The sequence below is a fragment of the Salinicola endophyticus genome (genome assembly GCF_003206575.1).
In the GTDB taxonomy this organism is placed as follows: Bacteria; Pseudomonadota; Gammaproteobacteria; order Pseudomonadales; family Halomonadaceae; genus Salinicola; species Salinicola endophyticus.
This window is the reverse complement of sequence record NZ_PZJO01000007.1, coordinates 1-57038: the sequence shown is the minus strand read 5'-3', so window position 1 is coordinate 57038 and position 57038 is coordinate 1. Positions and strand designations below refer to the sequence as shown.

The window sequence follows — 57038 nt, the reverse complement described above, 5'->3', positions numbered from 1 at the left end:
TCAGTGACCGCTCTCTAGCGCGTCCACCAGCGTATCCACGTTGTGGCGGAACATGCCCAGGTAGGTGCTGCCTTCACCGTCCGGGGTCAGGGCGTCGGCGTAGAGGGTGCCGCCGATGGCGATACCGGTCTCCTGATGCAGCTGCTGCACCAGCGCCGGATTGCTCATGTTCTCCAGGAACAGCGCCTTGGCGTGGTTGTGCTCGATCTGCTGGATCAGTTCGGCCATGTCGCTGGCGCTGGGTTCGGCCAGGGTGTTGAGCCCCACCGGCGCGAGCAGCTTGAGGCCGTAGGCGTGGGCGAAGTAGCCGAAGGCGTCGTGGCTGGTGATGATCAGCCGATCGGCTTCGGGAATCTTGGCCAGACGCTCGCGGGTTTCGGTATCGAGCACCTTCATCTGCTCGATATAGCGTTCGGCGTTACGGCGGTAGTCGTCGGCGTGGCTGGGGTCGACCTTGATCAGACCGTCGCGGATATTGCGCGCGTACTGTTCGCCGTTGCGCAGATCCTGCCAGGCATGGGGGTCGAGATTACCGTGGTGGTGATGTCCGGCTTCGGCGTGATCGTGATCGGTATCGCCATGGTCGTGGTCATGGTCGGCATCGCCATGGTCGTGGTCATGGTCGGCATCGCCGTGGTCATGGTCATGGTCGTGGTCGCCGTGGTCGTGGTCGGCGTCGCCATGGTCGTGGTCGGCGTCGCCATGGTCGTGATCGGCGTCGTGATCCGCGACCTCCTCGTCGTGGTGGCCGTCGAACGCCAGCGGTTGGATGCCGTGGCTCGCCACCACCACATCGCCCTGATAGCCGCTGGCCTCGATCAGGCGGTCGATCCAGCCCTCAAACTGCAGGCCGTTGACCACCACCAGATCGGCCTTGGCCAGCGACTGGGCATCGGAGGGCTTGGGCGAGAAGGCGTGGGCATCGCCGTTGGGGCCGACCAGCGAGGTTACCGCGACATGGTCACCGCCGATGGTCGAGACCATGTCGTCGAGGATGCTGAAGCTGGTGACCACGTCGAGCGGCTCGTCGGCGTGGGCCGGGCCGAGCAGGGCAAGACCCAGGGTGCCGGCGATCAGCCCCTGGCGCAGGGCGGCTGAGAGTGAGAGACGGGACATCGCGACTTCCTCCTTCTTTGTTCTCGTGACGAGTGTGGGTGTGACGAAGCGTGTGACGTGACGACCCCGGGCGCTGATGCCTGCCCGGGCAAGATGGCCAGACGAGATGGCTCAGCCATGCGCATCCGGCGGTAGAATCGGCTGCACCCGGCGGCGCCAGCGCGCGAAGACGCTGTGGTAGCGGCCGAACAGCGCGGAGAGCAGATAGATCGCCCCCGCCAGCAGAATGATGCAGGGTCCGGAGGGCAGGCCGGCGTGATACGACAGCAGCAGCCCGCCGACGCTGGAGAGCATCCCGATCGCGATCGCCAGCCCCATCAGTCCCTCGAGCCGCGTCGACCAGAAGCGCGCCGCGGTGGCCGGCAGCATCATCAGCCCCACCGCCATCAGCGTGCCCAGGGTCTGGAAGCCGGCGGTGAGGTTGAGCACCATCAGCCCCAGGAAGAGCCCGTGCACCGCGCCGCCGCGAATCCCCTGGCCGCGCAGGAACAGCGGGTCGAGACACTCCACTACCAGGATGCGGAAGATCGCCGCGAGCACCACCAGGGTGACGCTGGAGACACCCACGATCAGCCATAGCGCGGTGGTATCGACGGCCAGGATCGAGCCGAACAGCACATGGGTGAGGTCGACGCTTGAGCCGCGCAGCGAGATCAGCATCACCCCGGCGGCCAGCGAGATCAGATAGAAGCTGGCGATCGCCGAATCCTCGCGGTGCCCGGTCAGGCGCGAGACGCTGCCGGCCAGCCCGGCCACCAGCAGCCCGGCGGCCAACCCGCCCAGGCTCATCGCGGGTAGCGAGAAGCCAGCGAGGAGGAAGCCGACCGCCACCCCGGGCAGCACCGCGTGGGCCATGGCGTCACCGACCAGGCTCATGCCACGCAGGGTGAGGAACACGCCCAGCGGCGGGGCCACCAGCGACAGCGCCAGCCCGGCCACCAGGGCACGGCGCATGAAGCCGAAGTCGAGCAGCGGAGAGATCAGCCAGTCGATCATGACGTCGGCCCCTGAGTCGTCGCGGTAGCCGTCATGGGCTGGCCGCTGGGCGCCCAGGTCATGGACTGTGGCGTGTACCAGTGGCCGTGGCCGCGGTCGAGGTGGAGCACCCGGTCGGCCAGTCGGCGTAACTGGTCGTGGTCGTGCAGCACGATGATCACCGACACGCCCTCGGCGGCCATGTCACGCAGCGTCTGGATCAGCAGCTCGACGGTCGCCGCGTCGACGTTGGCGAAGGGCTCGTCGAGCAGCAACAACCGGGCTTCCTGCATCAGCGTGCGGCCGAGCAGGGCGCGCTGGCGCTGGCCGCCGGAGAGCTCGCCCAGCGGGCGGTGCTCCAACGCCTGCAGCCCCAGGCGCTGCATCACCGCCTGGCCGCGGCGATACTCCGCTGGGCCGTAGCGGCGGAAGCTGCCGTGGGTGGGCCAGCAGCCGCTCATCACCAGCTCTTCGACGCTCATGGGGAAGGAGAGGTCCAGGGCCAGCTGCTGTGGCAGCCAGGCACGGCGGGCGTGGGGCACCTGACACAGCACGCGACCGCGCAGCGGCCGCAGCACGCCCATGATGCCCTGTACCAGGGTGCTCTTGCCGGCACCGTTGGGGCCGACCAGGGCGGTGATACTGCCGGCTTCGAATTCGCCGCTGAGATCCTCCAGCACCAGGCGATTGCCCTGGGCCAGCGACAGCGATTCGAGGGTCAGAATGGCGGCCATGCTCAGCCCAGCATCCCGACAGACCAGGCCGCGACCAGCCACAGCAGGGCCAGCGGCAGCAGGGTGAGCAGCATGCGACGCCCGGCGCCAAGCGACATCAGCGAAAAGTGACAGGGCCCATCCGGGCGGTGGCGGTGACGATGCGACATGGAACGACCTCTTGGATAGGTCGTGAAGGTTATAATATAACAAAATTGCTGCCAAGGAGAATCACGGCACAGTGACGACCTTGGCAGGCAGAAAAACGACTCGGCGCCCCCTGGAGGGCGCCGAGTCGTCGATGGTTTGAGCTTGCGAGACGGTATGCGCAGCGATCCGGCGGGTAACGTCGGATCGCTGCTGCGCGCCTCAAACGTCGAAGCGGTCGTGCATCATCACCTTGTGCCACGCCTTGGCGAAGTCCTTGACCAACTTCTCGTGGCCACCCTTCTGGGCGTAGAACTCGGCCAGCTGGCGCAGCTGGGCGTTGGCACCGAAGATCAGATCGCAGCGGGTCGCCTTGAACTTGGTCTCGCCGGAGTGGCGGTCGTCGAGGGTGAACGTCAGCCCTTCGTCATCCACTTTCTTCCACTCGAAGTCGGGTGAAGTCAGGTTGACGAAGAAGTCGTTGGTCAGCACGCCCGGACGGTCGGTGAACACGCCGTGCTCCCGGTAGGCGCCCTTGGCGTTGACGTCGAGCACCCGCAGGCCGCCGACCAGTGCAGTCCACTCCGGCGCGGAGAGACCCAGCAGGGCCGCGCGGTCGAGGAAGATCTGCTCCGGCGAGACGTGGTAGCGGATGTCGTCGCGATGGAAGTTGCGGAAGCCATCGGAGACTGGCTCGAGCCAGCGGAAGGTCTGCTCGTCGGTCTGTTCGGCGGTGGCGTCGTTACGCCCCGGGGTGAACGGCACCTCGAGGGTGACGCCGGCATCCTGGGCCGCTTTCTCCACCGCGGCACAGCCACCGAGCACGATCAGGTCGGCCAGCGAGACCTTCTTGTTGCCGCTCTGGGCGCCGTCGAAGTCACGCTTGATGCCTTCCAGCACGCCGAGCACGTGAGCCAGGTCGTCGGGGTTGTTGACCGGCCAATCCTTCATCGGCGCCAGACGGATACGCGCACCATCGGCGCCGCCGCGCTTGTCGGAGGTGCGGAAGGTGGAGGCGGCGCCCCAGGCGACGGCGGCGAGCTGGGAGACGCTGACGTCGGCACCCAGGATCTTGGCCTTGAGCTCGGCGATATCACGGGCATCGACCAGCTCGAAGTCGACCGCGGGGATCGGGTCCTGCCAGATCAGATCTTCCTGCGGCACTTCCGGGCCGAGATAGCGCGCCTTGGGACCCATGTCGCGGTGGGTCAGCTTGTACCAGGCGCGGGCGAAGGCGTCGGTGAAGTAGTCGAAGTCGTCGAGGAATTTCTCGCAGATCTTGCGATAGGCCGGGTCGACCTTGAGCGCGATGTCGGAGGTCATCATCATCAGCGGATGGTCGACCCCCGGCAGGTGGGCGTCCGGGGTGCGCGGTGCGTCCTTGTCCACCGGGGTCCACTGCAGCGCGCCGGCGGGGCTGCGGGTCTGCTCCCACTCGAACTTGAACAGGTTCTCCAGGTAGCTGTTGTCCCACTGGGTCGGATTCTGGGTCCACGAGCCCTCGATCCCGTTGGTCATGGTGTCTTCGGCGTTACCCTTGCCACGCGGGTTGTGCCAGCCCAGCCCCTGGGACTCCATCGGCGCGCCTTCCGGGGCGAAACCGATCTGGTCCGGCGGGGTCATGCCGTGGGACTTGCCGAAGGCGTGGCCGCCGGCGATCAGCGCCACGGTCTCTTCGTCGTTCATCGCCATCCGACCGAAGGTGATGCGGATATCGGCGGCGGAGTCTTCGGGGATGCCCTTCTTGGCCGAGCCTTCCGGGTCGACGTAGATCAGGTTGGAGTTGGAGGCGGCCAGCGGTGCTTCGAGATCGTAGTCGTCGTCACCCGCTTCGCCGGTCCAGCGCAGGTCGCGGTTGACCATCTGATCCGGGTGGCCTTCGAACGGGCCGCGCGGGGCGTCCTCGATCTTCTTGCCGTACCACGCCTCCGGTCCCCAGTAGGTCAGGGTGTCCGGCTCCCAGGCGTCGATGCGCCCACCGGCAAAGCCGTAGGTGGGGAAGCCCATCACTTCCAGCGAGCAGTTGCCGGTGAGCACGATCAGATCGGCCCAGGAGAGCGCGGCGCCATACTTCTGCTTGATCGGCCACAGCAGCCGCCGCGACTTGTCGATATTGCCGTTGTCCCACCAGCTGTTGATCGGGGCGAAACGCTGCATCGCTTCGCCGGCGCCGCCGCGGCCATCGGCGATACGGTAGGTACCGGCGGAGTGCCACGCCATGCGGATCATCTGCGGGCCGTAGTTGCCGTAGTCCGACGGCCACCAGTCGACCGAGGAGGTGAGCAGCGCCTTGATGTCCTGCTTGACCTCTGCCAGGTCGAGCTCGCTGAAGGCCTTGGCGTAGTCGAAGTCAGGATCTTCGGGATTGGCCAGGGGCGCGTTCTGATGCAGCAGCTCGACCTTGAGGCGATTGGGCCACCACTGATCGGTGGTCGGTTCGGAACCGGCAACGCCGCCCACCGAGTCGCCGGCAAAAGGGCACTTGCCGCCGATCTTGATCTCTTCACTCATGCTGTCCGTCCTTAAACGCTACTGTGTCGACTTCCGATATCTTTCAGGCACCGCGATGACGACGCGGCGAGACGATATCGCAATGCGTCGGAGCGGCACTGCGCCCGGCCGCTCGCGTCTCGGCGTCGTCGCCGAATCTTCAGCATAGGTAAACTTTGGGACCAGCGTGTGACGGTGGCGATAGTTTCTGACTACCAGCTCGTTTGGCTGACACCATGCCGCCGGACAGACGTGATGGGGATGGCTGGCGCCAGGTCTTGGGGCTGACGCCGTGCCCGTCGGCAGCGCGGGCGGCGTTCAGGCTTTCAGCCAGCCGTAGAGCAGGCGGTAGAAGGTCTCTTCGCTGAGGGTGTCGTACTGGGAGAGGTCGCGGCGCTGACCGTACTGCAGATCGGAGAAGCGGTAGGCGCCCTCGGCCTCGATCACCTCCTTGACGTCATCCTCGTCGGTGGAGGCGTAGAGCAGCACGCGGTGGCCGGAGAGATACTGCTCTTCGGGCTTCAGGTGTAGCTTGCACGCCCCCAGAGAGAGGGTCTGCTCACGCAGGGTGAGCCGATAGGTCTCCTCGAAGCGGGTCAGGGTCTGGGTCGTCTCCGTGTAGTGGATCTCGACCTCATCGAGGTCGAGTGACTCGATCCACTGGGCGACACACTGCTGTAGCGCTTCCAGACGCAGGCGCAGATCCTCGAGCGCCTGTTCGAAGTCGAGGCGCCGCTGCTGGCCTTCGGCGACCGCCTGCTGGATTCCGGTTCTCAACTGCTCGATATCGGCCATGGATGAATGTCCGTGAAAGGGGTGATGCCTGGGATCCGCGTAGATAGGGCCCCACGCAAAGAAGCCGCCCGGGTCGGGCGGCTTCTCGGCGGTACCGTGTTCACGCTCGGCGTGACCTTCAGGCGGCGGCGGGCTGGCGGTTGTCCGACGAACGCCGCATTGCCGTCAGCGCGCGCTCCAGATCCAGCGCTTTGCACTTGAAGGCGCTGCAGTTGGCGCAGCAGACGTTGGCGCCTTCTTCTGCCTTGATCGGCAGATGAAACTGTTGATGACCGCAGATGGAGCAGGTGAGATCCAGAGTGACTGTGATCATGTCCTGCCGCTCCCATGTTCGGCGCGTGCCATCTGCAACGACAGCGAGCGTGCCAGGTTGAGGGTATGCAGCAGGTAGTTGGGGGTTGCGATCTCCTGCTGGTGCCCATAGGTATCGATGAAGTCACCGCACTCGATGCAGTTGATCTCATCCCAGGCCTGATGACATTCAGAAGAAGCGGTTTGCGTATTTCCGCAGCGGGTGCATGAAATCCGGTGTTCCATGGTCAGCCCTCCTTGGCGTCGATGTCCGGTCTTCCTGACCGGTAATGAGTGGCGGCAATCCTTGCCGTCGTTCCCGATGTCCCTATCGGGTTGGTCACCTGGGGGTGGCCGATGCGACACATGCAGAATGGCATAGCGTTTCTTTCTGTACAAGAGTTGTACCAGGGTCGAAAGGTCGTAGCACTTATCCCAGGTTAACATTACCCTGACAACCCCTTGAATTGCTTGAACTATTCTTCGGGAACAAATTGAAAGATCAACACTTTCAGTCATTTGCGCTCAGCAATCCGGAGCGGTCAACGGGCCACCCATAAGCTGTACAACAGCTGAGTTTACGCATATATGAAACGCGCTACGGTGCTCCCATGAGGCCACGCTGGCGGGCGCGCCAGGTGGTTGGCGATCGATAGAAGCGGCCACAAAGGCCGGGTTGCGGCTATGCTTGGCGTGTCATTTCCCGGAGCCTGTCGATTCCATGAGTTCTCTGAGCCAGCACAAGGCGTTCATTCTGCTGCTGACGGCGGTCTCCATCGCTTTCGTATGGCTGCTGCTGCCGTTCTATGGTGCGATCCTGTGGGCGGTCATCCTGGCGATCCTGTTCCAGCCGATGCACCGGCGACTGAACACGCGGCTTGGGCAGCGGCCCAACACGGCCGCGTTCCTCAGCGTGCTCGCCTGCGTGTTCATCGTCATCATCCCGATGTCGCTGATCTTCTTCTCGCTGCTGCGCGAGGGGGCGAGTCTCTACCAGCGGCTCGACCAGGGCGATATCGACTTCAACGCCTATGTCGCCCAGTTCCGCGATTCGCTGCCGCCTTCTGTGCAGGGCTGGATGGGGGATGCCGGTATTGGCAGTTTCGCTGATCTGAGCAACCGGCTCGCCTCGGCGCTGGAGCAGGGCAGCCAGCTGATCGCCCAGCACGTGCTGAGCATCGGCCAGAACACCCTGCAGTTTCTGATCAGCGCCGGGATCATGCTCTATCTGCTGTTCTTCCTGTTCCGTGACGGCCGCAAGCTGGGCTATCAGATCCGCACCACGGCGCCGCTGAGCGATGCCTATACTCATCGCCTGATCGACAAGTTCACCGCGGTGGTCCGGGCCACGGTCAAGGGAAATGTGATCATCGCCATGGTGCAGGGCGCGATCGGCGGGGTCGCGTTCTGGCTGCTGGGGATCGAGGCGGCGCTGCTGTGGGGCGTACTGATGGCGTTTCTGTCACTGCTGCCGGCCATCGGCTCGGCGATCATCTGGGTACCGGTGGCGGCCTATCTGCTGCTCAGCGGCGACTACGTCAGGGGCTCGATCCTGGTCTTCGTCGGTGTCGTGGTGATCGGGCTGGTGGATAACCTGCTGCGGCCGCCGCTGGTGGGCAAGGAGACCAAGCTGCCGGACTACGTGGTGCTGATCTCGACCGTGGGCGGGATGACGCTGCTGGGTATCAACGGCTTCGTGCTGGGACCGCTGATCGCGGCGCTGTTCATGGTGTCATGGTCGCTGTTTCGCTCCGAGAAAGAGGACGAAGAGCGGCCGCTCTCCGGTGGCGGTGACATCACGACCGATTCTCAGCATCAACTACCGCACGCCGCGCAGGAAGCGCGACACGAGCACCGGGACGTCTAGCGGGACTGGACCGCTGAACGAACCGGTGACTGCAACGAGGGACGATGCCCGGCCAACCAGGTCGTCGGGCAGGCCAGTGGGGACAAGGATGTCGTTACACCAGGGAAGGCGTCGGGGACTGGTCGGCGGGCTGATGCTGACACTCTCGCTGCTGGCGGGTTGCGCCAACTATGCCGGCATCTCGCCGCAGGCGACGCTGACGCCAATCAGCCGGCTGAGCGCGCAGCAGGTGCTGGGCGAGACCCCGATCTCGCCGGCGGCTTGGCCCGAGCGCGCGTGGTGGCGCGCGCTTGGCGACCCGGAGCTGGACGCGCTGATCGACGAGGCGCTGGCAGATTCGCCGGATATCGGCATGGCGCGGGCGCGACTGCGGGCGGCCAATGCGGCGATTGCCAGCGCCCGGGCCAGTGGCCTGCCGAGCGTGGACGGCTCGGCCCAGATCTCGCGCTCGCGGGTCTCGCAGGTGCAGGACCCGCGCGGGCAGGGCAACTTCTACTCCACCACCCGCGAGCTGATGCTCTCGTTCGACTACGATCTCGATCTATGGGGTGGCAAGCGGGCCGCCTGGCGTGCGGCGCTGGGCGCGGCGCGGGCGCAAGAGATCGAGTTTCATGCGGCGGCGCTGACCCTCTCGGTCAACGTGGTGCGGGCCTATGTCAGCCTGGCCCACGCCTATGAGCTGCGCGATATCGCCAACCGCCAGCTCGACCGCGCCCAGCGGATCGATGCGATCAACCGCGAGCTGCAGCAGGCCGGGCTCGACAACCAGCTGCAGAGCCTGCAGTCCCGGGTCACCGTCGCCAATGCGCGGCAGACGCTGGAAGCCGCCGAACAGTCGATCCGCAGCCAGCGCATCTCGCTGGCCACGCTCTTGGGCAAGGGGCCGGATCGCGGCCAGTCGATCCCACGTCCGAGCGACCTGGCGCCGGCGATCGTCGCGCTGCCGAGTGTCATCCCCGCCGAGCTGATCGGGCACCGTCCCGATGTGATAGCGGCGCGCTGGCGGGTGGAGGCCGCCTCCCAGCGCATCAAGCAGGCCAAGGCGAAGTTCTATCCCAATCTCGATCTGACCGCGATGGCCGGCTTTCAGTCACCGCTAGGGGACTACTTCTTCAGCGAAGCGGCGAAATCGGCCAGCGTGACGCCGGCGATCTCGCTGCCGATCTTCGAAGGCGGGCGGCTGCGCGCCAATCTGGAGAGCAGCGATGCCGACTACGATCTCGCCGTGTCGCGCTATAACGCCACTCTGGTCGAGGCGCTGGGAGAGGTGGTCGACGATATCACCTCCCTCGACTCGGTGGCCCGCCAGCGTCAGCGCCAGCAGCAGGCGGTGACCAGTGCACGCGCTGCCTATTCGCTGGCCGGTGAGCGCTACCGCGCGGGGTTGGCCAACTATCTCGACGTGCTGAGCAGCGAGCAGCAGCTGCTCAGCGCCGAGCAGAGCCTGGCACAGCTCACCACCCAGCGTCTCGATCGCTCGGTGCAGCTGGTTCAGGCGCTGGGCGGTGGGCTGCAGCTGGATGCGGCGGTGCCCCATGCGCCCGGTGGCTTTCCGCAGGCACCGAATCCGGCGACGATGGCCAACGTGCAGCCGTAGATCGCCGGCGTTCGCCCCGCAGCATCACGGACGGTGGATCGATGCCAGCGATATCCGAGGCATCTGCCCCTACCTCAGGTCGGGACAGGCGCTGCGGCTTTCACTGGCGGCGCGGCTGGGCGGACTCTTGAGGCGGGCCAGCATATCGCGCAGCGGAGCCGGGCGGGCGTAGAGATAGCCTTGCAGGTGGTGCACGCCGTGGTCGCGCAGATAGGCGTTCTGGGCGGGGGTCTCGACGCCTTCGGCGATCACCGTCAATGACAGGCGCTGGGCCAGATCGACGATGTTGTCGAACAGGTGCTGCGACAGGACGTCTTCGTCGGCCATGGCGACGTAGCTGCGGTCGACCTTCAGGGAGTCGACCCGGAAGTGGCGCAGATAGTCGAGCCCGACACTGCCGGTGCCGAAATCGTCCAGGGCGATCAGGATGCCCATCTCGCGCAACCGCTCGAACAGCCGGAAGGTGTGCGGCGTGGCTCGGAACGGCTCGCGTTCGGTCAGCTCCAGCACCAGGATGATTCGCCCCGGAGGAAAAGCGGCCAGGAACTCACGGCAGTCGTCGAGCAGCCGCCAGTCGTGGCAGTGGGCGGCGGAGAGATTGAAGCCGATATGGAAGCCGTGAGGCAACTGCTCCAGCCGTGTCGACAGCTCTCGGCGGACCTGCTGCATCAGAGCCTGGGTCAGCGGCACGATGAGGCCGCTGCTCTCCGCCAGGGGAATGAACTGATCCGGCGGGATGACGCCCTCTACGGGGTGGCGCCAGCGTACCAGCACCTCGGCACCGTCCCAGCGGTCGGCGTCGGCATCCACGATCGGCTGGTAGTAGGGCACGAACTCGCCATCGCGCAGGGCGCGCTCCAGCTCTTCCGTAGGAGAGCGGCGCTTGAGCATGAGCCAGAACACCAGCGTGCCGCACAGGATCAAGAGACCCAGAATCGGCAGGAAATAACTTTCCAGCGTGCGATTCAGACTGCCCGGGGCCAGCGTTGCACGCAGCCGGAACGGATAGCGGCTCGAGGCGCGCTCGGAGACGTTATCGCTGGTGATCCACGGGGTGGGAGAGACGCTACCATCGGCATCGAGCTGGTAGTCGCCGATCTGCAGCGACAGCGATAGATCGTTTCCTGTCAGTTGCAGCGCATTGACCACGTACTGGCCATCGATACCGGCCAGCACGCTCCCGCCCGGGGTCGGCAGGCGAAACACGATCAGCGCCCGCTCTGGCGTGACCAGATTGCCGGCCATCAGGCGCAGGCGCCCGGCGCTGTAGTTCTGACTCTGCTCCGGAAACAGCCGCGCACCCTCCAGCGAGGTGCAGTAGACCTGGCCATCGCGGACGAGATTGAGCGAGCGTACGAACGGCGTCGCCATGCTCTGCTGACGCAGCGTGAACACTGCCGACTTGCACGGGGCACCGACCAGGTAGCGCACCTGATGGGTGGCCGTCTCGGCATAGTCGAAGATCGACTCCACCTTGCGCAGGGCGTAGTCGAAACTCTCCTGGGTCTGTCCGACCAGCTCGCGCTCCGCCTGCCACAGCATCAGCGGTACGCCCACCAGCACCGGCGCGAGCGCAGCGAGTAGCGGCAACGTGAACTGCCTTGCCAGCTTGGCAAAGCGGAAACGATAGGGGGTGTGGGACATGACGGCAGGTTGTTGTCATTTCGCCATCAATAGCACGTTGCCCCGCCGAGGGCTAGGCGAGTGAAAATCTACAGCCGGCATCCGCGTTTACGCTTGTCCCCGTGCCTCCGCCTGATTATGATAGGCGCCGCCTGGCCGGTGTAGCTCAGTCGGCAGAGCAACGCATTCGTAATGCGTAGGTCGGTGGTTCGAATCCACTCACCGGCACCAACAAGGCCCGTGAAAACAGGGGCCTAGGCATTGAGAAAAGTCACCTTCGGGTGGCTTTTTTCGTTTGGTGTCAACCCAGTGTCAACGCCTGTACTGGGTTGAGTCTCAATGCGTCGTCGAGGTGGTCCGGGGCGAAATGGGCGTCGCGCTGTCGCGTCGCGCCGAATTTGGCACCACCTTGTGGACTATTTGGCATCTAACGAAGATCTCGGATAGCGCCCGCGTTCTCGTCTTGAGTATTTGCGCTCGAGACTTGCCCAATCTCTCCACCCATGCAACGGAAGTCGTGGTGCGCTTCAAGCAGCCCCCGGGCGCGTTGTTCGATGATGGGGGGAGAAGACGGACATGGAGAAATGGCGCATGATGAACGTCTGATCGGCGACGCCATGGCCGGTGACCGCCAGCTATTCGCCCGTCAGTATGCCGCCGAACTCGCGTGGAAGATCGTCGAGCCGATCCTGGACGATACGTCTGCGCCACCGCAATACAAGCCCGGCACCTGAGGACCTGACGACATGCAGGACCTCGCCCTGTCCGGCGGTTGGCTCGATCCTGCCTGAGGCCGAGGAAACCATGATGAGCAAACGCAATTCCAAGGGCGCGGACCTTGTCGTCCTTGCCATCGATATCGGTGGCAGCCATGTGAAGATCCGCTCCAGCGCCGGCGGCGGGAAAAAGAAGGCCGACAGCGGCAAGTCGATGGGTGGGGGCGATATGGTCGCCGTCGTCAAAGAGATGGCCAAGGGGATGAAATATGATGTGGTCTCCATGGGTTACCCGGGAACGGTTGTCCATGACAAGCCACTTCATGATCCTGCCAATCTCGGCGAAGGATGGGTCGGTTTCGATTACGCATCCGCCTTCGGATGCCCGGTGCAGATCGTCAACGATGCGCTGATGCAGGCCCTCGGCTCCTATCAGGGCGGACGCATGCTGTTTCTCGGTCTCGGCACCGGGCTTGGTGCGGCGATGATCGTCGAGAATGTCGCCCAGCCGATGGAGGTTGCCCACCTGCCCTATCGCAAGGGCAAAAGCTACGAGCACTATGTCGCCGAGGCGTATCGCAAAAAGAAGGGCAACAAGAAATGGCGCAAGCGCGTGTTCGATGTCGTCGAGCGTCTCTCCGCGGCACTGGAGCCCGACTACATCGTCATCGGTGGCGGAAATGTTGAAAAGCTCGACACACTCCCACCGAAATGCCGGCGCGGCGACAACGCACTCGCCTTCGATGGCGGGTTCCGCCTCTGGAAGGATGAAGACCTGATCGTGTGAACTCTGTAGCGCTTGGCGTGATGTCGACGAAGGCTATCGCGCCAAGTGCGACATCACGATCCGTGTGTTGCTGTTGTGCGATCAGCGAAGTCTGAATTCGCATGAATGGATCGTTTGCGCGCCGGCACGCATTCCACGAAAGCCACCGCCTGCCGGCTGGTAAGGGCGGCACTCGCCAAGAGTCTGTCTTCGGGCGACCTCGTTGCAAGATCATGGCGACGGTGGCGCGGATCCTCCATCACTGGCCCCTCGTCTGTCGCAGACACTTGCGAAGTGGCCGCGCCTATGTGCCTTTCATCCACTATCAATTGTCTGATGCCTTGGTGTTTCTAAGCTGCCTGGGCGGCAGCGCACTGCGCGGCCTGCGGTACCGCATCGTCACCCCGGGTTTCTGAGCTGCCTGGGCGGCAGCGCACCTCGCCGCTGCCATAGGCGTCGTCATGCTCGGTTTCTGAGCTGCCTGGGCGGCAGCGCACGACACCGAGGCCGCCTTGCGCCTGTTCCGTCTTTTCTGAGCTGCCTGGGCGGCAGCGCACGTCCAGCGGCATGCCTACTTCCTCGTGACGGTTTTCTGAGCTGCCTGGGCGGCAGCGCACCAGTGCCGTGTCGCGCAGCACCTTCGCCACTTTTTCTGAGCTGCCTGGGCGGCAGCGCACCCGATGGCTAAGTCGAAGCCGCTGCACTGGCATTTCTGAGCTGCCTGGGCGGCAGCGCACCCAGAATGAACTGAACGAGGCGGCCTTCCACGTTTCTGAGCTGCCTGGGCGGCAGCGCACGACTCCCACACCCGGCGCAGTCGCGCGTAGGTTTTCTGAGCTGCCTGGGCGGCAGCGCACGGGCAGCTAGGCCAAAGTTATAGCAGCTTGCTTTTCTGAGCTGCCTGGGCGGCAGCGCACCATGAATAGCTGGCGCTCTGCCTCTCGGCGCCTTTCTGAGCTGCCTGGGCGGCAGCGCACGCTTCGATCTCATCAGCCTGCTCGAGCAGCCATTTCTGAGCTGCCTGGGCGGCAGCGCACGGCTCCGGGCTACCCGGTGGCAACACGCGATTTTTCTGAGCTGCCTGGGCGGCAGCGCACCTGCCACATCGCGAGATGGTTGAGGTCGAATTTTTCTGAGCTGCCTGGGCGGCAGCGCACTTCTACTGGTAGCCTTCACGTCTCCGCATGCGTTTCTGAGCTGCCTGGGCGGCAGCGCACGCCGCGGTCACCACCCTGGCCGTGCTCACCGTTTTCTGAGCTGCCTGGGCGGCAGCGCACGTCTGAGCGAGAAGGTTCTGCTTCTTGCCGTATTTCTGAGCTGCCTGGGCGGCAGCGCACATGCAGGCAGTTTCCGGTCACGACGATGTGGATTTTCTGAGCTGCCTGGGCGGCAGCGCACGGCAGGCCGCTCGCTCTGCCATGTCACCTCCCTTTCTGAGCTGCCTGGGCGGCAGCGCACATGTCGAATGCCTATTACGAAGGCATTGCAGGATTTCTGAGCTGCCTGGGCGGCAGCGCACTCACGGACCTGGAGGGCTTGCCGTTGGCTTACTTTCTGAGCTGCCTGGGCGGCAGCGCACGAGCAACGCATTCACGAAGACGCCTTGAGCGTTTTCTGAGCTGCCTGGGCGGCAGCGCACGCCCGGCCGTTCACTGAGCGGCCCGTCACCGATTTCTGAGCTGCCTGGGCGGCAGCGCACCTCGAGGGCGCCTGGGATGCCTGCTTTGAGCGTTTCTGAGCTGCCTGGGCGGCAGCGCACTTTCGGGGTGCCGGCACCGGTTCCCTTGACCATTTCTGAGCTGCCTGGGCGGCAGCGCACGGCATCCGCGCACGCCAGCAGGACGGCGAGCATTTCTGAGCTGCCTGGGCGGCAGCGCACAGATCGCGCCGTAAACCGTGGCCGGGTCGGTATTTCTGAGCTGCCTGGGCGGCAGCGCACCATCCGCGGCTGGGCAGCGTTCCTGCAGCGTTTTTCTGAGCTGCCTGGGCGGCAGCGCACTCACCAGTCGACTCATCGTCTGGAAAGATCAGTTTCTGAGCTGCCTGGGCGGCAGCGCACTCGGCGGCAGCATCATGCGGCGTCTGCGGCGTTTTCTGAGCTGCCTGGGCGGCAGCGCACCGATTGCGTCATCCGCCCACTCGACAGCTACATTTCTGAGCTGCCTGGGCGGCAGCGCACGTAATGCTCACCCTGCGCGAGCCAGTCGAGTGTTTCTGAGCTGCCTGGGCGGCAGCGCACGTGCTGCTGCAGATGCCGCCGTCCAAGCACGATTTCTGAGCTGCCTGGGCGGCAGCGCACGCCGCCCTGGCTGCCAGGGCGACGCAGAGCGGTTTCTGAGCTGCCTGGGCGGCAGCGCACGGTGCCCTTCACGACGGTGCCGCTCTCGGGGTTTTCTGAGCTGCCTGGGCGGCAGCGCACGTCAATCTGCGCCCGGGAGAGCTGGTGCGGAATTTCTGAGCTGCCTGGGCGGCAGCGCACAATTAGCCTGCGGTCTGGCATCCATACGTTCATTTCTGAGCTGCCTGGGCGGCAGCGCACTGGGTCACCTCGAAGGAAGCCTTCTTCAACTTTTTCTGAGCTGCCTGGGCGGCAGCGCACGTCTCTCTGGGAGATGCGTTCTCGCGCTATCTTTTCTGAGCTGCCTGGGCGGCAGCGCACCGGACGAAGAACTGACCTACTGGGGCGAGTGATTTCTGAGCTGCCTGGGCGGCAGCGCACAATATTTATCCCAGTCGCTTTCATGACAGTCTTTTCTGAGCTGCCTGGGCGGCAGCGCACGCTGGGGTGGCTGCCCTGGCGCGGCATGAGCTTTTCTGAGCTGCCTGGGCGGCAGCGCACTTATAGACACCATAAATTGCAGCGCGCCAGTTTTTCTGAGCTGCCTGGGCGGCAGCGCACGAGCAGAGCAGGCTGCCGGCCAGGCCGATGACTTTCTGAGCTGCCTGGGCGGCAGCGCACGAAACCTGCGGCCAGGACTATCTCCCCTATATTTTCTGAGCTGCCTGGGCGGCAGCGCACGCGGACTTCTACGTAGGTGTCCCTCAATGGGTTTTCTGAGCTGCCTGGGCGGCAGCGCACCATGCCCCAGGCATCGTGGCTCGGCACGCTCTTTTCTGAGCTGCCTGGGCGGCAGCGCACTCCAGCGTGCGCTGCTCACTGGGCAGGTCGCGTTTCTGAGCTGCCTGGGCGGCAGCGCACCTGAGCTTCATGCCTGATCTAAGCGGCCAGATTTTCTGAGCTGCCTGGGCGGCAGCGCACTAGCGCTTTTGCACGCTAATACCCTGATTGTTAAAGAGCAATAGCCATAAAACGCGACGCCTCCCTTTTTGCGGAGGCGTCGCTAACCCCTTGTTTTTCCTGGCGCTATAAAAACGCTCGAGAAAAGGGTCAAAACCAGGGGATGGTTGCCCCCTGGCTCAGGCCATAGTGATTGAAGGAGCCACCGATCGGTGTCGGCTGCGGTTCGCCGTGCTCGACGAACAGGGCAAAGCGTTGCTGACTGGATCGGCTGTTGAGTGAAACGAAGGGCAAGGTGATGCGTGGTTCGCTGCTGCGTGCGAACCTGGCTCGTGCCTCTTCGAGGTCGATAGCGTGACGCCGTGCGTAGCGCTTGACCTGGCTATCATTGCCGGTCTTGAACTGTCGGCGCCGAACCGCGCGATGTAGCGCGTCGTCGGGCACCTGCAAGATTTCGGCGATTTCCACGAGTTCGCGCATGCCGGCGAGCCAGGGTTGCGTCATGAGCTGCGCCAGGCTCTGTTGTTTTCCATGCAGACGTAGCCGATCCCCCGGCGTGCGCGCCTTCACGCCGGTCTTGTGATCCGGGAAACTCACGCCGATGTCGTTCGCGTCCAGGTCGAAAAGCGCGCGATGCAGCCGGCCGTAGAGCGCGCCCATCAACATCGCGGGCGGAAAGTCCGGATCGGGTCGCAGGCGAAGGTCGATGTAGTGGTCCATGGTTCACCCCGCGTCGCCGAAGACACCGCCACGGATCAGGGTCGCCATCACGAAGTGCTGCTGTTCGGTCGCCGGCACCTGGTCCTTGAGCAGCCAGTTGTCGAGCAGGTTGTAGAAGTCCACTTTCTGCTTCGGCTGGCGGTAGGCCGTTCCCTGGGTGGTCACGGAGCCGTAGGGCTCGACGGCGATCGGCCCCAGGTCGCTGCCGTCCTCTGGTGCTGGGTACCAGGTGTCGACGGTACGCAGCGCGTTGCCGATCTTCTGGGAGTGAATGGCAGCGCTCTTGTCATCCCCGATGCTGTAAAGCGTCTTGCTCTTGTCGCCACGGGCGCGGTCGAGGATCAGTTCCTGCGAGGGGAAGACCTCCTGACCGGCGCCGATACGGGCAAAGGCGACTACGTCCAGCAGTAGATATTGCTCGCCGGCAAGAGCACTGGCGATCACTTCTCCCAGCGCTCGGGTCTGTTCGTCGCCAGTGAAATCACGGGTCGAACGGTCGAGAGCATTGTCGAAGGTCCATGCCTGTTCAGTCTCCCCGGCCTTAGTCTGGCGTACCGTCACTTCGAGCGCCTCGGCCTTGAGGCGATTGCGCCACAGGAAGCGGCCGTTGGCGAGGTTGCAGGCGTAGCGATGGGCCAGTTCGCTGAAGCCGTGCTCGCTGACGTAGCCCTCGACCGCCTGCTTCAGCTTGGCTTGATAGTCGGCACTATTGCAGGCTGAGGGGGTGCCTGCGCCGGCCAGCACGCGCAGCGTGAAATGTACCGCCAGGGTATCGGCGTCGTGGGGTAGGGCGGCGACGTCTACGGTCTGCAGGTTGGGATTTTCAATGGCGGCATCGAGCTTGGCCGGGTCCTGATCCTTGGTCTTCAGGCGGTTGGAGATGGTGCCACGCACGGACTTTTCCGTGACCGGGATGCGGGGCCAGGCAGTGAACTGATCGCGCTTATCCCAGTTGCCGGCACTGAACAATGCATCGGAGGGGTCGAGCTTGCGCTCGAAGGCGAGGACAGAAGCGGTTTTCAGAGCGTCGTTCTTGGCCATGATGGGTTCTCCTTGATGATCAGTCTGCGTCGGAATGGGTCAGGCTGTAGTCGTTGGTGAGGCGATAAACACCACGTTCGAGATCGTTGTCGATAAACCACAACAATGCGTCCGGGTTACGTAGGCGGTGCGGGCTGACCCACTCGCCGATCGAATAGAGGCTTTCGACGAATTGGAATGGCACCTGCGAATCACGCGCATTGGCGACCTCGCCGGGATCGAATAGCTCGGAGATAGCGCCATAGCCGACCGGGATGGGTACCAGCCAGCCAGGGTAGGGGCGGCGAATTTCCCACTTCGCTACTTCCTTGGTCTGGCCATCCTTATCTTGATGCGTCTCGATTCGGCACTCGTGGTTGAGCCGGCAGAGATCGAGCCAGGCATCCAGAGCCGTCGCGCTGTCGTCGTCGGCTTCGAGTGTTTTCGTGTGTTCGGCCAGATAGTCATCTCGCAGCACCAACGCAAAGCCAGGCAGCAGACGCCGCTTGAGGCGTCGCCACTGTTTGCTGCGTTCTTCTTCGTTGTCATCGAAGGTGATCAGCTCGGGGCGCCGCCGTTTTGACTCGCTTAGAGGCGGCATGACGCTGCCGCCGGCGATTCGCATGCTCTGCACCTGATCGAACAGTTGGCGGGCAATGGCCCGACGACGCTCGGTATTGCTCAGATCGTCGCCATCGGACTCGATGCCGATCAGCAAGGTCACGTCCAGGTGCGCGCGTCCTTCCTCGACGATGGCCGCCGTGGCGCCGGACTTGTCAACGGGATTGCGCGTGAGGTGAAACGCTCGGGTAAATCCGCCCTCGGTGACCTGCGGCTCGATGTGGTGGCACACCACGCCGACACCATCGAAGACAATCCGGATATCGTCGGGCAGGTTGCGCTCCAGCGCATGGATGGCGCCCATGAAGGCGCTCATGGCGGGGAAGCCCCAGGTCATCGAGCTGGAGATGGCGTTGGCGTTCTGGATGCGAAGTCGGGGCAGAACCAGGAGATGCGAGATGGAATCGATCATGTCAGCTCTCCTGCGTCTTTCTCGTCATCACGCAGTGCATCCTGCAGGTCGTCGAGCTGGCGGCGTAGGCTTTCCATTACGACCTCAACCTGCTTGGCCCAGAAGTCATGTTCCGGATCGCCAAGGCCTGTTGTCACTCGACGATCGATAGCGTGGCGTAGCCATCTGGCAAAACGCAGAGCCACCTCTTCATGCCATTGCGACTGCCGGCGGTTGCTATCGAAATCGACCTCTAGTGCTGCCCGGCCCGGATCCAGCCAGTATTGCTCTGCTAAAACCAGACGGCATTCAGCATCTCTCGACCAGCCTGCCGGTAGGCGATGTAGCTCGAAGGTGAATAGCAATAGTTCGTCGGTTAGCGATGCAACAAGATCTTTATGGTAGTTTCGATCATGTACCGTTTTTCGCGGTCTTTTACCTTCTTTCTGTCGTTTTTCATCCTCCTTGGAGTTTTGTCTCATCCAGCTCACGAGATCATTGACCACCTGCCTCACCGGTGCCCGCCTTCCGAAACGGGGAAAAACCGACTCAGTGCGTAGAGGGGTCGTGACCTCACGTGACTGCCATTGGGGTGGTAACGAGGCGAGCAGATAGTTCTGCCCGCCACGCTCGCTATTGAGCTGAGAGATGTTCTGGGGCTTGGTGCCCCCGAGCTTTTGAACCGAGAGATTCAGATAGTCGGCATAGCCACCCTGAAAAATGGCGTCTTCGCGTCGTGCCTTGCGGCCCGCCTTGGCGTGCTCCCCGAAGCGTGCCTCGCTCAGTCGTGAATGAACCGGATGGATGAGCGCTGTCGCGTAGAGAGGTGCCAACAAGCGGTAGCCAGTGTCACTGGCAGGATCATCACCCACCAGCCAATAGACCTGCTTGCCACGCGCATGGGAGCTCGGCGTGCCTTTTGGTTCTACGATATCTGCGAAGGCACGTACCCAGCTTTCCGCTTCCGCTCGATCTGGACTCAATGCCTCGATCAAAGCCTCATCGCCATCGAGCGCTCGTTCCAGCAGCGAGCGTTCTTCCCATCTCAGCTTGAGGAACTTGTAGACATCCAGAGCGGCTGCGTTACCTACGACATCGCCTTCGAAGTCAGCCGGCAGGCAGTGGCTCCCCACCAGTTCGCGGCGCTTTAGCTGAGCGGGCTCTACATAGAGATTGGTGCCCTTGGCGTCGGGATGAATCGCCTTGAGCGAGTGGGTGACGACCTGAAGCTGACTGACGCGACGCGCGGCGTCGGAAAGCCAGGCCTGCGGATCGAACTGCTGCTGCAGTTTGAGATAAACGGGGTCGTCCGGCGCGAGCTTTTCCGTCTTGGTCTGAAAACGATCAAGAATGAATTGCTCAATCAGCGCGCGAATGGACGTCGGTGATGGAAATTCCGACATGGACTAGTTGCCATTGGTTGGGAGGTTTGTGGGGGCATGGCATAATGAGCCCCGAAGCATTGCTGCCTCGGGGCGTGGTTTGGATAGGCAAAGCCTATTTGAAGGGTATTATCTTGCGGTGGTAGCCAGCCACGTTGCGCATCCTCCTGCTCACACCTACCCAGTGAGCTTGGGTGAGGGCTCTCAACCTCAGCGTTGCTTCCATGTCCACGTGGGCAGGACCAGTGCCCACGTGGACAAATTACTGCTCCACCCTTATAAAATCAACCACTACAGCCTAAAGAATTAGTGGTGCGGAGATGTGTGGATGTAGATGGCTCCGATTATATACAATGCTGCTCCTGCCGCAATGGCAGCTGAGAAAACTACTGCCCAAAGCATCAGTGGCCAGTTTATCTGCCGCAAAGGCAGCCTCAGCCGGCCCTCAGGGCTGGCTGTCTCATTTCCTCCTCACAAACCCTAGCGCCGGATGAAAGTGCCAACCCTGCGGGGCCCGGTCCGGTTTCAGGCGAATGCGGCCGAAACGCATCGCACAGTATTCGAGCGTCATATCCATGGCCTCGGCTTGCTCACTCAAGGCCGCCAGGTAGTCCGGTTCGTTCCAGGGTGATACGCGTGGGTTCTGCAGTGTCTCGTCCGATAGGCGGTTCAGCTCGGACTCGACCGGGGTCCGCTTTATCTCCTTGCCTTCCTGATCCACTCGCCAGAAGCCGTAATCCTCTTCGGTCTCATCCGGTAGCAGCACGAATTCGGCGTCCGGTTCGTTGTCTTCCCGGAAAGGCTGCTGCTGGATCGCCACGGCGCTCAGTGACATCGCCGGCGGCCTGTAGAACAGATAGGCGCCCAGATGGACCGGCTTGCGCCGACGCGTGCGTCGCTGGCCGGGTGATTCGGCGCCCTCCACCATCAGCATCTTGAGACGCGCGTGTTCGAGATCGACCAGCTTGCTGGTGGGCTCGAGGGTCTTGGCGGGCAGCAGACGGGGGCGCGAGTCGATGGCGGCGATCTCCTCGTCGCGCAGTAGCGTGTCTAGCCGGTGCTTGGTCAGCGGCCATATCTGCTCGGTTTCGAAACCTGGCCGGCAGAAAGCCGGATGCCTGCCGGCCAGATGACGAATATTGGTCTCGAACAGGGCGATATTGGGCGTCTCGACCGGCTCGGGCCGGTGGCGTCGCACGCGCCCGGCGAGCTGGATGATCGAGCGCATGGAGGAGGGCTCGACCACGGCCCAGTCGTAATCGTGGTCCCGGCCGACTTCGGTCACTGGTGAGCCCAGCACGATAAACAAGTGATCGTCGGCGTCACCGATGAGTCGCCGGCGAATGTCGGCCAGTTCGAACACTGCAGCCGGGTCGCGGCGGTCCAGCGCCCGGTCGAGCCGGGCTTCCAGGCGTGAGCGCAGCAGCAGCGGAAACTGCGAGTGATAGACGCAGAGATGGATCTGGATGCGTTCGGGCATCTCAGTGCGATAGATGGCCTGCGCCACCGCTACCAGCGGCTCGATATTGGCCATGCGTGCCAGGCCGAAGCTGACGCGCTTGCCGCTGTACGTATCGCACTCATGGTGTCGTTCATGCAGAGCGAGGGCTTCTGCGAGTATGGTCTGCGCCACCGCCTCATGGATGGCATCCGGATGCGTGGACGGCGCCGATATGGGTACGAGCGCGCCGCGTCGCAGTGGGTCGAGCTTAGCGAGCCGGGCAGCGCGCTTGCGGGCGAAAGCGTCATGGGCGCTATCGAAGACGTCTCCATCGGCACAGCTTTGGTGGGTGCAGCCATGCTCGTCGAACCAGGCGCAGATGGGGTTGACCGGCGCATTGGGCATGCCGCGATGTCTCTGGTAGTCGGCGCGCCCTTCCCGGTAAGCGTCGAACAGGCCTCGCACCAGCGCCGGTGGTAGTGTCGCGGAAGAGAGCAACACGCGAGAGCCCAGCAGGCCGGTCCAGTAGACCAGCCGGGTCAGCGCGGGCAGATCATCGATATCGAAGTCGTCCGGCTCGTCGAGCACCAGATCGCCGCTCATCAGCCGCAGCATCGGCGCAATCTGTCCGCCGCCGCGCAGACTCTCGGTAGCCGGCATCAGGTGATCGATCGTACAGACGAGTACCGGGGCCTGAATCAGTGCCCGCGCCTGCGGGTCGACGACAGCCTTGCCCAGTACGCGGTGGGCATTCATATCGCCTTCGAACAGCACGTGCCCCTGATCATCGAGCAGCTCGGCGCGGGACTCAGAGCCACCTGTGCCCTGCTGATGTGCGAACAGCGCGCGGCTGGCGCTGCCGCCCACGCGGATGGCCAGTTCATCGGTGCCGAGCCCGAGCCATTCGCGGTAAGCCTGCCCGGTCTGCAGGGTCAATGTACGCAGGCCGAGCGCGATCGAGAAGCGCGCGCCGCTCTCAGGATCGGCCAGTGCATAGAGAATGCGCCCGTTGGCGATGGTCTTGCCGCAGCCGGTGGAGGCCATGTTGATGCCGAAGAACCCCTGCTTCCGGCTCATGTCGCGCAGGCCAGTGGCAAGGTCGAAGGCTTTGTCCTGCCAGCGGAAGTGGGCGTGGCGGCTGCGTGCCTTGAACCCTTTGTGCCGGGCGATCCGCGGTAGTGCGGTGGCCATATCCGGCAGGGCGTGCACGATCTCACCGGTAGCGCGCGTCACGCCGAGCAGATGCTCGGTCAGCGGCTGGCAGCGTTCACGTTTGCCGTAGCGAAATGTGGTGTTGGCATGGAGTGATTCGTTCCAGGGTCCTTCAAGCCGCCCGATATCGACAAGGCTCGAGTAGTGATGGTCTGCCAGCATCAAGGCGAGCCTGGCCAGGTGCATCACATAGGGCGATGCCAGCGGTGGTGTCTGCCAATGCAGCTCGCCCAGTTGACGTGCCAATCGCTGCGCCCGATCGAGCCAAGGCTTTTCCGTGACCGGCAGGCCTTGGGAGAACTGCCACCACGGCGCCAGTTCGCGGGCATCCGCAGGTTCGACGCGCTCGTTCCAGGCCGCCGAGATATCGCCCGGCAGGAGTGGCAGTGCACTGGCGTTGAGTGTCGACTTGGCACCTGACCATTTCTGAGAGCCATCGTCGTTGTCGGCGGGCAGTGCCGGCAGGCGATGGTGGCTGACGATAAGCCAGCCGATGGCGGCGGCCAATGGCGGTAGGTGGTGAAACGGCCTGTCGCTGTCATCCAGTGTGTCCAGGCCGTCGCGTTTGAGCCTTGCCTGCCAAGCGGCGTGATCGACAGTGCCTGGGGTTTGCAGTCTTGCCAGCCAGCCGGCGTCGTTATCGTCGCCGACGAAGGCCTCGAGCAACCGCAGCGATACCCACTCATGGCGATAACGGTTGCGCCCCTCCAACTTTCCGGAGAGGCGCATCTGGAAGGCGTCGGTGGCCTTGCCCAGGTCGTGGAACAGTGCAGCCATCGAGGCTAGAAGATGTATCTGACGCAGCGAGTGCCAGTCGTTCTCATCCTCGCCCCGCAGCACATTGCGCTTTGTGGTATTGGTCGGCGTGGCGCCGCGATCATTGAATGACGAGGCGTCGCCGACGATCCATAGCAGCTCGCTGTGGTCGTGGCCGCGAATCCAGTGGCAAGCCACGGCGGTATTCTTGCGTGCTGTCTGGCGCAGCAGTTTTCTCAGCGTGTCGAGCCCGGCTTTGGTGATCGCGGTCTGCCAGGTGCGTTCGCCGCGGCGCTCGGCGAACTGGTCGAGAATCCGGCGGGTCTCTTTGAGGGCGTTCTTGCGGCACTGGGAGACGATCAGTACGTTCATCGTCGCGCTTCCCCGTCCAACCGCTCGGCGACGCCTTGTACCACCTCGATCAGTGTATCCAGCGCTTCGACGCGGGTGAGCCGCTCGATGCAGGCTTGGCGGAACGCCTGCTCCTCGTCGCCCCGGCTGGCGGAGATGAACGCCTGGGGCAGGATCACCGCGTCCTTGATCAAATCGGCGATGTCGAACACCAGGCCTCCGCGGCGGGTCTTGCCGTGCAGTACCGCCAGCCCGTGGGGTAGCCCCAGCACCCAGCTAGCGGTCGCGCCTAGCCCATAGGCGAGATAGTTGCCGTGATCGAGAAAGCGGTTGGCGGGGTCGACGCCGCTGCCTCTCTTGGCGCGCACGAACTCGCCGTAGCCGACCGCCTGGGTGGCGAGCCGGAACAGCTGCTTGGTCAGCCGGGCTTCTTCCGTCAGCAGTGCGGTGGTGTCCGCTGCTTGATCGATGGCGCTGCGGCTGCGTTCGAGCAGCCCGCGTAATTCGGCGGCGCTGGGCTTGAAGTCGGTATCGCGCTGAAAACGGGCGTCCAGCCAGTGCCGTTTGACCTGGATCAGGCGCGCGCGCTGAAAACTGCGTGCGGCTTCCAGTCTCAGCGCGTCGTCGAACCAGAAGCGCACCCACTGTTGCAGGTACTCGGTGGGGCGGTACTCGCTCTGCGGGTTGAACCAGGCGACGTCGACATCGACTTCGTTGGCGGAGAACAGCGGTGTACCGCCGCCACCGCAGAAGCCGACCAGAACACCCGCCTTGGCCAGCTCGCGCATCGCCGCCTGAGTGATCGAGGTGCCGGTACCCAGCAGCAGCGAGGTGGTGTTGGCGATGGGGATGTTCCAGTAGGCCGAGCGCTTGCCTTCGTCAGTGACATACTCCACGCGGCCGCCGTTGACCAGTACTCGGCAGTGCTGGAGGTAGTAGAGATTGGCCCGCTTGGAGTGAAGAATGGTCTTCAGGTCACCTGCGGCGATATCTTCCATGGCGATTCGGTCCGGCCTGTTTCGTAACAGATTATCGCCAAAGGTTGACCCAAAGAAACCATTCCAATGTCGCACTCAGGCGGGGCAGGGTTCCTCTATCGTCTGCAGGCGCTCTACCAGTGTTTCTACCTGTATCAGCGCCTCGCGGATGGAGCCTTGCAGGTAGTCGCCGCCCGTCTCCTGATGCTCGATGGCGATCTCGTGGAAGTGTTCGATCCCGATCAGTTCCAGGGCCGTGCGCACGCTGGCTTCCAGATGGTTCATGTGCGCCATCGCGCCGCCGGGGCCCAGCCCGTGGCCGCCGCGGGAGGAGAGGATCACCGCCTGGCGCGGCCGGTCATTGAGCAGCGGGCCTACCGGGTGTTCCAGGTTGCTGGGGTCGAAGTCGATCGTGCGACCCAGGCGTACGATCTGATCGATCCACGCCTTGAACGGTGCCGGGTAGCTGTAGTTGTAGAGCGGTATGCCCAGGATCAGCACATCGGCCCCGATCACTTCGTCCACTAGTCGATCGCTCTCGGCGAGCGCCTGGTGCATCGCCAGCGTACGGCTCTCCAGCGGGGTAAAGGCTGCTGCGATCCAGGCTTCATCGAGATAGCTCGGCGGCTGGGCGCCCAGGTCGCGGCGGGTCACCGTATCTTCAGGCCGGCGGGCCTTCCACTGTTCGACGAAGTGATGTGTCAGGCGGCGGCTCAGGGAGCCATGTTCGTGGGTGCCGGAGCGGCCCGGGCGCGGGCTGGCATCGAGATGGAGCAGGCGGGTCATGGCGTTTCTCCTGAGTCGCTGGGTGGACCAGACGCTTTTGGCTGGCCCAGGTTCGTTTGGCTGGATTAGGCATGAGCCTGCCTCAGCCGTGGTTGGCGTCATGGCTATGGAACATCAGCGCTAACGCAGCGACAAACGACCATTTCTTGCCATAATGGGAAAATAAAATTCATCCATAGGGTCGTGCCATGAGCCCTCGCAAACTGCCCTCGCTTTCCGCGCTGCGCGCTTTCGAGGCGGCGGCGCGCCATCTCAGCGCCAAACGCGCCGCTGCGGAGCTGTCGGTGACGCCCACCGCCATCAGCCACCAGATTCGCCAGTTGGAGGCGCAGCTCGGCATCACGCTATTCCTTCGTCAGCCGCGGCAGCTGCAGCTCACCGTGCAGGGGCGGGAGTTGCTCGCCGCTGCCAGCGAAGCCTTCGATACCCTGGCGGCCACGATCGCCCGTCTACGCCCGGAACCTGAGCTTCTCAGCGTCACGCTCTCGACCATTCCGGCGGTGGCGGCGCGCTGGCTGTTGCCGCGGGTGAGTGAGCTGCGCGAAGCCCATCCGACGCTCAACCTCAATCTGCAGATCTCCCACCATCTGGTGGCGCTGGACGGCATCGCGGCGGATATGGCGATTCGCTACGGCGCCGGGAGCTGGCCGGGGCTAGAGGCGGAGAAGCTGTTCGACAACACTTTCGTCCCCGCCTGCAGCCCGAGTCTGGGGGTGCGCACCCACGCGGATTTGCATCACACCACGCTGATCCACTATGAGCCGCCCAATCACAAGGGCGCACTGCTCAGTTGGGGCGCTTGGCAGGCGCTGGCTCGCGTCCCCGCACTGGAAGTCGGCCAGGGGCTGGTGTTCTCGGATGAAACCCATACCATCGCCGCTGCCCTGGGTGGCCAGGGCATTGCCCTGATGAGTCGCACGCTGATCGCCGATGAGCTGGCCGATGGCCGTCTGGTGATACCGTTCGGCCCCGAGCTGCCGGGAGAGCCGTTCCATCTGGTCTATCCGCCGGCACGACGGGACGAGCCTGCCATTCGCGCTGTACGCGAGTGGGTGATGGGGCTGGCCGAGGGCATGCAGCCGGGGCATGAGGAGGGGGCTTGAGTCGGTGGTGCGCGGTCTCGAGTCAGAGGGGAGTGGTCTTGAGCCAGCAGGAAGCGCCGGGGAGACGCTTCCCAGCAGCGCGGCGGCCCGGAGCCGCCGCGTGTCGTGTCAGTCGTCTTCGTCACGGGGGGATTGGAAGGCGCGCTTGTCGTCGGGCAGGCGCACCATGTCGCCCAGGCTGAGATCGCCGAGGCTGTCGTGGCGCTCGCCGCCGTCACCGATCAGGGCGGCGACCTTGCCGATACTGACGCCATCCTTGTAGGCCTCGACCTGAATGCGTGCGGTGGCACCGTGGTAGCGCGCGGTAAGGATCATCCCGGGCTGCGGCTCGACCCGGTGCTGTTCATCCTTGGCGTAGTGGGCATCGACACTGGCGCCGCCTGGGGCGTCCCACTCGACATGCTTGTGCATGCGTCTCTCCTTGTCGAAGGGGTTCATGTGCTCCTAGCGTAGCGTGCTTTGCCCACCTCTGCCGTGTGCCGACCCCGCCGAAAGACGCACGCCACGAGTGGGGGCAACGCTTGTCTTTTGCCCGCGCCGGCAGCACAGTTAACGAGTCTTTCGTAACCCAACAATGAGTGACAACAACGATGAAAAAGACAGTCATGGCACTGGCGGTCGCGGCGGCCTCGGTGTGCAGCGTCGCGGCGCAGGCGGACGTCAAGGTCGGTTTTCTCGGCGGCTTCACCGGCGGTATCGAGAGTCTGACACCGCCGATCTTCGATGGTGCCAAGCTGGCGGTGGCCGAGGTCAACGAGCAGGGCGGGCTGCTCGACGGCGAGAAGATGGTAATGCCTTCCGGCGATACGACCTGTTCGGATGCCGCTGCGGCGTCCAACGCGGCCGACCGCCTGGTCAACAGCGAGAAGGTGACTGCGATCGTCGGCGCGCTGTGCACCGGGGCGACCATCGCCGCGGCCAACAACGCAGCGATTCCGGGTGGGGTGGTGATGGTCTCTCCGGCCTCCACCGCACCGGCGGTGACCGATCTCGCCGACAACGATCTGGTCTTCCGTACCGTGCCTTCCGATGCCTTTCAGGGTGAACAGCTGGCCAAGCTGCTGCTCTCCAAGGGGATCGACGATGTCGCCGTGACTTACGTCAACAACGACTACGGCCAGGGGCTCGATGGCTCCTTCACCAAGACCTTCGAAGCCGAGGGAGGCACCGTCGCCGCCAACCTGGCGCACGAAGACAACCGTGCCGACTATCGCTCCGAGATTGGGCAGCTCGCGGCCAGCGGCGCACCGACCCTGGTAGTGCTCGCCTATGCCGATACCTCGGGCCAGACGATCCTGCGTCAGGCCTACGAGAGCGGTGCCTTCACCCAGTTCGCGGGCGGCGATGGCATGGTCGGCAACTCGCTGGTGGACGCGGTCGGCGCCGACGTGCTCGAAGGGATGATCGCCACTCGCCCCGGTTCGCCGCAGTCGCCGGGCACCGAGACCTTCGCCAAGCTGGCGGACAAGGCGGGGATCGACCCCACCGCAGTCTTCGCTGCCCAGTCCTATGACGCCGCCTTCCTGCTCGCCATGGCGATCGAGAAGAACGGCAGTGCCGATCGCGAAGGGCTCTCCAAGGCGCTGCGCGAAGTCGCCGGTGCACCGGGCGAGAAGATCCTGCCGGGCGAGTGGGCGAAGGCCAAGAAGCTGATCGACGCCGGTCAGGATGTCGACTACGAAGGCGCCTCTGGCGACGCCGAGTTCGACAAGAACGGCGACGTGCCGGGCGTGGTGGTCGAGATGGCGGTGGAGAATGGCAAATTCGTCACCAAGGGGCCGGTTGGTGAATAACCGGCCGGTGGACAGATAGCGTCACCCAGGAGCCGGTCAGCGAGTCATCGCGCCGGCGCCACCCGAGGTAGAAAAAAACCGAGTTAGGAAAAAATCGAGTTAGGAAAAAATCGAGATAGTAAAAACCCCGAGTCGGCGGCTGCCGGCTCGGGGTTTTTCGTGGGTCGCCCACCGCAGTGAGCATCAGTCGTGCTGGGCGATTCGCTCCGGGATCATGCCGCGCGGGGCGAAGCGTAGCACCATCAGGATCAGCAGCCCGATCACGAAGACCCGCGCCTGCAGCGCGCGGCTGTCGAGGTTGCCCGGCTGCCAGCCGAACCAGTCGCCGCCCAGGGCCGTCACTAGGTGCATCAGCGCCAGCGCCAGCGGGCCGGACATGATCCAGATCACGTAGACCAGCACCGCGCCGAACAGCGTGCCCAGGTTGTTGCCCGGCCCGCCCAGAATCACCATCACCAGTACCAGGAAGGTGTGGTTGAGCGGCAGGTAGCCCTGGGGATCGAAGATGCCGGTGAAGCTGGTCAGCACCGCGCCGCCCAGGCCCATCAGGATACAGCCGAAGACGAAGATCTCCTGGCGCCGGCGGTTGATCGACTTGCCCATCGCCGCGGCGGAGACTTCATTGTCGCGGATGGCGCGGATCATGCGCCCCCAGGGCGCGTGGTAGGCGCGGTGGAGCAGGAAGAAGATCGCCGCGATCAGTACCGCGGTCACACAGAAGTAGAGCGCGCGGGCGGTGACGAAGCCGACCTCGCCGGGGTCGGGCACCGGCCACGGCAGCGGTGAGATGGTGGCGGTGCCGCGGGTCAGCCAGTCGGAGTTCTTGAGAAACGCCTTGATGATCTCGGCGATGCCCAGGGTGGCGATGACCAGATAGTCGCTGCGCAGCCCCAGGCAGATGTGCCCGATCAAGTAGCCGATGCCCCCGGCGAGCACGCCGCCGACGATCCACCCGAGCCATACCGGTAGCCCCAGGCCGCCGATGAAGTCGACCTGGGACTCGATATCGCCGGTGACACTGCGCAGCCAGCTGATCACCACCAGATAGGCGACCAGTGCGACGAGCACGGTGACCAGGGTGCGCAGCCAGCGCGGCACGCCGAGCCGATCGATGCGGCTGACGGCGAAGACCAGCGCGACCGCGGCGACGATCGCCAGCAGCACCCAGCCCAGCCGGCCCGGCAGATCGCTGGCCCAGAAGGCGTGGTTGACCGGAATGCTGAAGAAGGTGGAGGAGAAGCCGCCGAGGGCGACGAAGCCCATGATGCCGGCGTTGAACTGGCCGGCGTAGCCCCACTGGATGGTCAGGCCGAGGGCCAGGATGGCGTAGCAGGCGGCCTCTACCATCATGCGTGTGGCGTAGGCCGGCCCCATGCTGGCGAAGACGGCGAGCACGACCAGCGCCAGGCCGCCGAACAGCAGGATTTCACGGCGGGGGAAGGGGCGCTGAGACGGGGTATGTTGCGAGGTCGGGTTCATCAGATCACCTTCCCTTTGAACAGGCCGGTCGGGCGCCACACCAGCACCGCGATCAGAATGAAGAAGGGCACCACGATCTTGTACTCGGTGCCCACCAGCGCCAGGTTGTTGGGCAGCTCCAGCCAGCTCGGCAGGCTATCGCGCAGCGGGCGCAGCAGCACCGACCAGTTGAACACCGCCAGGGTCTCGGCGAAGCCGACCAGGAAGCCGCCGGCGATGGCGCCATAGGGGTGGCCGACGCCACCGACGATCGCCGCGGCGAAGATCGGCAGCAGCAGGAAGAAGCTCAGGTCGGGCTTGAAGGCGACATCCAGCGACAGCAGCGTCCCCGCCAGGGTCGCCAGCGAGCCGGCGATCACCCAGGTCAGGGTGATGATCAGCTTGGTGTTGATGCCCGAGGCGCGGGCCAGGTCGGGGTTGTCCGACATCGCGCGCATCGCTTTGCCCAGGCGTGCCCGGGTCAGGAACAGGTGCAGTCCGATCACCGCCACCAGGGTGACCACGAACAGGATCACCTGCGGTTCGGTGATGATGATCGGGCGCGTCACGCCGGGCAGCTCGATGCGGAAGATCGCCTTGCGTGCCTCGACGTAGAGGCTCTCCGCGCCGGTGCCGGAGAACAGCCGGATCAGCCCCTGCAGCATCAGCGTGACACCCAGCGAGGCGATCACCATCACGATCGGCTTGACCCCGTGGGCGCGCAGCGGCTGGTAGAAGACGCGGTCGATGCCCACCGCCACCAGCGACGTGAAGATCATCGCCAACGGCAGCATCACGATCGCGGTGGGCAGCCCCAAGGAGTCGCCGGCGTGGGGAAAGGCCAGGGTCAACAGCAGCACCACGAAGGCGCCCAGGGTCATCATGTCGGCGTGGGCGAAGTGGGCGAAACGCAGGATGCTGTAGATCAGCGTCACCCCGATCGCACCCATGGCGTAGATGCAGCCGGTCACGCTCCCGGCCACCACCACATAGTTGAAGAAGTAGATCAGCTCATTCACGGCGAAATCTCTTGTCCTGTCGGCATGGCAGCGGCGCTCTCAACCGCCGAGGAAACTCTTGGCCACCTGCGGGTCGGCGAGCAGGGCTTCGCCGCTGTCGGTGAAGCGGTTCTGTCCGGCGGCGAGCACGAAACCCCGATGGGCGATACGGAGTGCCTGCTTGGCGTTCTGTTCCACCATCAGCACCCCGACCCCGGTGGCGCTGATGCGCTTCACCTGCTCGAAGATCTCGTTCATGTAGCGCGGCGAGAGACCGGCGGTGGGCTCGTCGAGCAGTAGCACGCTGGGTTCGTTCATCAGCGCCCGGCCCATCGCCACCATCTGGCGCTGGCCGCCGGAGAGTTCGCCCGCGGGCTGGTGGCGCTTGTCATAGAGCGGCGGGAAGATGTCGTAGATCTGGCGCTTGAGCCGCGACACTGTGCCCGGCTTGAGAAAGGCGCCCATCTCCAGGTTTTCCGCCACCGAGAGGCTGGGGAAGATGTTCTTCTCCTGGGGTACGAAGCCCATCCCGCGCTCCACCAGCTTGTGCGGTGCCAGGTTGGTGATGGGGTCGCCGCGCAGGCGAATCTCGCCGCCGGTGATGGTGAGAAGGCCGAACACGGCCTTGAGCATGGTCGACTTGCCGGCGCCGTTGGGGCCGACGATGACCCCGATCTCGTCGGCTTCGATCGCCATGTCGACACCGTTGAGAATGTTCATGCCGCCGTAGCCGCCATGAACGTCGATCGCTTCGAGTAGTGGCATGGTGAGCTCGTTTGTTATTGAGGCGAGTGGCGCACGGGGCTGCCCGGTACGCCGGCCGTGCAGCCTAGGCCGTGGCGGCCCCGAAATAGGCTTCGATGACCGCCGGGTCGTTCTGGATCTGCGCGATCGGGCCCTCTATCATCACCTGGCCCTGGGCGAGCACGATCACCGGATCGCACAGCCGCGCGATCATGTCCATGTCGTGCTCGATCACCAGGAAGGTGTAGCCGAGTTCCTGGTTGAGGCGTTCGATGTTGCCCATGAGATCACCCAGCAGGGTGCGATTGACCCCGGCGGCGATCTCGTCGAGCAGCACCACGCGGGCGTCGGTCATCATGGTGCGGCCCAGCTCGAGCAGCTTCTTCTGCCCGCCGGAGAGGTTGCCGGCCAGCTCGTTGCGCACGTGGGCGAGGCCGACGAAGTCGAGTACCTCGAGCGCGCGGCGGCGGGTCTCGGCTTCCTGGCGGCGGACCTCGCCCGGCTTGAACCAGGTGCTGAAGAGGTTCTCCCCCTCCTGCCCGGGCGGCACCATCATCAGGTTCTCCAGCGCGCTCAGGTGGCTGAACTCGTGGGCGATCTGAAAGGTGCGCAGCAGCCCCTTGTGGAAGCGATGATTGGCGGTGAGATGGGTGATCGGCTCGCCGTCGAGCAGGACCTCGCCGCTATCGGGCATGAGGCTGCCGGCGATGATGTTGAACAGCGTCGACTTGCCGGCGCCGTTGGGGCCGATCATGCCGGTGATCGAGCCGCGGGCGACCTGGATGGAGCAGTCGTCGATGACCGTCAGGCCGCCGAACGACTTCTTGATGTTGCGGACATCGATGATCGGAGTCATCGGCGTCTCCCCTGCAGCTTTGTTGATGTTGTGTTGTTGCTGGCGTACTGGATGTGCGTTGTCTTGGGCTAGCGTCCTGGGCTCGAGTGTCTGTCTCAAGTATCTGTCTTGAGAGCCTGACTCGAGAGCCTGACTAGCGTGCTTCTGTCATGCTTCCTGTCGCTTTTGAGGTGAGATGTCGGGTTGGCGCTTGCCGCTTTCTTGGTCGCTCAAACGCAAGAAGGCGGCAACTCGCAGGGGCATCGCCGCCGCGGGAGGGCAGGCCAGAGCCTGCCGCCGCGACGCCGATGGGTGCGAGTGCCGCCCATCTTAATCCGATTTCGAATCGTGTATCAGCCTTTCCTCAATTCTTCTTCGCGCGCTTACGCTCGTTCTCGGTCAGGTACTTCTTGCGCAGACGAATGAAGTTGGGAGTGACTTCCACCAGCTCGTCGTCGTCCAGGAACTCGATCGCCTGTTCCAGCGAGAAGCGCACCGGCGGGGTCAGGACGATGTTCTCGTCGTTGCCGGAGGCGCGCATGTTGTCGAGCTTCTTGGCCTTGGTCGGGTTGACCACCATGTCTTCGGCACGGTTGTTGATGCCGATCAGCATGCCTTCGTAGACCTCGGTGCCGTGCTCGACGATCAGCTTGCCGCGCTCCTGCAGGGCGTAGAGCGCATAGGCCAGCGCCTTGCCGGAAACCATCGACACCAGCACGCCGTTGCGGCGCTTGATCATGGCGTCGGGCTTGAGCGGGCCGTAGTGGTCGAAGCGGCTGGTCAGGATGCCGGTGCCGGAGGTCAGGGTCAGGAACTGGCCACGGAAACCGATCAGCCCGCGGGCGGGGATGATGAAGTCCAGGCGCACGCGGCCCTTGCCGTCCGGGTTCATGTTGGAGAGCTCGCCCTTGCGGTAGCCGAGCTCTTCCATCACCGCACCCTGGTGCTGCTCTTCGCAGTCGATGATCACCTCTTCGTACGGCTCCTGCTTGACGCCGTCGATCTCGCGGATGATCACCTCGGGGCGGCCCACGGCCATCTCGAAGCCTTCACGCCGCATGGTCTCGATCAGGACCGAGAGGTGCAGTTCGCCGCGGCCGGAGACCTTGAACTTCTCCGGGCTGTCGCCCTGCTCGACGCGCAGCGCCACGTTGTGGATCAGCTCCTGGTCCAGGCGCTCCTTGATGTTGCGGCTGGTGACGAACTTGCCGTCCTTGCCGGCGAACGGCGAGTCGTTGACCTGGAAGGTCATCGAGACGGTGGGTTCGTCGACGGTCAGGGCCGGCAGCGCCTCGACCGCGGCGACGTCGCACAGGGTGTCGGAGATCGCCAGATCCTCGATCCCGGTGATGCAGACGATGTCACCGGCAGTGGCCTGCTGGGTCTGCACCCGCTCCAGGCCCATGTGGGTCATCACCTGGCCGATCTTGCCACGGCGGGTGTTGCCCTCCTTGGTGATCACGGTGATCTGCTGATTGGGCTGGACGCTGCCTCGCTTGATGCGGCCGAGGCCGATGACGCCGACGTAGCTGTTGTAGTCGAGCGCCGAGATCTGCATCTGGAAGGGGCCGTCGAGTTCGACCTTGGGCGGCTCGACGATATCGACGATTGACTGGAACATCGGCGTCATGTCGTCGGCCAGCTGGTCCGGCTCCATGCCGGCGATGCCGTTGAGCGCCGAGCAGTAGATGATCGGGAAGTCGAGCTGGTCATCGCTGGCGCCGAGGTTGTCGAACAGATCGAAGATCTGGTCGATGACCCAGTCCGGGCGCGCGCCGGGGCGGTCGATCTTGTTGACCACGACGATCGGCTTGAGGCCCTGGGCGAACGCCTTCTGGGTCACGAAGCGAGTCTGCGGCATGGGGCCGTCGACGGCGTCGACCAGCAGCAGCACCGAGTCGACCATCGACATCACGCGCTCCACCTCGCCACCGAAGTCGGCGTGTCCCGGGGTGTCGACGATGTTGATGTGGTAGTCGCGGCCGTTGCCATCGTTCCACTGGATGGCGGTGTTCTTGGCCAGGATGGTGATGCCGCGTTCCTTTTCCTGGTCGTTGGAGTCCATGATCCGCTCCTGGCCTTCCGCTTTGCGGTCCAGGGTGCCGGATTGGCTCAGCAGCTTGTCGACGAGCGTGGTCTTGCCATGGTCGACGTGCGCGATGATGGCAATGTTGCGGATGCTCTCGATGCGAGCGTCAGTGTCACTCATGGGGCGGTATCCATATAAATGTGTGCGCCCACGTTGGCTGTCGATCGCCTTTTGACACGGGATCGACGAATGACCCTGGGCACGGGTAGGAAGGTCGGCCGCGCATTGTACAGGCAAGGGCGCGAGACTGGCTACTTTCGTCGTGTAGACAGCGGAAGTCGTTGGTCTTGATGGCAGTTTCCCGCGCGGGCGATGACATTTCGATGGCGATCGCCGCCGATGCCGCCACACGACGGGATTCCCTTTGGCCGCTGCCGGTCCTAGACTGGCCGCTTCATAGTCAACGAGGGACCTGGCTTGTCCACGTCTAACGACGACGGTTGTCGTCGCTCCACCGCGTTTTTTCTCTCCGCGCCGCTGTGTTTCCCGGCGCACTCCCGATCCCGCTCGCGTGTTCGCCGCCGGCGACCCGGCCAGCCCCCAGGGGCGGCTTGCGTGACTGCATCGAACCGCTTCACCACAGAGGCTGAGCGGCGATGATGGCGTGGTTCGAATTCTCCTGGATGCTCGAGCCGGCCGCCTGGGCGGGGCTTCTGACCCTGGTGATCATCGAGATCGTGCTGGGTATCGACAACCTGGTGTTCATCGCGATTCTCGCCGACAAGCTGCCGCCGGCGCAGCGCGACCGTGCCCGTGTGCTGGGGCTGTCGCTGGCGCTGGTCATGCGCCTGGTACTGCTGGCGGCGATCTCCTGGCTGATGGGGCTGACGCGGCCGCTGTTCCGGCTGTTCGAGCACGGCTTCAGCGGGCGGGACCTGATTCTGATCGGCGGTGGCCTGTTCCTGATCTACAAGGCCACCAGCGAGTTGCACGACCACCTCAACGCTGCCACCGCTCATCAGGGCGGCAATCGTGGCCACTACGCCGCCTTCTCGGTGGTGGTGGCGCAGATCGTGGCGCTCGATGCGGTGTTCTCGATCGACTCGGTGATCACCGCGGTCGGCATGGTCGATCACCTGATGGTCATGATGATCGCGGTGATCATCGCGGTGGGGCTGATGCTGCTGGCGAGCAAGCCGCTGACCCGCTTCGTCGGTGAGCACCCCACGGTGATTCTGCTGTGCCTCGGTTTTCTGCTGATGATCGGTTTCAGCCTGGTGGCCGAGGGCATGGGGCTGCACATTCCCAAGGGCTATCTGTATGGCGCCATCGGCTTCTCGATCCTGATCGAGCTGATGCACGAGTGGCGTCGGCGGAACGAAGATCGCGCCGGTGCTCGCCTGGGGGCGCGTCGGGCCCGCACCGCGGATGCGGTGATGCGGCTGATCAGCGGTGGCGACATGAGCCTGGAGCAGCGCGCCGGCGAGCACCCGGGCGACACGGGCGATGACGCCGAAACGGCGGTCTTCGGTGCCGACGAGCGGCGCATGGTGCGCGGCGTGCTGTCGATGGCGGACAAGCCGATCAGCGCGGTGATGACCCTGCGTCGCGATCTCGACTGCGTCGATCTGGACGAGCCGTTTAGCGTACAGCAGGCGCAGCTGCGCGAGAGTACCCATGCCACCCTGGTGGCGATTCGGGGCGGCGAGCGCGACGCACCGCTCGGCGTGGTGCACAAGAAGCGTCTGATCGACACCCTGCTGACCCAGGCGCCGCTGGCGCTGGAAACCCTGGTCGAACAGCCGCTGGTGCTGCTCGAAAACACCAGCCTGGTCGAGGCGCTGCGGCAGTTCCAGCGCAGCGGGGCGCTGATCGCCTTCGTGGTCGACGAGTTCGGTACCCTGGAGGGGGTGGTCACCCTGTTCGATATCCTCATGGATATTGCCGAGGAGGACCCGCAGACCCAGGGCGCTCAGGCCAAGATCCGCCGGGTCTCGGAGGATTGCTACGAGATCGACGCCAGCGAGGATGTGGTCGACGTCAACCAGCAGCTGCCCGAGCCGCTGCCGCTGGGGCGCAATTACACCAGTCTGGGTGGTCTGGTGGTCGACCGCCTCGAGACCCTGCCCTATATCGGTGCGCGGGTGGATATCGAGCGCTGGCGTATCGAGGTGCGCGATGTCGAGCGCCATCGTATCCGTCGGGTACGGCTGTGTCTGGCCAGCCCCGAGTGAGCGCCGAGGCGGCGGCGAACCTCGCTGCCATGCGCCTGTTGGTCTGGATCGCCCAGGACCCACTGCGTATGGCCGCCCTCCAGCAGGCGCGTGAGCTGGCACTGCCGGATGCCTGGCTGGCCGCCGGCTTCGTGCGCAACTGTGTGTGGGATCGGCTGCACGGGTACGCGCAGCGCACGCCGTTCAACGATATCGATCTGATCTTCCACGATCCCGACGACACCCGTGAGGCACGCGATCGAGCGCTGAGCGAGCAGCTGCGCGCGGCCAGCGGGCTGCCCTGGTCGGTCAAGAACCAGGCGCGCATGCACCAACGCCACGGCCACGCGCCCTACGCCTCCGCGAGCGATGCGATGCGCTACTGGGTCGAGCGCGAGACCGCAGTGGGCGTGCGTCTAGAGGCGTCGGGGGCGCTGCGGCTGAGTGCCCCGCTGGGGCTCGACTCGCTGCTGGCGGGGCAGCTGTCGCATAACCCGCACCATGGGGATGCGGCGGTGTTCTACCAGCGTATCGCCGCGAAAGGCTGGCGCCAGCAGTGGCCCAAGCTGTGGGTCATGCCGGCCTGAGGCTGGCGGGCCGAGCGCACCCCTTTTCCGGAAGAGCGCTCTTCATGAAACGCGCTTTTCATGACGTGCCCTTTTTTCAGAGAGTGTCCTTTTTCAGAGAGTGTCCTTTTTCAGAGAGTGTCCTTGTCAGGCAGCGTTCTTGTCATGAAGCGCCCTTGTCGGGAAGCGTTCTTGTCAGACAGCGTCATTGTCAGACAGCGTCATTGTCAGAAAAAGCCTAGTGGGGCAGATGCCCCAGCAGCCAATCAAACAGTTTTCCCGAACTGTTGGCGAGGGGCTGGCCGATGACGAAACGCGGCAGCCGCCGGGTGTCGCTGCTGGGATCCAGCCAGCCCGGCGCACGCGTCAACCAGCGGGCATCGGCATCGAGCCGGGTGAAGCGGTCGAGCGTTTCGATATCGCCGGGGTCGGTGCAGGCGCGGATGGTCAACGGCTCGCGACACAGCCGTGATAGCCGCTGCTGCCCGGTCTGCAGCGCGCGCCGGGCATCGGCGCTGGCGCCGAGCGCGGCGACGTCGGTCAACTGTCCGAAGCGCAAGAGCCCGGCCTGATCGAGTCGGCGCACGCTGAAAGCATCCAGCGCCGGCTCCATCTTCTCTCTGCCTGCCAGCTCCTCCTGCCACAGCGTCTGGGCGATCTCCTTGAGACGTGGCGCCTGTGCCGCTGGCTGCGCCTGCAGGCACTCCGCGATGGCCTGGCTCTTGCGCTCGTCCTGCCCGCCGCGGGGCGCGCCCGGCAGGCCGAGCTCGGCGAGCCGGGTCGCGACGCGGCCGTGGGGGCTCTCGTCGTGCCAGAGCGCCTCGGCGATCAGCGCGCGGTCCGGCATCCACGGCTGGCGGACCGTCGGGTCGGGAAGAAAGACACTGGCGGGGAAGGCCAGGCGTTCGAGCAGCGGATGTACCCGCGTGGCGACGTCGCGCCAGCCACCGTCGATGGTGAGGGCGATGCGTGGCAACTGATCGTGATGGAGCTGCAGGGCGCTCTCGAGACTGACGATCTGGGCGCTCTCGGTAAGGGTGGCGATGAGGTTCGCCAGGCTCTCCGGCCCCAGACAGGTGTCGCGTCGATGCGGCAGGCGGGCTTCGTCCTCGCTGTCGAGCACGCGGTTGAGCGCCAGGATGGCGCTGCGCCCCCATAGCGGCTCACTCAGGCTGCGCCGCCAATGGCCGCGCAAGCGTTGTACCACGTCCTGTGGTCGATCCAGCCTGGGCATGTGTAGCCTTCCGTGATCAGGGAGCGACGGTGGCGGCGAAGGCGCCCTCTCTCCCCCAGTATCTCTGTCCTGCTCGCCGTGGAAAAGGGGCGGGGCGCAAACTTGCACCGTTAAAGGATGCTTCAATTTGGTGCATTTTGGCCTTTTAGCTGACCTTTTTGGTGCGCTGGCCCGCTCATGACGCACCAGAATGAACCTGAAGCCCTTTTTAGACGATTTTAGTGCATCGAGGATTTGGCAAAAAAAGACGCTATTACAGCGGGTTATTATGCTTGTATGCGTGTCTGCCTCATTTTGGCACATTACTTGCTCATGTTTCGTAACACGCTTTATCGATCCGCGGGCAGCGGTTGCACGCATGGGCAAGCGCCCGGGTCACATGCTAAAAAGCGGTGTTGGACATTCGCCAACGAATCGAGCCATGGCTCACAGTGGAGGACAACATGTCTGAGAAAACCCTCGCCCTTATCGAAGAACACGACGTCAAGTGGATCGATCTGCGCTTTACCGATACCAAGGGCAAGGAGCAGCACGTCACCATTCCGGCCAGCGCCGTCGACGCCGAGTTCTTTGAAGATGGTCAGATGTTCGACGGTTCTTCCATCGAAGGCTGGAAGGGCATCAACGAATCGGACATGATCCTGCGTCCGGAAGACGGTACCGGCTTCCTCGACCCGTTCACCGAAGACGCCACGCTGATCCTGCGCTGCGACATCATCGAGCCGGCCACCATGCAGGGCTACGAGCGTGATCCGCGCTCCATCGCCAAGCGCGCCGAAGCCTACCTGAACAGCACCGGTCTGGGCGACACCGCCTTCTTCGGCCCGGAGCCCGAGTTCTTCATCTTCGACGAGGTCCACTTCAAGTCCGACATCGAAGGCTCGATGTACAAGATCACCTCGGAAGAGGGTGCCTGGTCCACCGATCGCCAGATCGAAGGTGGCAACCTGGCGCACCGTCCGCGCGTCAAGGGCGGCTACTTCCCGGTGCCCCCGGTCGACAGCTTCCACGACATCCGTAGCGCCATGTGCAACACGCTGCAGGCGATCGGCCAGTCGGTCGAAGTGCACCACCACGAGGTCGCCAACGCCGGCCAGAACGAGATCGGCGTCAAGTTCAACACCCTGGTGAAGAAGGCCGACGAAGTTCAGGAACTGAAGTACGTGGTCCACAACGTGGCGCACGCCTACGGCAAGACCGCGACCTTCATGCCCAAGCCGCTGGTCGGTGACAACGGTTCCGGGATGCACGTCCACCAGTCGTTCTGGAAAGATGGTCAGAACCAGTTCGCGGGTGACGAGTACGCCGGCCTGTCCGAGATGGCGCTCTACTACATCGGCGGCATCATCAAGCACGCGCGTGCCCTGAACGCCTTCACCAACGCCTCGACCAACTCCTACAAGCGTCTGGTGCCGGGTTTCGAAGCGCCGGTCATGCTCGCCTACAGCGCGCGTAACCGTTCCGCCTCGATCCGTATTCCGTACACCTCGAACCCGAAGGCCAAGCGTGTCGAGACGCGCTTCCCTGACCCGACCGCCAACCCGTACCTGGCGTTCTCGGCGATGCTGATGGCCGGCATCGACGGCATCAAGAACAAGATCCATCCTGGCGATGCCATGGACAAGAACCTCTACGACCTGCCGCCGGAAGAGGGCAAGAAGGTTCCGACCGTCGCCAGCAGCCTGGATCAGGCCCTGGAAGCGCTGGACAAGGATCGCGCCTTCCTGACCGAAGGTGGCGTCTTCACCGACTCCATGATCGATGCCTACATCGAGCTGAAGGGCGAAGATGTCGAGCGTCTGCGCATGACCACGCACCCGGTCGAGTTCGAGCTCTACTACAGCCTGTAAACGACGGCCAGTGAGCGAAGATCCGTGAACGATAGCGTTCGCGCTCGACGACAAGCCCCACTTCGGTGGGGCTTTTTCGTCTGCGGCCGATAGAGAGCGGAAACGGCAAGCGGAGAGGCACTCTGATGGGTAGCGACAGGCAGCGTGGGACTCGGCGCGGGTGGCGCCGCCGCGGACGGTTCATGGCAGGAGCGCTGGTGGGCGTCATGACCGCCGCCGGGGTGACGGGCGCGGCGCTGGCGTCGCCGGTCTACCGGCATATCGATGCCCAGGGCAACGTGGTCTACAGCGACCGCCCGAGCGGCGGCCAGCGGGTCGAGCTGGCGCCGATCAGCGTGGTCGACCCGCAGGAACCGGCCGAGGGCGCCGCGGGGGCGGCAGTGACACCGCGCAAGACGCCGGCGTCCGAGGCGGCAGCGGCCTACTCACGCTTCGAGATCTTGAGCCCCGCCGACGGCACGACCCTGCCCACCGGGCGTGCCGGTGACGTCCAGGTGCGCCTGGCGATCCAGCCGCCGCTGGCCTCCTCCGATCGGGTACAGCTGCGCGTCGACGGCGAGGTGCGCCAGTCGCCGATGCGTACCCAGGTATTCGCGGTGAGCGGCCTGGACCGCGGCGAGCACCAGCTACTGGCGGAGATCGTCGACGATCAGGGCACGGTGCAGCTGGCCACGCCGCCGGTCACGCTCTACGTCCAGCGCGCCAGCGTGAATCTGCCCGCCAACCCGAATCGGCCAGCTCGCCCGAATCGCACCGGCGGCTCGAATTGAGCCGCTCATCCGACTCGAACGATGCGTGGGTATCGGTCTGTGAGCGGGAAGCGAGCCAATGAGACGGGCCTGCGGCAGGGTGTCGTTCCGCGCCGGGTGCGCCATTTTGGTGCATCCGCGATAGGATAGCGCAGCGTCCAGGCCGCCAAAGCCCGTCGGTGGGGAGGTGGCGCGGTTCTTGCACTGCTTCAGGACATGGCGGATCACCACGATGGAACGACGTATGTATCAACGCTTGCTGGAACATCTGACGACTGCGGTCGTGCTGCTCGACGAGCGGCTCCAGGTGCGCTGGCTCAATCCCGCCGCCGAAGCGCTGCTGGCGGCCAGCCGGCCACGGGTGGTGGGGCATTGGCTGGAGTGCCTGGAGGGCGAGTCCGGGCGCGTGCGCGAAGTGTTGAGCAAGGCGATGCACGAGTTCCACCCTTACACCCAGCGCGAGGCGTCGCTGTCGCTGCCCGGCGGCGAGACGATCACCGTCGACTTCACCGCGACCCCGATCACCAGCCGCGAGCTGCTGGTTGAGATCGAGCCGCGCGACCGGTTGCTGCGCATCTCCCGCGAAGAGGCGCTGATCGCGCGTCAGGAGACGGTCAAGGTGCTGACCCGCGGGCTGGCCCACGAGGTCAAGAATCCGCTGGGGGGCATTCGCGGGGCGGCCCAGCTGCTGGAGCGCGACCTGCCCGACCCGCAGTTGACCGAGTTCACCCGCATCATCGTCGAGGAGGTCGACCGTCTGCGCGATCTGGTCGACCGCATGCTCGGCCCCAACACCCTGGTGCGCCACGAGTCGCTCAACGTGCACAAGGTGCTGGAGCGGGTGCGCGCACTGCTGGAGGCGGAGCATCCCCGGCTCGCCTTCGAGCGCGACTACGACCCCAGCGTGCCGGACCTGATCGGCGACGAAGCGCAGCTGATCCAGGCCACGCTCAACGTCGCGCGCAATGCGGTCCAGGCGATGACCGAGCACGCCACCCCGGAGCCGCGGCTGCTGCTGCGTACCCGGGTGCGGCGCCAGTTCACCCTGGGTGCGGAGCGTCATCGCCTGGTGTGCGAGATGGCGATTATCGACAACGGCCCGGGGATTCCTGCGCCGATCCGCGAGACGCTGTTCTTTCCCATGGTCTCCGGACGCGCCGAGGGCAGCGGCCTCGGGCTCTCCATTGCGCAGTCGATCCTGCACCAGCACCAGGGCCTGATCGAGTGCGAATCGCGCCCCGGGGCCACCGAGTTCCGTCTGCTGATTCCGTTCGAGGCGCCGGCTTGAGCGTCTCTCGCCATCCCCGGGGGCGCGCAAGGACGCGCCCTGCCGCAGCCGCTACGAGTGCGATTCATTCCGTCGCCACGAGCGAGATTCATCCCCTCGTCGCGAGCGCGACTCATCTTAGTGCAGGAGGAGTGTCATGACCGATGTCGCCCGTATCGTGATCGTCGACGACGATCGTGCCATCCGCTGGGTCCTGGAGCGGGCGCTGGCGCAGCCGGATCTGGAGGTGAAATCCTTCGACCGTGCCGATGCCGCGCTGGAGGCGATCGAGCGCCAGGCGCCGGAGGTGCTGCTGACCGATATCCGCATGCCGGGGCTCGATGGGCTCGACCTGATGGCCAAGGTGCGTGAGATGCACCCGGACCTGCCGGTGATCGTGATGACCGCGCACTCGGATCTCGACAGTGCGGTGGCCTCCTACCAGGGTGGGGCCTTCGAGTATCTGCCCAAGCCGTTCGATGTCGACGACGCCCTGGCGCTGGTGCGCCGCGGCGTCGCCCACGCCCGTGAGCGGCGCTCGCCGGCGGCGCTGCCGGAGGGGCTCTCGGCGGAGATCATCGGTGAGGCGCCGGCAATGCAGGAGGTGTTTCGCGCCATCGGCCGGCTGTCGCAGTCGCATATCACGGTGCTGATCAACGGCGAATCGGGGACCGGCAAGGAGCGGGTCGCCCAGGCGCTGCACCAGCACAGCCCGCGCCGCGGGCAGCCGTTCATCGCCCTCAACATGGCGGCTATCCCCAAGGATCTGATGGAGTCGGAGCTGTTCGGCCACGAGAAGGGCGCCTTCACCGGGGCCACCTCCCAGCGTCGCGGACGCTTCGAACAGGCCGACGGTGGCACCCTGTTCCTCGACGAGATCGGCGATATGCCGGCCGACACCCAGACGCGGCTGCTGCGGGTGCTCGCCGACGGCGAGTTCTATCGGGTCGGTGGGCACACCCCGGTCAAGGTCGACGTGCGGATCATCGCCGCAACCCACCAGAATCTGGAGACACTGGTCGCCGACGGGCGCTTCCGCGAGGATCTGTTCCACCGCCTCAACGTGATCCGCGTGCACCTGCCGCGGCTCGCCGAGCGGCGCGAGGACATCCCGCGGCTGGCCCAGCACTTTCTCGCCGAGGCGGCCAAGGAGCTCGCCACCGAGCCCAAGGTGCTGACCCAGGAAGCGACCACCCATCTCACCCGGCTACCCTGGCCGGGTAATGTGCGCCAGCTCGAGAATACCTGTCGCTGGCTCACGGTGATGGCCTCGGGACGCGAGGTGCTGGTCGACGATCTGCCGCTGGAGCTGCGCGATCTCGAAGGTCTGGAAGCCCCCAGCGGCGACTGGCGCGCGGCCTTCCGCGAATGGGCGGATCGCGCCCTGGCGGCGGGTCACACCCACCTGCTCGAGGAGGCGGTGCCGGATTTCGAGCGCATCCTGATCGAGACCGCGCTCAAGCACACCGGCGGGCGCAAGGGCGAAGCCGCCGAGCTGCTGGGGTGGGGGCGCAACACCCTGACGCGCAAGTTGAAGGTGCTGTTGCCGGCGCTGGCGGACGACTGAAGCCCGGAGTTCGTGCCGCTTGTCAGAGTTCACGAGCGCATCCTGATCGAGACCGCGCTCGAGCACACCGGCGCGTGCTCTCCACAAGATCGGCGAAGCCGCCGAGCTGCTGGGGTGGGGGCGCAACACCCTGACGCGCAAGTTGAAAGTGCTGTTGCCGGCGTTGGCGGACGACTGAAACCGAATTTAACCTCGATCAGAAAAGCGGCTAGTCTGACACGACGCCCGGTGCCGAGGCCGGGCGTGAATCCATCACCCAGGGGATGTCATGAGCGAGAACACCGCCTGGTGGCGTGGCAGCGTCATCTATCAGATCTATCCGCGCAGCTTCATGGATGCGCGTGGCGACGGGGTCGGCGATCTGCCGGGTATCACCTCGAAGCTCGACTACGTTGCCGAGCTGGGGGTCGATGCGATTTGGATTTCGCCGTTCTTTCCCTCGCCGATGAAGGACTTCGGCTACGACATCACCGACTACCGCGGCGTCGATCCGATGTTCGGCTCCTTCCACGATTTCCAGATGCTGCTCGAACGCGCCCACGAGCTGGGGCTCAAGGTGATCATCGATCTGGTGTTGAGCCACACCTCCGATCAGCACCACTGGTTCGTGCAGAGCCGCAGCTCGCGCGACAATCAGAAGGCCGACTGGTACGTCTGGGCCGACCCCAAGGCCGACGGCACGCCGCCCAACAACTGGTTGTCGTTCTTCACCGGCAGCGCCTGGACCTTCGACAGCCGGCGGCGCCAGTACTATCTGCACAACTTCCTGTCGTGCCAGCCAGATCTCAATTTTCACAATCCGGCGGTGCGCCGGGCGCAGCTCGACAACGCGCGCTTCTGGCTCGACATGGGGGTCGATGGCTTTCGTCTCGATACCTCCAATTTCTATTTTCACAGCCAGGGGCTCGAGAACAATCCGGCGCTGGGTAGTGGCGAGCTCAAGACACCCAGCGTGCCGGCGTCCAACCCCTACGCGATGCAGCGCCACCAGTTCGATATCAGCCAGCCCGAGAACCTCGGTTTCCTGCACGAGCTGCGTACGCTGATGGAGGAGTACCCCGGCACTACCACAGTGGGCGAGATCTCCGATGATCGCCCGCTGGAACGGATGGTGGAGTACACCACCGGTAGCGATCGCCTGCACATGGCCTACACCTTCGATCTGTTCGATGCGCGCTTCGAGGCCAAGCAGCTACGCGATGTGATCGAGCACTTCCAGTACTACGCCGTCGATGCCTGGCCGTGCTGGGCGCTCTCCAACCATGACGTGATGCGGGTGGTCTCGCGCTGGACCGATCACGAGCATCTGGAGCAGCACGGGCCACTGGTGGCGAAACTCGCCACGGTGATGCTCTGTTCGCTCTACGGCAGCGTATGTCTTTATCAGGGTGAGGAGCTGGGGCTGCCCGAGGCCGACGTGCCCTACGAGCGGCTGGTCGATCCCTACGGCCTGGCGCTGTGGCCGGAGTACAAGGGGCGCGATGGCTGCCGCACGCCGATGCCGTGGAGCGAGGGTGATCGTGGTGGCTTCTCCAGCGTCGAGCCGTGGCTGCCGGTGGATGTCCACCACCGGCGCCTGTGCGTGGATCGTCAGCTGGCCAGTACCGATAGCACCCTGAACGTGACCCGCGCCTTTCTGCACTGGCGCAAGGCGCAGTCGGCGATGGTCGACGGCACCTTGATTCTCTCCGACTTCGATGACGAGCTGCTGGGCTGGCTGCGTGTCTCCCGCGATCAGGCGATCCTCGCGGTGTTCAACCTGACCGCCGAGACCCGCATCACCGGGCTGCCCGAGGGGGCTGGCGAGATCATCTACCGCCAGGGCTTCAGCCCTGAGCTGAAGGAGGGGCAACTGACGCTGCCGCCGTTCCAGGCGGCGTTCATCGAGATCGCTCGTGACAGCATCGACCCGCAGGCGCTGATCGAGCAGGAGCCGGATCTCGAGCGCAAGGGTTTCCTGAGCCGCCTGCTGAGCTCGCTGATGGGACACGAAGAGGACAGCGCGCGACCGAGCTGAGGCCGCGCGCCGCCTGGGCGAGCGCAGTACGTTTCAGACCGTGCCGAAGGCTCAGGCGCCCCAGTAGTCGCGGGCCAGATCCACCACCAGGCGCACCTTGTCCCACTGTGCCTGCTCGGCCAGGTCGTTGCCCTCCTCGGTGGAGGCGAAGCCACACTGCGGGCTCAGGCAGAGCTGCGACTTGGCGACGAAGCGGCTGGCCTCGTCGAGCCGGGCGCGCACGCCGGCGGGGTCCTCGAGATCGCCTACCTTGGTGGTGACCAGACCGAGTACCGCCTGCTGATGACCCTCGGGGACGAAGCGCAGCGGGTCGAAGCTGCCGGCGCGATCACTGTCATACTCCAGGAACCAGGCATCGACGCCGACCTGGCCGAACAGCGTCTCGGCCACCGGCTCGTAGCCGCCTTCGCTGATCCAGGTGGAGCGGAAGTTGCCGCGACAGACGTGCAGCGAGACGAACAGGTCGTCGGGCTTGTCGGCGAGGGCGTGGTTGAGCATCTCGGCGTAGATCGCCTGCAGTCGATCCGGGTCGTCACCCCGGGCGCGGGCGGCTTCGCGCTCCTTCTCCGAGCAGAGGTAGGCCCACACGGTGTCGTCGAGCTGCAGATAGCGGCAGCCGGCAGCGTAGAAGGCATGCACCGCGTCGCGGTAGGCATCGGCGGTATCGGCGAAGAAGGCGTCCAGGCTCGGATAGACGCCACTGTCGATCTTTTTGCGGCCACCGCGGAAGTGCAACACGCTGGGGCTGGGGATGGTCATCTTGGGCATCGCCGTGGCCACGTCGGCCAGATAGCGGAAGTGCCCGAGCATCGGATGGTCGGGGTTGAAGCCGACCTTGCCGTCGACCCGGATCTGCTTGGCGCCGGTCTGGATGCCCTGGAACTGGATACCCTGATCCCCGGCGAAGCCGGTGACGCCGTCGAGCTGTTCGAGAAAATCGAAGTGCCACCAGGCGCGGCGGAATTCGCCGTCGGTCACCACGCCGAGGCCAGCCGCCTCCTGTTGTTCGACCACTCGCCGGATTTCACGATCCTCCACTGCGGCGAGCGCGGCTGCATCGATCTCGCCCTGGTGATACTGGGCGCGGGCGGTTTTCAGCGCGGCCGGACGCAGGAAACTGCCGACGATATCGGCTCGGAATGGGGGATGCGCTTGTGACATGGCATTTTTCTCCGGTAGTGAGGCGACGGCATGCTAAGGCTGCTAATAGTGGGCGATCAGTACGACTGATACCAATGAAGGCGCCTCAAGTCGATCATGCAGCGCGCTCAACTTGGGTCGCTATTCACCGTGGCTGACGTCTGGTGGTAAGACTTTAGTGGTAGAATTGCCGGCAGCCTGAGCCAGCCCGTCGCGCGACCGCGCGCCCGTTCGCTTTTCATCCTTTACCACCGCGCGTGATTCGAGGCGCGGGGCGACATGACAGGAGTCTTTCGTGACGACACCTTCCCAGCACGATCTGCGCAACGCCTTCCGCCAACTGTTGGCCCAGGATGAGTGCTACTACACCGCCTCTGTGTTCGATCCGATGTCGGCGCGTATCGCCGCCGACCTGGGGTTCGAGGTGGGTATCCTGGGCGGCTCGGTGGCCTCGCTGCAGGTGCTGGCGGCGCCCGACTTCGCCCTGATCACGTTGAGCGAGTTCGTCGAGCAGGCGACCCGGATCGGCCGCGTGGCGCGGCTGCCGGTGATCGCCGATGCCGACCACGGCTACGGCAACGCGCTCAATGTCATGCGCACCATCACCGAGCTGGAGCGTGCCGGGGTGGCGGCCCTGACCATCGAGGACACCCTGCTGCCGGCGCAGTATGGCCACAAGTCCACCGACCTGATTCCGGTCGAGGAGGGCGTGGGCAAGATGCGTGCTGCGCTCGAGGCGCGTATCGACCCGGCGATGGCGATCATCGCCCGCACCAACGCCGGTCAGCTCGATGACGATGCCGCCGTGGCGCGGATTCGTGCCTATCAGGCTGCCGGGGTGGATGCCATCTGCCTGGTCGGTGTGCGCGATTTCGACCACCTCGAGACGCTGGCCTCGGTGGTGACCGTGCCGCTGATGCTGGTTACCTACGACAACCCGGCACTGCGCGACCGTGCCCGCCTGGCCAAGCTCGGGGTGCGCATCGTGGTCAACGGCCACGCCGCCTACTTCGCCGCGATCAAGGCGACCTACGACTGCCTGCGCGAGCAGCGCGATATCGCCACCAACGACCTCGATGCCTCGCGCCTCTCCACCCGCTACTCCACCCTGGAGGAGTACCGCATCTGGGCGCGTGAATACATGGATGTCAAAGAGTGAAGGCACTCGATGCCTGACGCCCAGTGGCTGATGCCAACAACGCGGCCGGCTTGGCTTCGCCGCCGCGTGGCGGCATGCTAGTTTCGTACGCCGCCTAGGCCGCTCTCACACGATGCCGCACAACGGGAGACACCGATGACCGCCATGCACTGGGAGCGCCTGCTCGACCCCGTGCGCCTGCACGACGCCCGCACCTCACGTGGTGAGGTGGGGCGTAGTCCTTTCCACAAGGACTTCGACCGCATCGTCTTCTCCGGTTCTTTCCGGCGTCTGGGGCGCAAGACCCAGGTGCACCCGCTCACCGACAACGATCATATCCACACCCGGTTGACTCACTCGCTGGAGGTGGGCTGCGTCGGCCGCAGCCTGGGCATGATCGTCGGCGAACAGCTACGCGAGCGTCTGCCCGAGTGGGTCAGCCCGGCAGATCTGGGGGTGATCGTGCAGGCGGCCTGTCTGGGGCACGATATCGGCAACCCGCCGTTCGGCCATGCCGGCGAGTACGCCATCCGCGACTGGTTCAAGTGGACCGAGCAGCAGGGCGGCGGTTTGCTCGATGGGCTGGACGAGGCCGAGCGTGCTGACCTGCTCACCTACGAAGGCAACGCGCAGGGCTTTCGCATCGTCACCCAGATCGAATACAACCAGTTCCGCGGCGGCATGCGGCTCTCGGCGGCGACCCTGGGTACGCTGCTCAAGTATCCGTGGACGGTCGAGCACGGCGGCAAGATGGGCAAGTTCGGCTGCTACCAGTCGGAGAAAGCTCTGCTGGCCGAGGTGGTCGATCGTCTCGGCATGAAGCCGGCCGGCGACTCCAAATGGTGCCGCCACCCACTGGCCTATCTGGTCGAGGCTGCCGACGACATCTGCTATGCGCTGCTCGACCTGGAAGATGGCCTGGAGATGGGCATTCTGCGCTTCGATGAAGTCGCGGAAGTGCTGCTGCAGATCGCCGGAGAGCCGCCCAAGGGATATCCGGGGATGCAGGAGGGGGGGGTCTCCCAGCGCCGCCGTATCGCTGCCCTGCGCGGAGCGGCGATGGAGCGCGCGGTCAACGAGGTCGGCGATGTGTTCGTCCAGCACGAGCAGGCGCTGCTTAACGGCACCCTGACCGACGACCTGCTCGAACTGTGCCACCCGGACCTGGCCTGGGGCGTGGCCGCGGCCAAGCAGCTCGCGCGCGAGCGCATCTTCCAGAACGAGCGCAAGGCCAAGCTGGAGATCGGCGCCTACACCACCCTGGGCATCCTGCTCGAAGCCTTCATCGGCGCCGCCCACGAGCTGCACCACACCGGCCAGTCATCCTTCAAGCACCAGCGCGTGCTGGCGCTGATCGGTGAGAACACCCCCAAACCCTCCTGGTCGCTCTACGCCAGCTACCGCCGCATGCTCGACTTCATCGGTGGCATGACCGACCACTACGCGGTCGAACTCGCCCAGGAGATGGGCGGCCGCCTCAAGGGGGATTGAGGTGGGCGATGTAGGCAGCCTGCTGGAAACTCGATAAGGCAGCGGCGAGAACCGCCGCCGTCCTACTGGGCTTTGTCTGCTCCACGTGGCTGGCTTCTGCTCGACGATGTCGATAGACTCGCCGCTGGTGCCGAGGAGAGAGTGGCCGGTCCATGTGTTTTGCACAGACCGGTTTGATGCCGCCAAAACCGATCAAACTCCTCGTTCTGGCAGCAGACCTCTATCGGCCAGAAACACCTCTGTCGCCCGAGCCAGTTTGATATGTTCCTCATTGTCCGGGTCGAACGGCTCTTTGGTGGTCACGATCAGGGTGCCGATACCCGGCAGATACTCGGCGAGCGCGACAAAGGGCATCTCGTTGCTCAGATCGACATCCGGCACCAGGGCCATCCAGCCGACCCACATGCGATGAGGGAAGGCAGCATGAGGACGATAGCGGCGAGGGGCTACGTCTGCCCACTGGGGTGGAATGACGCCGGCCAGATGTCGTAAGCAGTTGGCAAAGACCTGCCAGTAATTTGGCCAGTCGGTTTGTTTGAGCAGTCCAGTATCTATAAAGAAAGCTCCCGAGCCTCCCCCGCCCCAAGAAAAGCCGTTCTCGGTATAGTGATATTTTTTTTCCTCCATGCTGAAATTTCCGTAGGAGGTGAATGATATAAGACCCACTCCTTTATAGTTATGGTTGAATTGGCGAACATCGCTGATGGCAAGCTGAACAACCCTGGCTCGTTCGTGTACGTCCAGTAATACCCCGCGATCATCATCAGCATAGCGCCACTGACTCAGCACCAGGTCTTCCTGGTTGATCGCATCAAGCATGGCAATCCAATGGTCATAGACGACTTCCGCTGTCATTGGTTCCTTGACGGGAGGGATCATAAAACGCAGTACCGATCCGGCGTAACTCATATAATGCTCTCTCCGTCAATGAGATTAAAAAGATTCGTAGACGCACGGAACAGGCAAAAATCTGTCATTGAACTGCTCCTCGACATAATTTCTCACCACTTCATCCGAAAAATACCAGGATAGCTGGGCTGGCGGAGTATTGCCCTTGATGGTGTCGTATTGTTGGCTTGCTTGAGTGGGAAAGCCCTTTATTGCTTTCGACATAAAATCCAGCTGTTTCCCTTGGCTATTGACAATTTCCCTGGGCTGCCAGCGACCTAACCAATCCTGCTCCAGAAATTGCCGGTAGCCATACTTGGCCTCGACCAGCGTGCAACTAGCCGACCAAAATCCATCGAAATCGACGCCGCTGAATCGCCACTCCTCGATCCGGTTGGGCCCCACGATAGCAAAGGTCGGTCCGCCGCCCATATTGGCGATCTTCAACTGGTATTCGGGCCAACGCCCGTCCCCCGTTTCGAATCGCCGGCCTGCAATGAATGTGCTTCCTCTTTTTCGGGGTTCACAGTCGTTGCAGTCCTCGTTGGTGTCGGTATCGCTGACCTCACCCGCGACCGGCCGTGAGCGCGTGTCGCTGCCGCTTTCTGAGGCCGTGTCGTTCAGTACACCGACCGCGGTAAGCGCCTCGCGCGTGATTGCGAGGTTGTCATCCACCGCGGAGGTCAGGACTTCCTTGCCGACCTCCGCCATGGCGCTGCCGGCTTTTGAGGGATGAGGTCTTGGATACTCGCGGATAGGGCAGACAGATTCGTGGGGCTAAAACCGATCAAACGCCTCGTTCTGGCAACAGCTCTCTATCGGCCAGAAACACCTCGGTCGCTCGGGCCAGTTTGATGTGCTCTTCGTTCTCGGGATCGAACGGCTCTTTGGTGGTCACGATCAGGGTGCCGATACCCGGCAGATACTCGGCCAGGGCGACAAAGGGCATCTCGTTGCTCAGATCGACATCCGGCACCAGTGCCATCCAGCCGACCCACATGCGATGAGGGAAGGCAGCATGAGGACGATAGCGACGGGGGGCTACGTCAGCCCATTGGGGCGGCATAATGTCGGACAAATGTCGCAGGCAATTGGCAAAGACCTGCCAGTAATTCGGCCAGGCAGTCTGTTTGAGTCGCGTGTTTCTTAACGAAAAAACTCCTGAACCCTCTCCTCCCCAAGAAAAGCCGTTCTCAGTGTAGTGGCATTTCCTTTCCTCGACGCTAAAGTTGCCTCGACATGCAAATGATATCAAGCCCATTCCGTTATAACCGCGTTCAAACTCTCTCACCGACTTGATAGCATCCTTGACGACCCGAGTTTTTTCATGGACATCAATGGATATACCTTGTTCACCATAGGCATAGCGCCAATGGCTGAACACCGGGTCTTCCTGGCTGATCGCATCGAGCATGCTGATCCATTGATCATAGACAGCCTCCGCTGCCATCGGTGCTACGGCAGGCGGAATCATGAATCTCAGTACTGCACCGGAATAGCTCATTTTTCAATTTCTCCTTTTATTTGATCACGGCGATTCGTAGATGCAGGGTACTGGTAACTCTCTATCCTCGAACAGCTCAGAAACATAATCCCGTACTATATTGTCCGAAAAGTACCAAGTCAGGCTGGCAGGAGGCATATTGCTTTCTATCGTTTTGTGCTGTCGATCAGCCTGGCTTGTAAATTTGTCAAACGTCTTCGACATGAAATCCAACCGCTGTCCACTGCTATTGACAATTTCTCGTGGCCCCCACTCCCCATCCAGATCCTGCTCCAGAAACTGCCGGTAGCCATACTTAGCCTCGACCAGCGTGCAACTGGCTGACCAAAATCCATCGAAATCGACGCCGCTGAATCGCCACTCCTCGATCCGGTTGGGCCCCACGATAGCAAAGGTTGGTCCGCCGCCCATATTGGCGATCTTCAACTGGTATTCGGGCCAACGTCCGTCCCCCGTTTCGAATCGCCGACCTGCAACGAATGTGCTTCCTCTTTTTCGGGGTTCACAGTCGTTGCACTCCTCGTTGGTGTCGGTATCGCTGACCTCACCCGCGACCGGGCGCGAGCGAGTGTTGCTGCCGCTTTCTGAGGCCGAGTCCTCCAGCACACCGACCGCGGTGAGCGCCTCACGCGTGATCGCGAGGTTGTAATCCACCGCGGTGGTCAACACTTCCTTGCCGGCCTCTGCCATGGCGCTGCCGGCCTTGGAGAAGGCACCGGTCTGCGATTCGATCGTGGCGGCTGCCGTGCCGGCACCAACGACACCCAGCAGCATCAGTGCCTCGTATCCTCCGAGAATCACAAGGGGAAATACCATCAATCACCTCCTTGGTGGGTGGTACTGGCTGGGGGCATCTCGATCAATGCCAGCAGGTCCTGGGCGAGCAGGTCGGGCGACTGCTCACTCTCCCGGAAATAGCGAGTGACTGCCTCGCCTTCGATCAACGCCGGGGCACTCAGACCATAGAGCATGTACTTGTGAATCAGCTCTTTGCGCGTCATGCCAAAGCCGGTGGCGCGGTCGTAACCCTGGCCCAGGACCTTGGCATGTGCCTGCGGCGTCTGTTGCTGATAGAGCGTGGGTAGGCGCGATTGCAGAAACGCTATCGCCTCATCGATCATCGCCTGTCGCTCGGGTTGGCGCAGCCGTCGCTCCTGATCCGGTGTCAGTTCGATCATGATGTCGCTTCCTGTACTTCGCCAGCGGGTTGAAATACCTGCCGCTCGTTCATGACACGAACACTCCAGTAGCGAATGGGGCCGAACAGCGTGTGCCGCTGATCCTCGTCCAGCAGTTGCATCAGCCTGGTGAAAACCCTTGGGTCGTAGTAGCGCAGCAGGGCGAGGCCACCATCGGGCAAGCGCATGTCGAGCTGCTTTTGCAGATGAGGGAAAAGATCGTTTTTCGCGCCCTCGTCGACCCATAGCCAACTGAAGGCAGCCATCTCCCGGTCTTGTTCGATCAGCGTGGCGAGTTCGGCATCGCGCAGGCCATTCAAGGGCACCAGATGGGGCGCAATGGCGGAGAAACTCTGTTCGGGCGTGTTTTGAAACAGGCTGCGCGAGCCGCCGCGGCGATGGATCGGCAAGACGGTGTCCTGCGTTCGCCGGTCGATCGACAGGTCGATCAGCAGATAGCCAATGAGCGCTTCTTCGTCAGCCTGCTCGAATAGGTGCTGCAGCCGCGCGTCGGCTTTTTCGAGACTTACATCGTTCATCGGGCATCATCGACGCAGATACGTCGCCCCCTTCTCAGCGGCTTCCAGCAGGCATGAGTAGCAGAGCGGTTCACGCGGCAGCGCATCGAGCGGAACCTGGAGACTCGTCGGCCCACCGAAGTTGTGCTGTGCCCCCTTGAAGTCCGCAGCACCTGGGCAGTGCACTTCGATATTGCCGCCTTCGATGCGGATATAACCGCCGCCGCTCTGTAGCAGGATGCCGTTCTCGGCCTGGACTTCGATACGGCCTTCGGTGGAGGTCACCTGGACGCCTTTCTCCGCGGTGAAGGCCATTTCGCCATCCTGCGCCTGCAATTCGACCTTGCCGCGGGCGGCGAACAGCTTCATGCCGGCACGGTAGACGAACAGCGAGAGCTTCTCGGAAATCGAGGCGACCAGACTCTTGCCGGTGGCGACGTTGACGTCCTCGCCGCTGGAGACACTCAGCGATCTGCCCTGGGCCAGGTGGGTCGATTCCGGCGTGCTCATCGTGATGCCGGCGGGCGAGGCCATATGCAACCAGGGCGCTTTCATGCGTGCCGCTTCGCCGCGGCCGCCGCTGTCGGTGGCGCCACGGGCATTGCTCTGATCAGCATCCGCAAGCTGTTCGCTAGTGCCGTAGCGATCGTCGGCGTCTTCGCCCGCCTGCTTGAGATGCTCGCGCGCGTCGAGGGCGTCAGCGTTGTGGTCCGCCGCACTCTGGCTGAGGCTGTCGCTGAGCTGGTAGGCGCTGTCGAGCTGCTGCCGTGCCGGCGTCAAATCGAGCTGGTCACCGCTGGCGCCGAGCTGGCCCCAGCTAGAGAGATAGAGCCCCTGGTTGGCGCGGATGGCGCCATAGGCGTCGGTGCGCAGTTCGAACCCGGTGCCGCGGAAGGCGCCGCGGGTGTTGCCAGTCTGGTGGATCAGGTAGCCGAGGTTGAGCTGGCTCTTCTCGGCTTCGGAGTTGAGGCGGACGCGTTCCTGGTCGGTGGCGTCGTCGAACACGAGTTCGTTGTACTTGCTGCCGCGGTAGGTCTTGCTCTTGAACCCGGAGAGCAGGCCGTGGCTGTGCCAGTCCGGCGTCTGCTCGCCGTTGTAGACCCGGCCGGTGATCAGCGGGCGGTCGGCGTCCCCTTCGAGAAAGTCGACCAGCACTTCCTGGCCGATACGCGGTACGAAGACGCCACCCCAACCGGCGCCGGCATTGGGTTGGGAGACCCGCAGCCAGACGCTGGAGTTTTCGTCGCTCTGCCCCTGGCGATCCCAGTGGAACTGCACGCGTACCCGGTTGAGGTGATCGGTGTGGATCTCCTCATTGGCCGGGCCGACCACGGTGGCGGTCTGGGGTCCGCCGATCACCGGGCGATGGTGGGTCAGCGGGTGACGGTAGGGCTGGCTAAGGCGTTGGGCCTCGAGATCGACCAGAAAGTGACCGGTGCCGCCACTCATGTAGTCGGAGAGACGGTCGCTATCGCCTTTGTCTTCCAGCCCGTGCGCCTTCTTGGCGGCGTCGAGCTGGGGCTGCAGGCTGCCCGGTAGCGCCTGGAGCTGGGCCGAGACCGGCAGGGCGTTCTCGGCATGCACGGTCACCCCGAGCAGCAGGAACTGACGCTCTTCTTCGCCACCGGTGTCGTGCAGCGGATGCTGGGTAAGCTCGAACCAGCGCCCGGCCTGGAGCTGGCGTGCGCCGCCGCTGCCACGGAAGCGCTTGGCGCGGGATTCATGCGATTCGAGACGGTTTTCGGTCAGCCGCTCGCCGCGCTCATAGCCGTGGTAGTAGTACTCGCCGGCATAGTCATAGAGCTCGGTCTTAGGCAGGTTGCCCTGGTCGCTCAGGGTATCCAGCCCGGTGCGCTTGGGAAGCCGGGGCTGCTTGTAGTCGAAGGTACCCACGCTGACCCGGGTGGGCTGCTGGGTGCGCACGCCGCCCCACTGGGTCAGCGCATCCTCGCGCTCGGTGGCCGCCTGGCGGTGGAAGCGGATCGCCTGGGGGCTGACCGCCTGGGTGGTATCGACATCGTCGGTAATGACCAGCCGGTGGCCGTCGAAACCAGACTCCGCGGCGTTATTCTGGCCCTCTTCCGCCTCGGATGACTGCCCCGAATGCTCGAAGTAGTACCATAATCCTTCCTCTTCCAAGAGGCGGCTAACGAAGTTCAAATCGCTTTCGCGATACTGCACGCAGTAGCTGCGCGCCGGGTAATCACGACGCAGATCGAAGCGGTAGCGACCCTTGGCCAGTTCATGGTCGTCGAACACCGCGGTGAGCACATCGACGACGCTACGGTCCTGGAAAATGCGGCTGTCGCGGCCCAGGCCGAGCATCGTGAGCCACGGCACCAGGGTGAGCTGGTAGTAGGTGACGCCCCCATCTTCACCCAGCAGCGCGGCTTCACTGACCAGACCGTGCAGCGGGCGGTAGCTGCCATCGGCCTGCAGGATCGACAGCCGTGCCGGCTGCGCCATCAGCGTCTTGAGTTCGATATCGCCCTGCTGGGAGATGCAGTCGAGGGTATAGGTGAAGGGCGCGCTGAGGCGCTCTTCGCCCACCAGCCGATGGGGCACGAGGGCGGTGCCGGCGATATCGAGGGTCAGCAGCCGCTGCGACTGCGACAGGTCGATGTCGAAGGTATCGAGGAGATCGTTGAGCATGCGGTTTTCCTGATCGCGGTGGCCGAGCCGGTCGACGATTATCAGAGGATCAGGATAACGCATCACTGACGAAATGTTTGTAGGAGATATGCTACGGCTGGCGTGAGATATCCGC

The 57038-nt window shown here is 64.1% G+C and carries 47 protein-coding genes, 1 tRNA gene and 1 CRISPR repeat array; of the genes, 17 read left to right on the top strand and 31 right to left on the bottom strand.

Annotated elements, in window-relative coordinates:
* The 8 genes from DOM66_RS15215 to DOM66_RS15185 all read right to left on the bottom strand — a co-directional run bounded on the left by DOM66_RS15215 (position 1) and on the right by DOM66_RS15185 (position 6773).
* Positions 1-1116 carry a metal ABC transporter solute-binding protein, Zn/Mn family gene (locus DOM66_RS15215; RefSeq protein ID WP_110690764.1) on the bottom strand — a complete coding sequence of 372 codons (1116 nt, stop codon included), beginning with the start codon at positions 1114-1116 and terminating at the stop codon, positions 1-3.
* 111 nt (positions 1117-1227) lie between these two features.
* Positions 1228-2112 (bottom strand): metal ABC transporter permease, encoded by an 885-nt coding sequence (locus DOM66_RS15210; protein ID WP_106419258.1) that lies wholly within the window; start codon positions 2110-2112, stop codon positions 1228-1230.
* A complete protein-coding gene (locus DOM66_RS15205) occupies positions 2109-2825 on the bottom strand; it encodes a metal ABC transporter ATP-binding protein (RefSeq protein ID WP_110690763.1) in 717 nt (238 codons plus the stop codon). The genes DOM66_RS15210 and DOM66_RS15205 overlap by 4 nt, the downstream gene beginning before the upstream one ends.
* Positions 2826-2827: 2 nt before the next feature.
* The gene (locus DOM66_RS19755) at positions 2828-2974 is read right to left on the bottom strand and encodes a hypothetical protein (protein ID WP_188115197.1); all 147 of its coding nucleotides are present in this window, start codon (positions 2972-2974) and stop codon (positions 2828-2830) included.
* Between the two features lie 199 nt (positions 2975-3173).
* On the bottom strand, positions 3174-5462 hold the full coding sequence (katG, locus tag DOM66_RS15200) for a catalase/peroxidase HPI (protein ID WP_110690762.1): 2289 nt from the start codon (positions 5460-5462) through the stop codon (positions 3174-3176).
* 297 nt (positions 5463-5759) lie between these two features.
* Complete coding sequence (locus DOM66_RS15195) at positions 5760-6236, bottom strand: hypothetical protein (protein ID WP_110675974.1); 477 nt, start codon at positions 6234-6236, stop codon at positions 5760-5762.
* 118 nt (positions 6237-6354) lie between these two features.
* Positions 6355-6549 carry a hypothetical protein gene (locus DOM66_RS15190; RefSeq protein WP_110690761.1) on the bottom strand — a complete coding sequence of 65 codons (195 nt, stop codon included), beginning with the start codon at positions 6547-6549 and terminating at the stop codon, positions 6355-6357.
* Positions 6546-6773 carry a hypothetical protein gene (locus DOM66_RS15185; protein ID WP_106419261.1) on the bottom strand — a complete coding sequence of 76 codons (228 nt, stop codon included), beginning with the start codon at positions 6771-6773 and terminating at the stop codon, positions 6546-6548. Before DOM66_RS15185 ends, DOM66_RS15190 begins: the two co-directional genes overlap by 4 nt.
* Before the next feature lie 475 nt (positions 6774-7248).
* Between DOM66_RS15185 and DOM66_RS15180 the strand changes: the two genes are divergently transcribed.
* Together DOM66_RS15180 and DOM66_RS15175 are read left to right on the top strand one after the other, a co-directional pair.
* Positions 7249-8394 (top strand): AI-2E family transporter, encoded by a 1146-nt coding sequence (locus DOM66_RS15180; protein ID WP_110690760.1) that lies wholly within the window; start codon positions 7249-7251, stop codon positions 8392-8394.
* Between the two features lie 88 nt (positions 8395-8482).
* A complete protein-coding gene (locus DOM66_RS15175; RefSeq protein WP_110690759.1) occupies positions 8483-9991 on the top strand; it encodes an efflux transporter outer membrane subunit in 1509 nt (502 codons plus the stop codon).
* Between the two features lie 69 nt (positions 9992-10060).
* Here the strand turns inward: DOM66_RS15175 and DOM66_RS15170 are convergent, their stop codons facing one another.
* Complete coding sequence (locus DOM66_RS15170; protein WP_110690758.1) at positions 10061-11635, bottom strand: EAL domain-containing protein; 1575 nt, start codon at positions 11633-11635, stop codon at positions 10061-10063.
* A gap of 134 nt (positions 11636-11769) precedes the next feature.
* Between DOM66_RS15170 and DOM66_RS15165 the strand changes: the two genes are divergently transcribed.
* The 3 genes from DOM66_RS15165 to DOM66_RS15155 all read left to right on the top strand — a co-directional run bounded on the left by DOM66_RS15165 (position 11770) and on the right by DOM66_RS15155 (position 13117).
* Positions 11770-11845, top strand: a tRNA-Thr gene (locus DOM66_RS15165).
* A 353-nt stretch (positions 11846-12198) separates the two neighbouring features.
* Positions 12199-12348, top strand: coding sequence for a hypothetical protein (locus DOM66_RS15160; RefSeq protein ID WP_198651773.1), 150 nt, complete (start codon positions 12199-12201; stop codon positions 12346-12348).
* 73 nt (positions 12349-12421) lie between these two features.
* A complete protein-coding gene (locus tag DOM66_RS15155; protein ID WP_110690757.1) occupies positions 12422-13117 on the top strand; it encodes an ROK family protein in 696 nt (231 codons plus the stop codon).
* A gap of 326 nt (positions 13118-13443) precedes the next feature.
* Positions 13444-16355: direct repeats of the CRISPR family, unit length 28 nt; unit sequence TTTCTGAGCTGCCTGGGCGGCAGCGCAC.
* 129 nt (positions 16356-16484) lie between these two features.
* Here DOM66_RS15155 and cas6f read toward each other — a convergent pair.
* The 7 genes from cas6f to DOM66_RS15120 form a co-directional block, all read right to left on the bottom strand.
* On the bottom strand, positions 16485-17054 hold the full coding sequence (cas6f, locus tag DOM66_RS15150) for a type I-F CRISPR-associated endoribonuclease Cas6/Csy4 (RefSeq protein WP_110690756.1): 570 nt from the start codon (positions 17052-17054) through the stop codon (positions 16485-16487).
* A gap of 3 nt (positions 17055-17057) precedes the next feature.
* The gene (gene csy3 / locus DOM66_RS15145; protein ID WP_110690755.1) at positions 17058-18095 is read right to left on the bottom strand and encodes a type I-F CRISPR-associated protein Csy3; all 1038 of its coding nucleotides are present in this window, start codon (positions 18093-18095) and stop codon (positions 17058-17060) included.
* Between the two features lie 19 nt (positions 18096-18114).
* Complete coding sequence (gene csy2, locus DOM66_RS15140; RefSeq protein WP_110690754.1) at positions 18115-19107, bottom strand: type I-F CRISPR-associated protein Csy2; 993 nt, start codon at positions 19105-19107, stop codon at positions 18115-18117.
* Positions 19104-20489: a type I-F CRISPR-associated protein Csy1 gene (csy1, locus tag DOM66_RS15135; protein ID WP_245392457.1), complete on the bottom strand. Its 1386-nt coding sequence runs from the start codon at positions 20487-20489 to the stop codon at positions 19104-19106. Before csy1 ends, csy2 begins: the two co-directional genes overlap by 4 nt.
* A 439-nt stretch (positions 20490-20928) precedes the next feature.
* The gene (cas3f, locus tag DOM66_RS15130; RefSeq protein WP_110690753.1) at positions 20929-24249 is read right to left on the bottom strand and encodes a type I-F CRISPR-associated helicase Cas3f; all 3321 of its coding nucleotides are present in this window, start codon (positions 24247-24249) and stop codon (positions 20929-20931) included.
* A complete protein-coding gene (gene cas1f, locus DOM66_RS15125) occupies positions 24246-25226 on the bottom strand; it encodes a type I-F CRISPR-associated endonuclease Cas1f (protein WP_110690752.1) in 981 nt (326 codons plus the stop codon). The genes cas3f and cas1f overlap by 4 nt, the downstream gene beginning before the upstream one ends.
* A gap of 75 nt (positions 25227-25301) precedes the next feature.
* On the bottom strand, positions 25302-25991 hold the full coding sequence (locus DOM66_RS15120; RefSeq protein WP_110690751.1) for an FMN-dependent NADH-azoreductase: 690 nt from the start codon (positions 25989-25991) through the stop codon (positions 25302-25304).
* Positions 25992-26179: 188 nt separating this feature from the next.
* Between DOM66_RS15120 and DOM66_RS15115 the strand changes: the two genes are divergently transcribed.
* Positions 26180-27094 carry a LysR substrate-binding domain-containing protein gene (locus DOM66_RS15115; protein WP_110690750.1) on the top strand — a complete coding sequence of 305 codons (915 nt, stop codon included), beginning with the start codon at positions 26180-26182 and terminating at the stop codon, positions 27092-27094.
* 108 nt (positions 27095-27202) lie between these two features.
* Here DOM66_RS15115 and DOM66_RS15110 read toward each other — a convergent pair whose 3' ends face one another.
* A complete protein-coding gene (locus tag DOM66_RS15110; protein WP_110675354.1) occupies positions 27203-27505 on the bottom strand; it encodes a hypothetical protein in 303 nt (100 codons plus the stop codon).
* Positions 27506-27684: 179 nt separating this feature from the next.
* Here DOM66_RS15110 and DOM66_RS15105 point away from each other — a divergent pair, with 179 nt between their 5' ends.
* Complete coding sequence (locus DOM66_RS15105) at positions 27685-28887, top strand: ABC transporter substrate-binding protein (RefSeq protein ID WP_110675355.1); 1203 nt, start codon at positions 27685-27687, stop codon at positions 28885-28887.
* 183 nt (positions 28888-29070) lie between these two features.
* On the opposite strand, the gene DOM66_RS15100 is transcribed toward DOM66_RS15105, so the two are convergent.
* The 5 genes from DOM66_RS15100 to typA all read right to left on the bottom strand — a co-directional run bounded on the left by DOM66_RS15100 (position 29071) and on the right by typA (position 35131).
* Complete coding sequence (locus tag DOM66_RS15100; RefSeq protein ID WP_110690749.1) at positions 29071-30366, bottom strand: branched-chain amino acid ABC transporter permease; 1296 nt, start codon at positions 30364-30366, stop codon at positions 29071-29073.
* Positions 30366-31364 carry a branched-chain amino acid ABC transporter permease gene (locus DOM66_RS15095; protein ID WP_110690748.1) on the bottom strand — a complete coding sequence of 333 codons (999 nt, stop codon included), beginning with the start codon at positions 31362-31364 and terminating at the stop codon, positions 30366-30368. The genes DOM66_RS15100 and DOM66_RS15095 overlap by 1 nt, the downstream gene beginning before the upstream one ends.
* A gap of 39 nt (positions 31365-31403) precedes the next feature.
* On the bottom strand, positions 31404-32108 hold the full coding sequence (locus tag DOM66_RS15090; protein ID WP_110690747.1) for an ABC transporter ATP-binding protein: 705 nt from the start codon (positions 32106-32108) through the stop codon (positions 31404-31406).
* Between the two features lie 64 nt (positions 32109-32172).
* Positions 32173-32943, bottom strand: a complete 771-nt coding sequence (locus DOM66_RS15085; RefSeq protein ID WP_110690746.1) for an ABC transporter ATP-binding protein — start codon at positions 32941-32943, stop codon at positions 32173-32175.
* 343 nt (positions 32944-33286) lie between these two features.
* Positions 33287-35131 (bottom strand): translational GTPase TypA, encoded by a 1845-nt coding sequence (gene typA / locus DOM66_RS15080; protein WP_110675360.1) that lies wholly within the window; start codon positions 35129-35131, stop codon positions 33287-33289.
* A 479-nt stretch (positions 35132-35610) separates the two neighbouring features.
* Here typA and DOM66_RS15075 point away from each other — a divergent pair, with 479 nt between their 5' ends.
* Positions 35611-37185, top strand: coding sequence for a TerC family protein (locus DOM66_RS15075; RefSeq protein ID WP_110675375.1), 1575 nt, complete (start codon positions 35611-35613; stop codon positions 37183-37185).
* A gap of 29 nt (positions 37186-37214) precedes the next feature.
* Positions 37215-37751, top strand: a complete 537-nt coding sequence (locus tag DOM66_RS15070) for a nucleotidyltransferase family protein (RefSeq protein ID WP_110675361.1) — start codon at positions 37215-37217, stop codon at positions 37749-37751.
* 217 nt (positions 37752-37968) lie between these two features.
* On the opposite strand, the gene DOM66_RS15065 is transcribed toward DOM66_RS15070, so the two are convergent.
* Positions 37969-38964, bottom strand: a complete 996-nt coding sequence (locus DOM66_RS15065; protein WP_157959066.1) for a polysaccharide deacetylase family protein — start codon at positions 38962-38964, stop codon at positions 37969-37971.
* A 443-nt stretch (positions 38965-39407) separates the two neighbouring features.
* On the opposite strand from DOM66_RS15065, the gene glnA reads away from it, so the two are divergent.
* From glnA to DOM66_RS15035, 6 genes are all read left to right on the top strand, one after another.
* Positions 39408-40814, top strand: coding sequence for a glutamate--ammonia ligase (glnA, locus tag DOM66_RS15060; RefSeq protein WP_110675363.1), 1407 nt, complete (start codon positions 39408-39410; stop codon positions 40812-40814).
* Between the two features lie 182 nt (positions 40815-40996).
* Complete coding sequence (locus DOM66_RS15055; protein WP_157959065.1) at positions 40997-41584, top strand: DUF4124 domain-containing protein; 588 nt, start codon at positions 40997-40999, stop codon at positions 41582-41584.
* A gap of 223 nt (positions 41585-41807) precedes the next feature.
* Complete coding sequence (gene glnL, locus DOM66_RS15050; protein ID WP_110675365.1) at positions 41808-42851, top strand: nitrogen regulation protein NR(II); 1044 nt, start codon at positions 41808-41810, stop codon at positions 42849-42851.
* A gap of 136 nt (positions 42852-42987) precedes the next feature.
* The gene (gene ntrC, locus DOM66_RS15045; RefSeq protein ID WP_110690743.1) at positions 42988-44397 is read left to right on the top strand and encodes a nitrogen regulation protein NR(I); all 1410 of its coding nucleotides are present in this window, start codon (positions 42988-42990) and stop codon (positions 44395-44397) included.
* 88 nt (positions 44398-44485) lie between these two features.
* Positions 44486-44575 carry a helix-turn-helix domain-containing protein gene (locus DOM66_RS20100; RefSeq protein ID WP_110675376.1) on the top strand — a complete coding sequence of 30 codons (90 nt, stop codon included), beginning with the start codon at positions 44486-44488 and terminating at the stop codon, positions 44573-44575.
* Positions 44576-44665: 90 nt separating this feature from the next.
* Entirely contained in the window at positions 44666-46414 is a 1749-nt protein-coding gene (locus tag DOM66_RS15035) for an alpha-amylase family glycosyl hydrolase (RefSeq protein ID WP_110690742.1), read from the top strand.
* A 51-nt stretch (positions 46415-46465) separates the two neighbouring features.
* Here DOM66_RS15035 and DOM66_RS15030 read toward each other — a convergent pair whose 3' ends face one another.
* Positions 46466-47575 carry a cobalamin-independent methionine synthase II family protein gene (locus DOM66_RS15030; protein WP_110690741.1) on the bottom strand — a complete coding sequence of 370 codons (1110 nt, stop codon included), beginning with the start codon at positions 47573-47575 and terminating at the stop codon, positions 46466-46468.
* A 274-nt stretch (positions 47576-47849) separates the two neighbouring features.
* On the opposite strand from DOM66_RS15030, the gene DOM66_RS15025 reads away from it, so the two are divergent.
* Together DOM66_RS15025 and DOM66_RS15020 are read left to right on the top strand one after the other, a co-directional pair.
* Positions 47850-48713 (top strand): isocitrate lyase/PEP mutase family protein, encoded by an 864-nt coding sequence (locus DOM66_RS15025; protein WP_110675369.1) that lies wholly within the window; start codon positions 47850-47852, stop codon positions 48711-48713.
* A 135-nt stretch (positions 48714-48848) separates the two neighbouring features.
* Positions 48849-50183 carry a deoxyguanosinetriphosphate triphosphohydrolase gene (locus DOM66_RS15020; protein WP_110690740.1) on the top strand — a complete coding sequence of 445 codons (1335 nt, stop codon included), beginning with the start codon at positions 48849-48851 and terminating at the stop codon, positions 50181-50183.
* A 192-nt stretch (positions 50184-50375) separates the two neighbouring features.
* Here DOM66_RS15020 and DOM66_RS15015 read toward each other — a convergent pair whose 3' ends face one another.
* The 7 genes from DOM66_RS15015 to DOM66_RS14985 all read right to left on the bottom strand — a co-directional run bounded on the left by DOM66_RS15015 (position 50376) and on the right by DOM66_RS14985 (position 56923).
* Positions 50376-51092, bottom strand: coding sequence for an Imm52 family immunity protein (locus DOM66_RS15015; RefSeq protein ID WP_110690739.1), 717 nt, complete (start codon positions 51090-51092; stop codon positions 50376-50378).
* A gap of 24 nt (positions 51093-51116) precedes the next feature.
* Positions 51117-51782, bottom strand: a complete 666-nt coding sequence (locus tag DOM66_RS15010) for a Tox-REase-5 domain-containing protein (RefSeq protein WP_110690738.1) — start codon at positions 51780-51782, stop codon at positions 51117-51119.
* Positions 51783-51858: 76 nt separating this feature from the next.
* The gene (locus DOM66_RS15005) at positions 51859-52575 is read right to left on the bottom strand and encodes an Imm52 family immunity protein (RefSeq protein WP_110690737.1); all 717 of its coding nucleotides are present in this window, start codon (positions 52573-52575) and stop codon (positions 51859-51861) included.
* Between the two features lie 24 nt (positions 52576-52599).
* Entirely contained in the window at positions 52600-53349 is a 750-nt protein-coding gene (locus DOM66_RS15000) for a Tox-REase-5 domain-containing protein (protein WP_157959064.1), read from the bottom strand.
* 41 nt (positions 53350-53390) lie between these two features.
* Complete coding sequence (locus DOM66_RS14995) at positions 53391-53753, bottom strand: hypothetical protein (protein ID WP_110690735.1); 363 nt, start codon at positions 53751-53753, stop codon at positions 53391-53393.
* Positions 53750-54292 carry a DUF4123 domain-containing protein gene (locus DOM66_RS14990; RefSeq protein ID WP_110690734.1) on the bottom strand — a complete coding sequence of 181 codons (543 nt, stop codon included), beginning with the start codon at positions 54290-54292 and terminating at the stop codon, positions 53750-53752. Before DOM66_RS14990 ends, DOM66_RS14995 begins: the two co-directional genes overlap by 4 nt.
* 6 nt (positions 54293-54298) lie before the next feature.
* Complete coding sequence (locus DOM66_RS14985; RefSeq protein ID WP_110690733.1) at positions 54299-56923, bottom strand: type VI secretion system Vgr family protein; 2625 nt, start codon at positions 56921-56923, stop codon at positions 54299-54301.
* Positions 56924-57038: the final 115 nt, after the last annotated feature.

Excerpts from the sequence above, each read along its gene's own strand:
- DOM66_RS15215 (WP_110690764.1), bottom strand. The coding sequence starts at position 1,116 with ATGTCCCGTCTCTCACTCTCAGCCGCCCTGCGCCAGGGGCTGATCGCC.
- DOM66_RS15210 (WP_106419258.1), bottom strand. The coding sequence starts at position 2,112 with ATGATCGACTGGCTGATCTCTCCGCTGCTCGACTTCGGCTTCATGCGC.
- DOM66_RS15205 (WP_110690763.1), bottom strand. The coding sequence starts at position 2,825 with ATGGCCGCCATTCTGACCCTCGAATCGCTGTCGCTGGCCCAGGGCAAT.
- DOM66_RS19755 (WP_188115197.1), bottom strand. The coding sequence starts at position 2,974 with ATGTCGCATCGTCACCGCCACCGCCCGGATGGGCCCTGTCACTTTTCG.
- katG (WP_110690762.1), bottom strand. The coding sequence starts at position 5,462 with ATGAGTGAAGAGATCAAGATCGGCGGCAAGTGCCCTTTTGCCGGCGAC.
- DOM66_RS15195 (WP_110675974.1), bottom strand. The coding sequence starts at position 6,236 with ATGGCCGATATCGAGCAGTTGAGAACCGGAATCCAGCAGGCGGTCGCC.
- DOM66_RS15190 (WP_110690761.1), bottom strand. The coding sequence starts at position 6,549 with ATGATCACAGTCACTCTGGATCTCACCTGCTCCATCTGCGGTCATCAA.
- DOM66_RS15185 (WP_106419261.1), bottom strand. The coding sequence starts at position 6,773 with ATGGAACACCGGATTTCATGCACCCGCTGCGGAAATACGCAAACCGCT.
- DOM66_RS15180 (WP_110690760.1), top strand. The coding sequence starts at position 7,249 with ATGAGTTCTCTGAGCCAGCACAAGGCGTTCATTCTGCTGCTGACGGCG.
- DOM66_RS15175 (WP_110690759.1), top strand. The coding sequence starts at position 8,483 with ATGTCGTTACACCAGGGAAGGCGTCGGGGACTGGTCGGCGGGCTGATG.
- DOM66_RS15170 (WP_110690758.1), bottom strand. The coding sequence starts at position 11,635 with ATGTCCCACACCCCCTATCGTTTCCGCTTTGCCAAGCTGGCAAGGCAG.
- DOM66_RS15160 (WP_198651773.1), top strand. The coding sequence starts at position 12,199 with ATGGCGCATGATGAACGTCTGATCGGCGACGCCATGGCCGGTGACCGC.
- DOM66_RS15155 (WP_110690757.1), top strand. The coding sequence starts at position 12,422 with ATGAGCAAACGCAATTCCAAGGGCGCGGACCTTGTCGTCCTTGCCATC.
- cas6f (WP_110690756.1), bottom strand. The coding sequence starts at position 17,054 with ATGGACCACTACATCGACCTTCGCCTGCGACCCGATCCGGACTTTCCG.
- csy3 (WP_110690755.1), bottom strand. The coding sequence starts at position 18,095 with ATGGCCAAGAACGACGCTCTGAAAACCGCTTCTGTCCTCGCCTTCGAG.
- csy2 (WP_110690754.1), bottom strand. The coding sequence starts at position 19,107 with ATGATCGATTCCATCTCGCATCTCCTGGTTCTGCCCCGACTTCGCATC.
- csy1 (WP_245392457.1), bottom strand. The coding sequence starts at position 20,489 with ATGTCGGAATTTCCATCACCGACGTCCATTCGCGCGCTGATTGAGCAA.
- cas3f (WP_110690753.1), bottom strand. The coding sequence starts at position 24,249 with ATGAACGTACTGATCGTCTCCCAGTGCCGCAAGAACGCCCTCAAAGAG.
- cas1f (WP_110690752.1), bottom strand. The coding sequence starts at position 25,226 with ATGGAAGATATCGCCGCAGGTGACCTGAAGACCATTCTTCACTCCAAG.
- DOM66_RS15120 (WP_110690751.1), bottom strand. The coding sequence starts at position 25,991 with ATGACCCGCCTGCTCCATCTCGATGCCAGCCCGCGCCCGGGCCGCTCC.
- DOM66_RS15115 (WP_110690750.1), top strand. The coding sequence starts at position 26,180 with ATGAGCCCTCGCAAACTGCCCTCGCTTTCCGCGCTGCGCGCTTTCGAG.
- DOM66_RS15110 (WP_110675354.1), bottom strand. The coding sequence starts at position 27,505 with ATGCACAAGCATGTCGAGTGGGACGCCCCAGGCGGCGCCAGTGTCGAT.
- DOM66_RS15105 (WP_110675355.1), top strand. The coding sequence starts at position 27,685 with ATGAAAAAGACAGTCATGGCACTGGCGGTCGCGGCGGCCTCGGTGTGC.
- DOM66_RS15100 (WP_110690749.1), bottom strand. The coding sequence starts at position 30,366 with ATGAACCCGACCTCGCAACATACCCCGTCTCAGCGCCCCTTCCCCCGC.
- DOM66_RS15090 (WP_110690747.1), bottom strand. The coding sequence starts at position 32,108 with ATGCCACTACTCGAAGCGATCGACGTTCATGGCGGCTACGGCGGCATG.
- DOM66_RS15085 (WP_110690746.1), bottom strand. The coding sequence starts at position 32,943 with ATGACTCCGATCATCGATGTCCGCAACATCAAGAAGTCGTTCGGCGGC.
- typA (WP_110675360.1), bottom strand. The coding sequence starts at position 35,131 with ATGAGTGACACTGACGCTCGCATCGAGAGCATCCGCAACATTGCCATC.
- DOM66_RS15075 (WP_110675375.1), top strand. The coding sequence starts at position 35,611 with ATGGCGTGGTTCGAATTCTCCTGGATGCTCGAGCCGGCCGCCTGGGCG.
- DOM66_RS15070 (WP_110675361.1), top strand. The coding sequence starts at position 37,215 with ATGCGCCTGTTGGTCTGGATCGCCCAGGACCCACTGCGTATGGCCGCC.
- DOM66_RS15065 (WP_157959066.1), bottom strand. The coding sequence starts at position 38,964 with ATGCCCAGGCTGGATCGACCACAGGACGTGGTACAACGCTTGCGCGGC.
- glnA (WP_110675363.1), top strand. The coding sequence starts at position 39,408 with ATGTCTGAGAAAACCCTCGCCCTTATCGAAGAACACGACGTCAAGTGG.
- DOM66_RS15055 (WP_157959065.1), top strand. The coding sequence starts at position 40,997 with ATGGCAGGAGCGCTGGTGGGCGTCATGACCGCCGCCGGGGTGACGGGC.
- glnL (WP_110675365.1), top strand. The coding sequence starts at position 41,808 with ATGTATCAACGCTTGCTGGAACATCTGACGACTGCGGTCGTGCTGCTC.
- ntrC (WP_110690743.1), top strand. The coding sequence starts at position 42,988 with ATGACCGATGTCGCCCGTATCGTGATCGTCGACGACGATCGTGCCATC.
- DOM66_RS15035 (WP_110690742.1), top strand. The coding sequence starts at position 44,666 with ATGAGCGAGAACACCGCCTGGTGGCGTGGCAGCGTCATCTATCAGATC.
- DOM66_RS15030 (WP_110690741.1), bottom strand. The coding sequence starts at position 47,575 with ATGTCACAAGCGCATCCCCCATTCCGAGCCGATATCGTCGGCAGTTTC.
- DOM66_RS15020 (WP_110690740.1), top strand. The coding sequence starts at position 48,849 with ATGACCGCCATGCACTGGGAGCGCCTGCTCGACCCCGTGCGCCTGCAC.
- DOM66_RS15015 (WP_110690739.1), bottom strand. The coding sequence starts at position 51,092 with ATGAGTTACGCCGGATCGGTACTGCGTTTTATGATCCCTCCCGTCAAG.
- DOM66_RS15010 (WP_110690738.1), bottom strand. The coding sequence starts at position 51,782 with ATGGCGGAGGTCGGCAAGGAAGTCCTGACCTCCGCGGTGGATGACAAC.
- DOM66_RS15005 (WP_110690737.1), bottom strand. The coding sequence starts at position 52,575 with ATGAGCTATTCCGGTGCAGTACTGAGATTCATGATTCCGCCTGCCGTA.
- DOM66_RS15000 (WP_157959064.1), bottom strand. The coding sequence starts at position 53,349 with ATGCTGCTGGGTGTCGTTGGTGCCGGCACGGCAGCCGCCACGATCGAA.
- DOM66_RS14995 (WP_110690735.1), bottom strand. The coding sequence starts at position 53,753 with ATGATCGAACTGACACCGGATCAGGAGCGACGGCTGCGCCAACCCGAG.
- DOM66_RS14990 (WP_110690734.1), bottom strand. The coding sequence starts at position 54,292 with ATGAACGATGTAAGTCTCGAAAAAGCCGACGCGCGGCTGCAGCACCTA.
- DOM66_RS14985 (WP_110690733.1), bottom strand. The coding sequence starts at position 56,923 with ATGCTCAACGATCTCCTCGATACCTTCGACATCGACCTGTCGCAGTCG.